Below are 57,553 nucleotides of genomic sequence, written 5' to 3'. Positions count from 1 at the left end.
CTCTACGAGGCCGCCCGGCTGAGCATCGAGCACAAGACCGCGATCGTCTTCTTCTAGTTCCCGCACGTCCCGGTGTTTGCCGAATCTGCGCCGCGCAGATGTCCCACCCTCGGACACGCACGCCGCCCTCGATCGAGCCGCCTCTGGCGGCCCAAAATGTCCAAAATGTCCCACCCCCGGACCGGGTTCGATCGCATCCATACAGGCCGATGCCCGCGTCAAGACAGGTCGTCTCCGGGCAGGGACGCGCGATAGAGGGGACGCCCCACCTCTTCGGGATCACCGGCCGGATCGTCCTCGAAAGGCTCGTGTGACTCACATGAGCAGGGAATCACCTGCGGCTCCACCCGATAAAAACGCGCCAGCTCCCGGTAGAGCTCGGGAGCGTGCTCCAAAAGCACATCCGGCAGTTCAAAAAACGCCTCGGTGGACACGGCAAAGAACTCGGCCTCGTCCTCCGCGGCATAGAGGTCCAAAAAGGACGCTTCCGGATTCTGGCGCAGGTCCTCAAAATAGTACTGGAAGACGCGTGCCCAGGGCTCATAATCATCGCCCCTGTGCAGCATCGGGGTGCCGTCAAAGTACCCGCTGCTCACGTCGAGCATATGGGCAAACTCGTGAAGCATGGGGTTGTAACCGCTGCAGGGGTAGGCCAGCCCCTCCTGGCAGGCCGGCCAGCTCAGCACCACCGTGCCAAAGGGGTGCGCCTCGCCATGGACCGGGCCCTCAAAGGGGTCATCGGGGCGCACAAAATCCTGACCGTAGATCACGATCTCACTCAGGCGAGCAAAGGCATCAAGCGGCAATCCGCGCGCCATACGAGCGCCCTGGAGTGCCACTTGCAGGCGAACCTCCTCGGTGAGTTCAAACCCGGCGGCCCCCTCCCAGTGTTTGTGTTTCACGAGGATCTTGAGGTGATCTTCAAGCCCTCTGCGCTCCCTGCTGTCCAACTCTCTGGCAAAGGGCAGCGCCTCATCGAGGGCCTCTTTCCATTCCGGCGGCAGAGGTTCCTTGAGGAGTTTTTTGCGACGCAGATAATGAAAGAATCCGAACATAGAAGAGACCACAAGGGGTTAGAGCCCGGGGGCTTAGGGCGCTGCCCTGATACCGGTCGGTTTCAGGCGATACACCAGCTCTCGACAAGGGCCCGGGAACTTACCAACGTGAATCGCACACTGTGTAGAACTTGATAGCGACTCCTGGCGAGGCTAGGACAGATCTCTGAGCTGCGATGATTCGCTAAATACTTTGAATACCATTGCTTAGAAGGTGTGGAAGTGATCGTAAACTTAAAGGTTTCGGGTCTAAAGATGGTGCGCGCGCTGGTCGTCGTCTTTTGCGTACTCATTGCGTGGTCCTCGGTGGCATCGGCTCAGGAGCAGGCTCCGCTGCGCCTGGGCTATCTCAACACCGCGGGCGACAGCGGAGAGCGCGCCTACACGAGCATCGAAGACGCGCTCAAGGAGAGCACGCAGATCGAACTTCTGGATGCGCGCGACGTCCTGCAGGCTGCCCAGGGGCTGGGCCTGGATCTCTCGGCCTTCCGCCAGAGCTCGCAGCGCGAGGAGAAGCGCGCGATCTTTTCCAACCTGATGTCTCAGGAGAACATCGAGGGGCTGCTGATCCACGACGTCTTCGGCGGCGGCAACACCCTCCAGGTGGTGGTGCTGGGGCCGCGCGGCGAGGAGCTGGCCGATGTGCGCTACCGCATTCGCCGCGGGCGCATTGATCAGGAAGGCGTCCTTGAGGTGCTGCGCCAGGTCTTCTCTGAGCTGGTTCCGGTAGTCCTTGACTACCGCGAGCAACAGGAAATGGAGCGTCAACGCGCGCTCGAAGCCCAGGAAAGAGAACGAGCGCAACAAGCGCAGACTCCGGCTCAGGTGGAGCCCCTGGAAGAAGATCCCCGGGAAGCGGCGCTGGCCCACCACCGCGAGCGTTTTGGCAACCTTCGCCCGCACCTCAAGCTCCGGGCCGGTCTGGTCGCCGGCCAGCGCATGATGCGTCAGAGCACCGACACAGCCTTTGAGATCAACCACAACACCCCGCTCCTGGGTGGCGGCGCGCGCATCGACGCGATGCTGGCCATTCTCAATGGCGGTCGCGCCGCCCTGGAAGTAGGCGCCCACTTCGACATCGCTCCCTATACCTCGCGTTTCGCCGACGAAGAACTCGCCGGCCAGTACATGCGCGGCGGTGGGGAGGTGCGCTACGTGCGCGGATTCAGCCCCTCGGTGCAGGGCCGGGCCATCCTGGGCGCCGAACTTCTCAGCGCAACCCTGGCCCCCAACTCCCTGTATACCGGCCACAGCTACCTGGCCGCCCATCTGGGCCTGGGCCTGAGCTACGCATTTGGCGAGTTGGCTCAGCTCAACCTGGCGGCGCTCTTCACGCCGGTGCTCAGCGGTACCAACTCCGCCGGGGCCTATGGCGAGGGGAACTTTGGTCCCAGCGCCGCCGCGCGGGTAGGGCTGACAATCGACGCCCTGGAGCCCTTCCTCCTCGGCGTCGATTACACCTACCAACTCCACCTGCGCGAGTTCCCCGAGCCGAGCATCGTCGACGCCGCGGTCAACTCCCGGGACCAGTTCCACACCGCGCTCATCTCGGTGGGCTACCGCTTCGACTTCGGCTCCTGAGCCGGCGGCTCAGGCCTGGGTGGCGATCATGAACTCCCGGATCATCTTGGCGCTCAACGCCGAGGTGATCCCGGCGTGATCCAGGGGTGGGCTGGTCTCCACCAGGTCGAATCCGACCAGGTGCTTAAAGCTCGGCAAGAAGCGCGCAATGGCCAGCGCCTGATGGCTGCTCAGCCCCCCGGGCTCCGGGGTCCCGGTCCCGGGAGCGTAGGCCGGATCCACAGCGTCGATATCGAAGGTGCAGTACACCGGCCGATCGCCCCAGAGCTCGCGCACCTTCTCCAGTTCTGCCAGCAGCTCCGCAGTCGACTCGCTGTGAATCTGGGGGATATGCCGATGCGCGAACTCGGCCTCCTCGGCCGGTCCGCTGCGCACGCCGATCTGTACCAGGCGCGGAGGCTGGTCTTCGGCGCTCATTTCCAGCGCGTTCCAGCACAAGCGCAGCGCGGTGGCGTGGCTGAGCTCCTGCTCGGCGTAGGTGTGACGAAGATCGAAATGCGCGTCCACATGCAGAATCACCGCATCCGGAAAGTGCTTCGCGATGGCGCGCACAATCCCCGCGCTCACCAGGTGCTCTCCCCCCATGGCCACCGGACGTTTGCCGGCCTGCAGGATCTGATCGACGGCCGCTTCAATGACATCCAGACACTGTGCCGGATTGCCAAAGGGCAGCTCCAGATCGCCGGCATCATAAAAGGTGTCGGCCTCCAGGCCCCGGCGCTGCTCCACCGAGTAATCTTCCAGATTGTCGGAGAAGTAGCGGATCTCGCGCGGCCCCAGGCGCGTGCCGGTGCGAAAGCAGCACGTAAAATCCATGGGGATGCCAAAGAGGATGTTGCGGGCGGCCTCAAAGCTCTCACCGGAGCCCAGGAACTGTCCGTAGGGTTTTTCTGCAAAGCTCATCAGGATCTCCGCGAAGCGAGGGTAAGCGTAGGGCGAATATTCGCCGCGGCGAGCCTTTAGCTTAAAAGGTTAGCGGGAGCAACGACGGGGGAGGATCGTGGGGTTGAGGCTTGACGTGAGCGCTGGTGGATCTACCATCTGCCCATTCCAATATGAACTGCGCTGGCGAGTGACCTGGGAAGTATCGCGGTCGGGTCGACTCCTCTGTTTTCAGGGGAGACGTGCGCGCCGCGAACTGCCTTAAGGAGCTCTCTATGGAAATCCCTGCGCGACACAGCCCCACGCTTGACCTCAACGATCTGCCTCCGGAATCGACTCGGCGCGCCAGCGAAGAGACTGTCACCAGCTACAATCCGGCCACTCAGCTGGCGATCGGTGAGGTTCCGCGAGTCCTGGCGCACCACGCGCCAGCGGTGATGGAGCGGGCCAGGGAGGCGCAACGGGCCTGGCGGCGGCGTCCCCTGACACAGCGGGTGGAAGTTATCGACAAGATCCTGGCCGGCTTGATGACCTGGCGCGACGATCTTCTGGAGCTGGTGGTCGAGGAGCTGGGGATGACGCCGCTGGAAGCCCGTCGCTCCTGGTGGCGTTTGATGGCGCTGATGCGCACGGTACTACGGCGCGCCCCGCAACTTCTGGGCGATGAGGAGCTCGATCTCGGCAGCGGCCTCTGGGCCAAGGGACGCGAGCGCGGCTTTGCGAGCTGGCGGCCCCGCGGCGTGGTGGTCTGTGCCGCCAGCTCCTATGAGGTGCTGGAAACCACCGTCGCCCAGGCGCTCTCCGCGCTGGTGGCGGGCAACGCCGTGGTGGTGGTCAGTGATGAAGGCGCCCCACTGCTCTTAAGCTCGGTGGCCAACGTGGTGGCCCAGGCCGGCGTAGGCGCCGGCCTGTGGACCGGGGTATGCGGCGGCGACGAGTTGGCCGAAGCGCTGGCCCGGCAGGCCGACGCGATCATCACCCATCATTCGGCCTCCTCCGTACGTCGACTTCGCGCCGCGGCGGCCGAACGCCTGATCCCGATCTGGGGCCGGGCGCCCGGCGCCGACGTGGCCGTGGTGCTCAACGACGCCAACCTGGTGGAGAGCGCCCGGGCGGTGGTCTGGAGCGCGATGTGCGGGGCGGGCCGACGCCAGACGGCGATCCGCCGGGTGTGGGTCCAGCAGTCAATCGCCGCGGTCTTCACCGACCAGGTTGTCGCCGAAGTGCTACGCCTGCGCCAGGGAGTCCCCGGCGTCGAGGATATCGAGGTGGGGCCGCAGGCCGACTTCGCACAGGTCGAACACCTCGAAGAGCTGATCGATGATGCCGTGGAGAAAGGCGCGAAGCTGCTGGTCGGAGGCTCCCGGCGCCGCCGTTGTGAGGGAGCCTTCTTTGAACCCACGGTTATCGCGGGTGTCGATGAGACGATGCGCCTGTGGCAGGCGCCGGTGCCCGGCCCCATTGTAGCGCTCACCGTGATGCGTTCGCCGGCCGAAGCCTCCATGCGCTGCCGGGAACAGGGGGGACCGGTGCGCGCATCAATCTTTAGTAAAAGCGTGAGCGTCGCCCGGGAGGTCGGTCAGCAGTTTGAGGCGGCGGTAGTGGCGATCAATGAGCCGGCCGGCGACCTGCCGCCGGAGCCCGGCGAGCGCGAGGCCGCCTGCGGCGGCCTCCGCGACCTCGACCCCCTCCACGCGCTCCGCGCCTCCTCTCGCCGCAAAATTTTCGTCGAAGCTCGGGTCAACCCGAGGAGTCGCCTGCGTCTGCGTGGCTTTGAGGACTCCGAACGTCAACTGCGTCTGCTCGATACCCTCATCGCCCTTCGCTTTGAGTCTGGAGTCGTCTCCCGGATCACCCGCCTATGGCGCCAACTTCGGCCTCAATAACCAGGTCCGGGGGGCGGCGCGCCACGCTGTACAGCCCCCCGGGCCAGCGATAGAGTGGGAGCTCGGTGAGCCGGGCAACCTCAGGACGGGTTGCCTATGCCGGCCGATCTTCTGGAGGCGTTTTCATGAGTGATGCACTGGAACTGGCCAGCCTGCTGCTGGATCGAATCGAAGAAACCGAGGACGAGGAGCGCTACCGCGACCTGCGTGATCAACTCTATGCGCTGGGCACCCCGATCCTGGAATGTCTGCGTGCGAACCTGAGCCACCGCCATCACCTTCGGCGCATGGCAGCAGCAACGAACCTGGGGCGACTGGGCGACCGAGAGTCGATCCCGAAGTTGGTGACACTGATCCACGATCCCCACGCCGGAGTGCGCGAGATGGCGCTCTTCTCGCTGGGCATTTTGGGCGATGCGTCGGCCACCGAGGCGGTCCTGGGCGCCATGCACGACTACGATGCCGATGTACGCTACCGGGCGCTGGTCGCCCTGGGAGATCTCGGCTACGCGCACCTCGAAGAAGTTCTCATCCGCGCCATGGAAGACGAGTCCTACGGGGTGCGCGAGCAGGCCCTGAGCCAGCTGCGCGCCGTCGGCACGCCCCGCTGTCTCCCGGTTGTGCTCAAGGCCCTGCTGGAGCGCGAGCTTGAGATGCAGCAAAGCGCCGAAGAGATCCTCGATCGCCTGGTGCCCCGGCTGACCCGAGAGCAGTATAAGAAGCTCCCCGACCAGCTCACCCCTCGCGAGCGCCGGCTGGTGCTCAACTACCTGGAAGCCCGCAACCTTCAGGAAGTCTACAGCACGCTCTGGCAACGACTGCAGCTCGTCTCCAAGACCTCCTCACAGACCCGCGGTCTGGATAAATACGGTCGTCTCCTGCATACCGACGAGGAACGCCCCCACCTATTGCGGGCCTTTGAGCGCGACGAAACGCTCGACACGCTGGTGCGCCACTTCAGCGATCCCCACAGCCGCCGCTCCATCCTCCTGGTCGGGGAGGCCGGAGTGGGTAAAACGGCCCTGATCCACGAAGCCGCGCGCCAGCTCAGCCAGAGCGACGCCAGCTGGCAGATCCTGGAGACCAACACCAGTGAACTCATCAGCGGCACCCGCTATCTTGGCGACTGGGAAACCAAGCTCAAGGAGATGGCCGAAGCCATCCTCAAACACGAGCGGGTCCTGCTCTACATCACCAATCCCAACGATCTGCTCGGGGCCGGCGCACACTCCAAGAGCGATGAAAACTTCGCCGACTTCTTCAAACCCTTCCTGGAACGCGGTCAGCTGCGCATGATCGCCGAGTGCACCGAAGAAGACCTCAAGCAGGGTCTGAGCCGCGATCCGGGCTTTTTGCGACTCTTTCGCCAGATCAAAGTCCAACCCATGGACGAGCACCAGACCCTCTCGGTGCTGGCTCGCCGGCTGACGCTGTCCAACGAGGCTCAGGAGCGATCCCTGCGCGCCGAGCCGGGCTGCCTGGAAGAGATCCGCGACTTCGCCGAAAGCTTCTACACCCGTAGTTTTGCCCCCGGCCGCGCCTGCGACCTGATGGATGCCCTGGTGGACTTCACGGTGAGGCAGAACAGCGAGTCGAGCGACTCCGGCGAACTTGTGCTGCGCAGCAAGAACATCCCGCAGTGCCTGGCCGAAGTCACCGGCATGAGCCTGGACCTGCTCGACGACTCCCTGCCCCTGGATCTGGAAGAGACCCGCACCTGGTTCACCTCGCGTCTCATCGACCAGGAGCGCGCCGTCGACGCCATCGTCGATCGCCTGGCCATGGTGAAGACGGGCATGAGCGACCCCTCACGGCCCCTGGGAGTCTTCTTCCTGGTGGGACCTACCGGTGTGGGTAAAACCTACTTCACCAGGTTGGTGGCCGAGCGCCTCTTCGGCTCAGCCTCGCGCATGGTTCGCTTTGACCTGAGTGAGTATCAGGGACGTTTCGCTCTGGAAAAACTTATCGGCTCCCCCCACGACAAAGACCGCGAGGGACTGCTGACCGAGGCCATCCGCAATCAGCCTTTCTCGGTGCTGCTCTTTGATGAGTTCGAAAAAGCCGACGCCGAGATCTTCAACCTCTTTTTGCAGATCCTCGACGAAGGCCGCCTTACCGACGCCCGCGGGCGCACCACCGACTTTCGTCAGACGCTGATCTTTCTCACCAGCAACCTGGGCGCCTCCCGCACGAATATGCAAACCCCGGGGTTCAACTCCGGCGACCGGCGCCAGGAACAGGGCGATCATATCCGCAACAAGCTCCACGAGTTCTTCGCGCCGGAGTTCCTCAACCGCCTGGATGAAGTGCTGGTCTTCAACTCCCTGAGCCCCGACGCCATGGAACGCCTGGTCGAGCTGGAGACCCGCAAGGCTTTTGAGCGCCGTGGATTTAAACGCCGCCACCTCCAGGTCGAGGTTGACCCCGCCGCCCGCCAGTGGCTAGAAGCGCGCGGGTTCAGCGAGCGTTTTGGCGCCCGCGAGCTCAAACGCACCATCGAAAAACACGTGCTCACGGCCATCAGCCGGGCGCTGCTGGAGACCCCGAGGCCTCTTTCCGCCCGCCTGGTGCGGGTGGGCGTGGTCAATCATCGGATCCACGTGACGCTGCACAAAGCCCCCTCCTCCCCGACCAAATCGCCCTCCCTACCCCGCGAGCCCCGCGCGCCGAGTCGGGTGGAGACGCCCTGATCCCCTCCTTCTGTTGGTTTTAGATACTTGAGAGCAGTCATGGAAGACGTCGAGCGCTTCTTGAGCGAGCGCGGCCTGCCCACCGGCGGGGCGCGTTCAGCGCGTCTGGAGCATTATCTGGAGCTGCTTCTGCAGTTTAACGAGGCCATGAACCTCATCGGCCCGATGGGACGTCAGGAGGTCATCGATGAGCTCTTCATCGATAGCCTCGTCGCCGCCGAGGCCCGGCCTCCGGCCGGCCCCATCCTGGATGTAGGCACCGGCGCCGGCCTTCCCGGACTGGTCCTAAAAATCGTGTACGAGGAGCTCCCCATCACCCTGGTGGAGCCGCGTCGCAAGCGCGCGACCTTTTTGAAGATCGTCACCCATCGCCTGGGCCTTAGCCACGTCACCATTCATAACGAGCGCATCGAAGACGTGCACGAACGCGACTTCGACGTGGTGATCTCCAAGGCCTTCCAGCCCCCGCTGCAGTGGCTGGAAACCGCGCGTCCCTTCATCGCCTCACAGGGGGCCGTGATCTGCATGGCCCGAAAGCACGACCGCAACGAGCTGGAAGCAAAAGCAGACGAACTCGGACTAACCCTGGTAAGAAGCGCGGCCGGCGCCGGAGAGGGCCCCGAACAACGTGTGACCTACGCGTTTGAAGTGCCCGGTCAGCCCTGATCCCGCCACCTCCGAACACCGAGACGACTTCGACCGCATAGACACTCGGCCTTGTCGCACCCTCGGTTGCGCACATACCCCGCGGTTGCGCACATACCCGGTCGCGCACATACCCCGCCACCTCCGAACACCGAGGCGACTTCGACCGCATAGACACTCGGCCTTGTCGCACCCCCGGACGCGCATATACCCATCGCCTGGGCCTTAACCACGTCACCATTCATAACGAGCGCATCGAAGACGTGCACGAACGCGACTTCGACGTGGTGATCTCCAAGGCCTTCCAGCCCCCGCTGCAGTGGCTGGAAACCGCGCGTCCCTTCATCGCCTCACAGGGGGCCGTGATCTGCATGGCCCGAAAGCACGACCGCAACGAGCTGGAAGCAAAAGCAGACGAACTCGGACTAACCCTGGTAAGAAGCGCGGCCGGCGCCGGAGAGGGCCCCGAACAACGTGTGACCTACGCGTTTGAAGTGCCCGGTCAGCCCTGATCCCGCCACCTCCGAACACCGAGGCGACTTCGACCGCATAGACACTCGGCCTTGTCGCACCCTCGGTTGCGCACATACCCCGGTTGCGCACATACCCCGCGGTTGCGCACATACCCGGTCGCGCACATACCCCGCCACCTCCGCACATCGAGACGACTTCGACCGCATAGACACTCGGCCTTGTCGCACCCCCGGACGCGCATATACCCCGCAGCCTGCTCGATTTACCCCCAGAGCACGTCACCCCCACCGAACTCGGTGGGGGTGACGACGGGGCGCTCTCATCGAGGCGCCCCGCAACGCTGAACTCGGCCCTTCACTGCACCGGGAAGCCGAAGTCGAGCACATCGCGCCGGTACACGTCGGTGCTCGGCCAGCGGATGTTGGCCACGTGCCAGAAGTGCCCTTCCGAGGGGATGTACTTGTTGCGCAGCTGGAAGCGAAGCTCGCCACGAATGTAGATGCGCACCGTGGCATACGCCGCGCCCAGCCCACGGTCGGTGAAGTAGTAGACGCCTACGCCGTACTCCAGCCCCGACTCCGGATTCGAATGGTTGATATTCTCCGGACCGCCACAGCAGGTGTCGTCGATATCCAGGCGAGGATCGTCGCGGGTATCCTCGGGGTTCCCCCAGTTCGGGGCGCGCTTGTTCCAGTAGACGCTGCCATCACCGTTCCAGCGACCGTTCGGGTGCCGGTAGTGCAGGTCCAGGTCCACACCGGCGTCGGGCGTGGGGTTGCTCACCCCGGGGGCATCCCAGACCAGCTGAATGTGCACATCATCTTCCGGAATCGCCTGAATCGTCACCGTGGCCGACTCGCCGCAGCTGGCCACACCCTGGTTATCAAAGACCACCAGCTCCACCACGTAGGTGCCGGCCAGGTCCAGGTAGAGCGAGGGATCCTGGATGTTGGGGCTGGGGCTCAAACGCGCCTGCGAGTTCTCCGGAGCCTCCAGAATGCTCCACTCGTAGAACTGAATCTGGCCGTCCGGATCAAAGCTCGACCCACCCAGGAGTTCGATCGTATTGAGCGGCAACGCGGTGCCCTCGGTGAAGGTCCGCGTGGTGTTGGCGATGCGCCCCTCGGCGATGGCCACCGGGCACTCATTGTCGGTGCCCTCTCCCATCAGCTCGACCTCGTAGGGCGAAGCGACCGGGTCGTCACTCTCAATGACCATGGTCCCCTGATAACTGGCCGTCTCCGACTCCGGAGCAAAGAGCACCTGGAAGGTCGCCGAACGCGAGGGGTTAAGAATCACCGGGCTGGCGGGAAGCGCGCCGGGCAAGGGCTCCAGGTTCAGGTCGAACACCCCTTCGGGGTCTTCGGTGATGGCGATGTCCGTCAGCGTCAGCGGCGTCTCCGCGCTGCAGTTGGTGATGACCACCGAGCGACGCCCCACCTGACCGGCGGAGCTGGCACCAAAGTCCAGAAGCTCGCCGGAGTCGACCTCCATGCAGGGAGAACCGCTGTTGCCCACCAGGTCGATCGTGAAGGTCGAACTGCGGGGGTCGTTCGACAGGATCGTGATCTCACCGGTCGAGGGGTTGTTGTTGATCGGCCGGAACCACACCCGGATGTCGAAACTCTCGCCAGGCTCCAGGGTCCCAGGCCATCGATCGGTGTCACTCTCCAACTCGGCCAGTTCAGCACCCGGAGCCGGGAAGGTGATATCAAAATCGCTATTCTGCCCGGACAACACCTCCGAGATGTTGAGCGGAGTCGTCCCGATGTTGCTGACCGTGGTGCGCTGCCAGGCCTCTTCACCCGCGGGCAGGCGGTTGAAACGCACGATCTGCGGACTGAAGATCTGCGGTCCGAGCTGCGGGGTGCTCAACTCCACAATGACCTCACCATTGTTGGGGTCGTTGGAGTTGATCACGATCTCCGCGCGAGAAGGCGCGGCGCTGACCGGAATGTAGCTCACCGAGACATCATGCGACCCACCGGCGGGAATCTGCAGCGTGCGCAAGAACCCCTGGCCTCGCCGAAACTGCGGCGTCGGGCTCTCATCAACGAGCTCCATCCCCGTGATGTTGAGCGTGGACGCGCCGCCGTTGCTGATCGTCAACGTCACCTCTTCACGCTCGCCAATCGGTGTCTCCGGGAAGGTGTACTCCGAGGGCGACACCAGGATCGAGGGGGCGTTGAGTTCGGAGAGGTTGCCATCGCCGTCATCGTCGCCGCAGCCCAGCCCCAGGCTCGACAACGCCAGCAGCAGGAAGGTCAGCAAGGTGGTACGACGCGAGGCCGCAGGGGAGAAGTGAAGCGGGGTGAACATAGGTTCCTCTCAGACTTCGGAGACCGAATGTGGAGCGGGCCGGAACGGCCAAAAGGCGGGGAAGGGGGGTGTCGCGGACAAGAATCTCGCACCAGGGAGGCGCGGCCGCGTGGGGGAGTCGGGCCGCAAAGGAAGAGCTCCTCTGGGCCGAGGTTCGGCGCAAATACTAGCTATCTTCTCAAGGGCATACAAGGATCCTCCGCCCGAGAGCCGGCGCCTCCTAGATCCCCCGGACGTAGAGGTAGTACCAGTTGACCAGCGGGAGCAGGACCAACATCGCTTTAAACACCCAGTCCTCGCGGCGACTCAAATGAAGCACCAGACGCCGCCCCCGCACATAGGTCCACAGACTCAGGCCTCCCCACACGGCCAGGAGCGCGTAGAGCACGATGATCAGGGGCTGCATCGTGAGCGCTTCCCAGAGGTCGCCGCGGGTCAGCGCCAGCGTGGCGCGGGTGGCGCCACAGCTCAAACAGGGCAGGCCAAAGACGCGCTTCATCCCGCAGACCGAGAATTCAACCACACCGGTACCTACCGCCCAGGCTCCCAGGGGCATCGCAAAGAGCGGCAGCATTAAGACCGCCCCCACCGGGATCACGCCCAGCGGTCGCTGTGTGGTGTAAAGTCTCATAAAATCAGTGTATTTTGGCCTTCACCAGAGCTGCAGAAGAATGCCCACGATCTCCTCCGCCGTCAGGCGCGCGGCCTCCCCCGGGGTGAGTCCGGTGTGCACTGCCCGGCGTAACACCGCCGAGACGGCCACGCCCCGACCATACACCGCGCCGGTGGGCGTGGTGATCTCCGAGAAAAACACATCGGCCTCGGTCTCATGAAGCGTATAGGTCAGGCGCGCCGTCGTGAGGGTGCGCTCCATCGTCTCAATGGCCTTTTTGCGCGAGATGTACGCATCGGCCCAGAGGACCTCTTTCTTAAACGAGCGGGCCAGCGCCGAGGTCAACCAGCTCTCCAGGCGCCCCGAGATCCGCTCGGGATGATCGTGGGTGGCCAGCGCCACCGGCAGGCTGTCATGGAGCGGAATCACGGCCAGATCCCCCGAATCCAGCGCATCATAGAACTCGTCTTCGTCGACCTCTTCGGCGAGCTGGTCGGCGCTCTCCTCGTCGTGCTCCACGACCGCCCAGAGACCGGGGGAGAGGCGAGAGTAGGCCCCCCCGTCGGGGTCCTCGAGGTAGTCTTCCAGGAGGTCGATCCAGGCCCATTTGATATTAAAGGGGCGGCCAAACACCTCTTCGAGTTCGTCCTCGTCGAGCTCATCGTAGACGGCGGCCTTCTCATGATCGGGCTGCCACACGGGCATGGCCTGCGGGTCCAGACGACGGCGGACCTGCAGATCGTAGCGCAGCGTCTCTTCGAGGCGGTCGATAAACACGCGGATCACCCCGGCATCGTCGGCAAAGCCGTAGGTCAGCGCCACCCGGCGAGCCGCGTCCGGGCCGACCTCGGTGCCGCAGTTCTCGCAGTCGTAGCCGGCCTTTAAATGCGCGCGCTCGGCCAGCTCATCGAGCACATCCAGGCTCAGCGTATGAAAGGGGGTGCTGTGGTAGAAGCGCTGGTACTGCACATGCCCGCAGACCTGGCAGGCACAGTCCAGGTCCACCATGTACATGACCTCGGGCTCCCCACCGGGGCCGCGCTGAAAATGAAAGACAAAGGGTTCAGCCATTGAGGTCTCCAGGGGCATGGTCCAGACCCGTCACAGGGGAGCTTCCCCGGTGCCCGCGGGCCTGGTCATAGATGAGGACGCCGCTCCGGTGTCAGACGTCGAGATCGTCGACGTAGCGGGCGTTCTCCATGATGAAATCGAACCTCAACGAGGCGTCTTTCCCCATCAGATCGCCGATGACCTGATCGGTGTCCTCGCGATGCTCCTCGCGCACCACCACCTTGAGCAGGCGACGTTGCTCGGGATCCAGCGTGGTGGCCTGGAGCGTATCGGCCATCATCTCGCCGAGCCCCTTAAAGCGCTGGATGCTGATCTTTTTCTTCTTTTTGCTGCGCTCCAGCTTCTTAAGCGTGCGATCTCGCTCGTCTTCATCGAGCACCCAGAAGGTATCATTGCCCCAATCGATGCGGTAGAGCGGCGGCTGGGCGATAAAGAGGTACCCCTCGTCGATCAGGCGCGGCATGTAGCGGTAGAAGAAGGTCAGAAGCAGGGTGGAGATGTGCAGACCGTCGCTATCGGCGTCCATCAGGAGGATGATCTTGTGGTAGCGCAGCTTGGAGGCGTCGAAGTGATCGCCCAGACCACACCCCAGGGCGTCGGCCACATCGCTGAGCTCCCGGTTGCTGGAGACTTTGGAGCGGGAGGCCTGCTCGGCGTTGAGCACCTTACCGCGCAGGGGAAGAATCGCCTGGGTGCGCCGGTCGCGGCCCTGCTTGGCGTTCCCACCGGCGGAGTTCCCCTCGACGATGAAGAGCTCGCTCTCCTCGGGATCGGTGGAGGAGCAATCGGCCAGCTTGCCCGGCAGGTTCAGACGGTGGCTGACCGCGCGCTTGCGCTTGACCTGCTTGGCCGCCGAACGGCTGGCCTGACGCGCGCGGGCCGCCTGAATGATGCGCTGCGCGATGGCGTTGCCGGTGTTGGAGTTGGCGTTAAGAAAACGCTCCAGCTCCACGCGCACCAGCCCCGAGACCACACTGCGAATATCCGGGTTATTGAGCTTGGACTTGGTCTGCCCCTGAAACTGCGGGTCCATCATAAAGACGCTGATGATGGCCTTGAGCCCCTCGCGGATATCCTCGGAGGCGATGGTCAGGCTGCGGGGCACCAGATCGTGGGTATCGAAATAGGTGCGCATGGCCTTGACCACGCCATCCTTAAAGCCCTGCTCGTGGGTGCCACCGTCGGCGGTGGGGATGCCGTTGACAAAGGCGCGCAGGTCCTCGGTGGTGTCTTCGGTCCACTGCAGCGCGATCTCCACCCGGGCCACGTTGGGCGCGGCGTCGGCCTCTCGCACCACGACCACATCGGTGTGAATGGGGGGCTGATTGCTGGACTTCTGGATGTGGGCCAGAAAGTCCTTGATGCCGCCCTCATGCTTGAACTCGTGATACTGATCCTGGAGCTCATTGCGAAAGACGATGCGCAGGCCCTGGTTGAGATAACTCTTGATCTCGAGCCACTCGGCGATCAGCGCGGCATCAAAGGAGGTATCTTCAAAAATCTCGGGGTCCGGCCGGAAGAAGATCTTCGTGCCCGAGCCGCGCGCGTCGCCCAGCTCCTGAATCGGCCCCTGGGGGATGCCGCGGGAGAAGCGCTGCTCGTGCAGGATGCCATCGCGTTTAATCTGGGCCACCAGCTCGGTGCTCAGAGCGTTGACCACCGAGGAACCCACCCCGTGGAGGCCGCCGGAGGTGAAGTAGTTCTCGTTGTCGAACTTACCGCCGGCATGCAGGGTGGTCAGGATGATCTCGAGCGCGCTGCGGCCATTCTTCGGGTGAATATCCACCGGGATGCCACGGCCATTATCGCTGACCGTCATCGACTCGCCATCGGCATGCAACGTCACCTCGATGCTGGAGGCGTAGCCGTTGATGGCCTCGTCGACCGAGTTGTCGACCACCTCCCAGAGCAGGTGATGAAGCCCGGCCTTACCGGTGCCCCCGATGTACATCCCGGGACGCTTTCGAACCGGCTCCAGACCTTCGAGGATGGTGATGTCTTTGGCGGTATATTGACCTGCGGTGGCGCTCATAATCTGCCGTGTTGCAAGAGGGTAACGATGAACAGGATCGGGCGTCGGGCCGACGCCGGGGACAAGATTCATTACAACGGCGCTTTTATCAAGCGGCCCACCACGATCACCTGTTAAAATGTTCCGTAATCGCTCTCGGGTGACCGCCGGCCGAGGCGGCGACAGCGCTCGAAAAGGACAACGATGACCTACGTGCTGACCAACCTGGAGTTTGAGCTCGCGCTGAGCGGCGCCCCGGTGCCCGGGGCCGTGCGGGCGGTGTCTGCGCGCTGGTCGCATATCTTAAGGTTGCTGGAGCCTCAAGCCGAGGTGCTGGCGTGGCCCCTCGCGGGGCAGGCGCTGGAGCCGGGCCGCCGGCTCCTGGCCTGGGGGTGGACCGAAGAGGTGGTGGCCTTTGCCAACGCGGCCGGCCTCAAGGTGGGGCCGGTGGATGTCGAGGTGGTGCGCGCGGTCAACGACAAGCGTTTCGGGCTGGGGATCGAGGCGCTTCAAGGATCGGCGATTTGCGAAAGCGAGGCTCAGCTCAAGCAGGCAGTGCGGGGGCTTAAGGCCGGCTGGGTGCTCAAACACCCCTTCGGGGTCAGCGGCCGCGGACAGCTTCGGGGGCGCGGCGCCACGTTGCCAGAGGACGCGCGCAGGTGGGCGCAGCGGGTCTTTTCTCAGGGGCTGGGCGTGGTGGTGGAGCCGCGGGTCGAGATTGAGGCGGAGCGCTCGCTGCACTTTGAGATCGCCCCCGGCCAGGAGGTGCGCGAGCTGGGGATGTGCGCGCTGATGGCCGACGCCACCGGCACCTTCCGGGGGCTGGGGCTCGGGCGCGCGCTCGAGCCCCTGGAAGAAGACGCTCGCCTCTGGGAGGGCGCGCGCCGGGCGGCCCGGGAGGTGGCCGCGCGCGGGTACGTGGGCCCCCTGGGAGTCGACGCCTACGTGGGAAGCTATGCTGGCGAGCCGGTGGTGCGGGCGGTCAGCGAGCTCAACGCGCGGGTGAGTTTTGGCAGGCTGGGGCTGGCGCTGCTGGCGCGGCTGGGCTGGGCAGGCGCGCGCTGGGTGCACCCGGCCCGCTCCCAGCACCCGCCGCAGGAGGGCGGTGTCTGCTTGCCGCAGGATGTGGATCCGGCGGAGAGGTCGGGGACCTACGTCATTCAGGTGTGAGCGTTCTCCGGACGACGCTGGCTGCGTCGTCCGGGATTCGCGGTAGCTCCGAATCCGCTGACGCGCGCGCCTCCGGCCCCGTCCAGCCAGATGTGGTCGGGGCTCAAGTTGCGGTGAATGACGCCGCGTCGATGCGCGAACTCCAGGCCCTCAAGGACGGGCTCCAGCAGGATCGCGGCTGCGGTGGCATCGACGACGCCGCGGCGCAGCCGCTCCGCCAGGGTCATGGTGCCCGGGACGTCGTAGACCAGGGTCAGCGCTTCCTCGTCGTCGATAAGCTCCCGGGCCGCGCTCAGCGCGGGGTGGTCGAGACGACCGGCCAGCGCCGCCTCGCGGGTAAAGCGCATCACGACCAGGGGTTCCCCGCGCAGGTTGTGTTGCAAGATGCGCAGGTGAACGAGGCCCATCTCCCGGTCATCGTGGGCCTCCCAGAGCACTGCTCCCCGGTCGCGGCCAAGCTCGCGCATGAGGCGGTAGCGGCCTGCGAGGATGTCGTTGTCTTGCCACGTTTTCACAACACTAAACCCCTAGGTCGGTGCCAGTTCTTCGGCCGGTAGTTTCGCGACTCTATCACAGCCTAAACCCCATGCCCGTGCACGAGCTACGAGCCCGAGCGCCCGTACCAGGACGCGCTCGAGTACGAGTACCAGTACCAGCCTGAGCCCGAGCACCAATCCGAAGATGATTGCTGGCTTGATCGCGTACCTGCATCATGACCTGACCGAGACGCGACGGACACGTGACCCTTAGCGCTGCGGACGCCCCCCCGCAGCACCTTTTCAGATATCAAAGTGGCGAGATGGATATGACCGACTCCTCCCAAAAATCGCCAGAGCGCGACGCCTTACCCCGACGCATTGGCGAGCGCTTTGAGCTTCAACGCCTCCTCGGCGAAGGCGGCTTTGGCGCCACCTATGTCGCCCTGGATCTGGAGAGCGGCCGCGACGTCGCCATCAAAGTCTTGCACCTGGAGCGCATTGAGGACTGGAAGGCGCTGGAGCTCTTTGAGCGTGAAGCCCGGGTGCTCAAACATCTCGACCACCCCCGCATCCCCGACTACATCGACTTCATCAGTGCCGAATCCACCGGCCAGGCCTACCTCGCCCAGGAACTCGCCAGGGGCCAGTCGATCGGCGAGCTGTTACGCGATGGCCGACGCTTCACGGAGGCCGAAGCAAAAGAGGTCGCCCGCCAGGTTCTGGAGGTGCTCGTTTACCTGGGCGGCCTGCGACCCCAGGTCGTGCACCGCGATCTCAAACCCGACAACCTGCTGCTGGACGGGGACTCGATCTCCGTCGTGGATTTTGGCGCCGTGCGGGAGGTCGCGCGCAAGCTCGGTCACCACTCCACCGTCGCCGGCACCTTTGGCTACATGGCCCCCGAGCAGCTCATGGGCCGGGCCTCACCCGCCTCCGACCTCTTTGCCCTGGGCATGACGCTGATCCACATGCTCAGCGGCGTCTCCCCTGACACCATGGAACAACGCCGCGGTAAGCCCCTCTTTCGCGAACAGTGTGTGATCTCGGAGGGTTTTGCCGACCTGCTCGATCAGATGATCGAACCCATCATGGAGGACCGTTTCGACTCCGCCGAGCGTTGCCTGGAGTTGCTCGACCGGCTCAAAGACGCCGAACTCCCCCGCAAGCATCGGCGCCGGCCCAGAGACCGCCCTGCCTTGCCACCTCAAGAAACGCTCAGCGAGGGATGCGTCCAGATCGTTGCCCGCGGCCCCGGTTCCTGGAGGATCTCGATCCGTCCTCCTACCGCTCGCATCCACAAAGCGTTGGGGGTGTTCGGTCACATTCTGGCCATAATGTTCATGGGTTTCCTGGCCAATGCCGCCTCATCCATCATCCTTTTCCTCTCCACAACTGCTGGGGTTGAGCCAACCGACTCCATCACCGAAAACCTTCTGGGTTATCTCTTTCTGGCTCTGATCATCGCTGCAAGATACTTCACCTACATCGACACCTACCGAGGCGGCGACATTGAGATCGAGCAGGACACCATTTCCATCAAGGTGAGATACTCCTTCAAGCCCGAGCTGCTCGGCTCGCTCGCGGACCTCAGAACCTCCCTGGTTTTCCCGAAAAATGGCGCGTCCTATGGCAAAATTTGCCTTCATCTCCACGAGGACCAGAGAGTCCTCCACCTGCTTACCTCCGACGAGATCCATCACCTGATCGCATTTCTCGAAATTCTCGAAGCACCCCACACGTCGGTCTTGGACTCGAAGTCCGCCCTCCCATCTCAACCGGTTTACGAGCCCGAACCTGCGCAAGAAGCGTCGGCCGAGCACACCACCTGACCCACCAGGTCCATGGCTCCGCGCAGCAGAAGCAATGCTCCAGAGAGGCCCCGGTATCCTGGTTAAGTGGGACGCTCTGACTCCGAAAGGGCTCGTCACTTCTCCCCCCCACCCCTCTTTGCTACCCTCGCGGGCATTACACCCAACCTGCAGTCAGCGGGGCGCATGGTCGTCATGTCAGCCGCTGAGGTTGCGCTACCCTCAAGGGGAGGTATCGCAATGCGCATTGTGTCTCAGAGTGAATTCTTCAACTCCTATGTTCTTCCGCCCTCGCGCCTGGGCTGGGCGGCGCGGCGAGCCCGGGAGGGGATTGGGAAGGTGGAGCCGGCGGCGCCGCCGGAGATCGGGGCGTGCAATGAGGGGCTGATCGCCATGACGGAGCATTACGCCGAGCGCCACCGCGCCTGGCAGGCCGCCCGCAGCGAAAGGGCGGACCCTGAGCTCGCGTTGAGCGATCACAAGCTCGACAAGAGTTTTTCCAATTTTGTCAGCCGCGCCCGCATGGAAATCGAGGATCACGGGGAGCACTCCCCGCGCGGCAAAGCCGCCCAACGCCTGCTCACCGGGCCGCTCAACGTGGAGGTGCACGCGGTGACCAACGTCGCCCGCGAGGATCAGGAGGCGATGCTGCGCTCCATCCTCACCGACCTCGACGCCAGCCATCTTCGGGACATCGAGGCCTGCGGGCTGCTCGCCTCCTATGCGGTGCTTCAGGCCGATTTTAAGGCCTTTGCCGAAGCGATGAGCCAGGCCATCAAAAGCGAGGCCGCTCCGACCACCGAGGAGCTCCAGCAGCTGGCGGCCGATATCTCGTCCAAAAGCGTGGAGCTGATCCACCGCGTCAACGGCGCCTACCCCACCACCAGCGAGGAGGATCGTAAGAATCGCTCGCTGATTCTGGGGCCCTTTGCGCTGCAAAATGACCGCGCCGCGGCGTTTTACCGCAAGAGCCGCGGCCAGAACCGCCTCCCGGACATCGATCCCGAAAGCGACGTCGACATCATCGTCGACGACCAGGCCAACGCCGACGCTCCGACTCCCGGCGACGAGGTGCCGCAGCCGGCCTGACACTGAACGCCCATTCAAGGTTAGTGATAAAAAAAGGGCTCTGGAGCACCCGAATCCCGCTTCGATGACGCGCGGGAGGCCTCCAGAGCCCTTTTTTCGTTCATCGATGACGCGCGGAAGGCCTCCCGAGCCCTCGGGGCACTCATCGATGAAGCGCGGGAGGCCTCCAGAGCCCTCGGGGCACTCATCGATGAAGCGCGGGAGGCCTCCAGAGCCTCTATTTCGTTCATCGATGAAGCGCGGAAGGCCTCCAGAGCCTTCGGGACGCTCATCCAACGCCGAGCGCCCCGGGACGAAGCCAGCGACGTCGTCAGGGATTCGCAGTAGCGCTGATTCATCCTCGAAGTCGAGGTCGAGCTACGAGCACGAGCACGAGGTCGAGCACGAGGTCGAGCACGAGTACGAGGTCGAGGTCGAGGTCGAGCACGAGTACGAGTACGAGCACGAGGTCGAGCACGAGCACGAGCACGAGCACGAGCACGAGCACGAGTACGAGCACGAGGTCGAGTACGAGGTCGAGGTCGAGTACGAGGTCGAGCACGAGCACGAGCCCGAGCACGAGCTACGAGCACGAGCACGAGCACGAGCACGAGCACGAGCACGAGCTACGAGCTACGAGCACGACCTCACCTCAGCGATACTCGTCCTTCAGCCCCGTCGGCATGCAACGCGGGCAGGGGCAAAGCTCCCGCAGGCGCTGGAAGGAGTAGATGCCGGTGTCGTGCCCGTCGGCAAATACGATGTTGATGGCGTAGTTGCCCACCTGGCGCACGTCGACGACCTCGGCCTGGGCCGGCTCATGCTCGATGAATCGGTGCGGGCCGCTGGTGTGCCCCTGACAGCGGGCGCAGGGGCAGAACCCGCGCAGGTAGCGCGTGGGGTAGACCGACTCGTGATCATCGCTAAAGCTCATGCGCAGCGCGCGTTGAGCCGATTTGTATTCGATTTCGGTGGGGTGAGGGACGTAACCCATAAGAAGGACCGGGGTGTGGGTGAGGTTGGGTCGGGGCTTGAGCCGCGCGGATGATAAGCGGCGGGGGCGTCGGGGCCAAGGGGCTCGGGCTCGGGCTCGGGCTCGTACTCGTACTCGGGCTCGGGCTCGGGCTCGGGCTCGGGCTCGGGCTCGGGCTCGGGCTCGGGCTCGGGCTCGTTCTCGTTCTCGTACTCGTACTCGGGCTCGGGCTCGGGCTCGGGCTCGGGCTCGGGCTCGTACTCGTACTCGGGCTCGGGATCGTACTCGGGCTCGGGCTCGGCGCTCGAACATATGACCCGAGCCGCATCCAGGGCGACGATTGGCAAGGAGCAAGGAGGAGCGTGTAGCAGCGCTACCGCGACGACGCAGCAACGACGCCAGCGTCGTCCTGGGGCGCTCGGCGCTCGAACATGACCCGAGCCGCACCCAGGGCGACGACGCAGCAACGACGCCAGCGGCGGACTGGGCCGCTCGGGCTTGGGGGGGCGGTTGTGGGGTGCCGGGGGGGGCTTGACCGGTCGGCGTGTGCCTTAGCTTTGAGGTGTACTGACGAGGGCGCCGAAAACGACGCTCGCCACTGGATGCTGATTGTTCTCACACGTTCGTAAGGAGAAGACCATGATCGAAGCCAGCGAGTTGATGACCGGAAACCCCGAGCGCGCCGACGTCACCGATCCCCTGCGCGAAGTCATCCGCAAGCTCATTGAGCTCGATGTACGCCACCTGCCCATCGTCGAGAATAACGAACTTGTGGGCATGATCAGCGACCGCGACCTTCAGGGGCTGATGGTCCCCGACGGCTCCGATCTGGAGGTGATGCGCCTGAGCGACCCGCGCTTTGATCAGTCGGTGAGCAGTGTGATGCAGGGCGACGTGATCTCGGTGCACCCGGAGACCAACATCAACGACGTCATCGAGTTGATGATCGACCAGAAAATCGGCGCGGTGCCGGTGGTCGACCCCATCACCGGCACGCTGGTGGGCATCGTCAGCTACGTCGACGTGATCCGCGAGGCCCGCGACTACTTCAGCGGCGAGTCGGTCGGCGCGCCTTAAAGACCTCGCTAAGAGCAACGCGCCGCGAGGGTGTGTTCCACCCTCGCGGCGCGCTTTTCCTCCGGACGAACCTTTGGGGGGCCCTCACTCGTAGAGCGAGGAGAGCGTCATCAGACGCTGCACGATCTCCTGCGGCTGGAGCTCGCCATGAGCCAGCGCCGCCGCCCCCTCCAAAAGATGGAGCTCCAGATCGGCGTGCTCCGCGCTGGAGGCCAGCGCCGCCAGCAGCTCCAGGAGCTCCTTTGCCTGGGGCCCGTAGCGCTTCACCAGCCCCTTCACATCGCTGCCGGGCTCTTTGCCCAGGTGGCGGCCGATCTGAAAATCGACCGAGCCCGTCAGGTGCGTATCGGCATAGAGCGCCCCGGCCCCGGCCAGGCCAAAGGCCGTGCGTTCAAACCCCTGGCGAAAGACCACAAAACGCGACATCTCGGCCAGCCCCCGGGCAAAGAGCGTGGCCTGGAGGCTGGAGCCAAGCTGAAGCGCGTCGGCCAGCCCGCTGAGCAGCGCGATCACCCGGGAGTAGGCCCCGCAGACCTGAGCCCCGATGAGGTCCTGGGAGCGGTAGACGCGAAAATTCTCCGACATCATCGCGTCCTCCACCAGGTCATGCACCTCGGGGAAGAGCGAGGCGCAGACCGCCGAGGCCGGGCGGCCGGCCTCCACATCCACACCGAGCATCGGGCCGCCCAGATAGCCGATGCGCCGGGTGGGGGTCTCCTCCTCCAGAATGGTCGAGACGCACTTAAGGGTGCCCGGCTCCAGATCGCGCAGCGTGTGCACGATGACGTGGCGACCGGTGAGCACATCGCCGAGTTTGCGCGCGGTAAAACGGCAGCTGGCCGCCGGGGCCGAGAACACGATCAGCGTCGCCTCGGCCAACTCCGCCAGCTCCACGCGCTGGCCCGGGAGCACATCCTCGTCACTGGACTCCCCCGGGTGCCAGACCTTGACCTGACACTGTCCCCTGGCGAGCACATGGCGGGCGACCTCTCCCACGCCGGTGGAACCCACAAAGCCTACACTGATCATCTGTCATCCTTGGAGGAGAGAAGTGCTCAAAAAAGCGGCTTAAAGTGCGTTGTGGCCGAGCCCAAAGCCTGCTAGAGCGCGGCGCAGGCAGATTGCGCGGTGCGCCGGTTCCATCTGAGTTCGGCCCCAGAGCGATCATGAACATACCAGAGCAAGGTGTAAGACCTGATGGAGCAGCTTTCAACCTCGGCCGGGCCCGACGATACCTTTGTGATCGCCACCACAAACGCCGGCAAACGCCGGGAGATCGCCGCCAGTCTGGGCGATTTGCTCGCCACCCGGTGGCAGGTCCTGGATCGCCAGAGCTTCCCGCGCCCGCTCGACGCCGTGATCGAAGACGCCGACAGCTTCGAGGGCAACGCCATCAAAAAGGGGCTCTGGACGGCTCGCGACACCGAATGCGTCTCGCTGGCCGATGACTCCGGGCTGGTGGTCGACGCGCTGGGCGGCGCTCCCGGGGTCACCAGCGCCCGCTACGCCGGCGAAGACGCCGATGATGCGGCCAACAACGCAAAGCTCATCGCCGCGGTGCAGGCCCTCGATCCCCAGAGCTGGGCCGGGGCGCTCGGGCCGGCGGCGCGCTTTGAGAGCGTGATCTGCCTGGTCCTGGGACCCGGCGCGGTGGGGCGCGCGCTCCTGGCCCGCTGCGGCCTGACCCTGGACGAGGTCCCCGGCGGCGCCCCGCGCAACGAGGGCGAGCTGGTACGGGTGGGAGATCTGGCCGTGGTGTGGTTTCGCGGGACGGTGGAGGGCCAGATCCTCACCGAGCCCCGGGGCGAAGGCGGCTTTGGCTACGACCCCTACTTCTACGTCCCCTCGCTCGGGCGCACGATGGCCGAGCTGACGCTGGAAGAAAAAGGCGCGATCAGCCACCGCGGGCAGGCCCTCCACAAAGTCCGGACCTTTTTTGGCGCGCGCTGAGCTTTCCACCGCGTTTTCAACGCGGTAGCACGCCATCGTGACTCACTCCTTCGGGGGAGACTATGAAGAAGGCTCACTGCCTTCCTTAGCGCTCCCCTGAATCGAGTGGTTCCGATGTCTGAGCCTCACCTGCCCGAATCCCGCGGCCTGCAACGCCATGCGACCGCGCTCGCCATGCTGGCCACACTCGCGCTGACCCCGAGCGCCGGCAGCGGGTGCGCCTTGACCACCATGGAGAGCGCGCGCCAGCTCAACGCCGGGGAGACCGTGGTAAGCGGCGCGATCGAGTACCCGGGTTACGTCTACTTCCCCAACATCGCGGTCTCGGCCAAGCATGGTCTGGGAGATCTGGGCGATATCGGCGCCCAGGTTGCCAGCAGCTACTCCACCGCTCGCCTGGGACTTTCGGCGCGCCTCTATCCCAGCGACTGGCTGACCCTGAGTATGCAGGTCGAGGGCTACATCCTCCTCGGCCATCTTTTGGGCTATCAGGATTGGTCGGTGTACGGGATGGAAGAGAATACGCTCAACGTCACCCATCGCATCTCCACCGCCGCCAAACCCGACCGCCCCCTCTACGGAGGCGTGCAGCTCATCGGCATCGCCACCTACCTCGACAACGGCTCCCTGCTCTCGGACTTCGACATTGGTATCGGGTTGCTCGGCGCGTTTATCGGCAGGGAAGTGGCGCTCTCCCCCCGGTGGAACCTGCAGTACGAGCTGCTCATCCATCCTTTTTTGACCGAATTCTCCGGACTGGAAAAGTTGCTCATTCCCCACGTCCAGATCAGCGTCGGGCTGCATTACCGCTTCGGCGAAAAGCCTCAGGCGCCGAGACTTCCCGAGGCCTCCTTTTAGCCCGGGAGGCCGAGCTGACGTGCCCCTCGACGTTCCGGGCATTCCTCTCTATAGATCGCAGCCATGGAATCGACGGGGTTCAAGATGCGTGACCGACGATGCGGACCGGCCTGACGCCGGCGCCGACGACGATATCGATGAGGAGTGGAGATGTTGCCAGTGAATATTCGTCAGACCACGGCGCTGATCGCGCTGATCGCCGGGCTTAGCTCGGGGTGCTCGTTTACAACGATGGAGACCGCTCGCCAGCTCGAGAGTGGGGAGGCCGTGGTCGGCGGCTCGCTCGACTGGCCGGGGCTGCTCTACATCCCCCGGGCCTCGGCCTACGGGAAGGTCGGCGTAGGCGATAAGGCCGACCTGGGCCTCCAGGCCGGCTTTGCCTTCATGACCGCCAACCTCGGGGCGAGCGCGCGCCTCTACCCCAGTGACTGGCTGACGCTGAGCCTGCAGACCGAGACGGTGTTTGTGCTCGGAGACAGCAACGATTTTTCCTTCGGATCCGACGGGCGCCGCGCGGCGTTGATCAACTTCACCCCGCGCGTCTCCACCGCCCTCAACGAGGGGGATCTCTTCTACGCGGGGGTCCAGTCCAACGTGATGACCGGCTTTGAGAGCAACGACAGCGGCACCGGCAGCACCTACCAGTTCCGGGGCGCGACCCTGGGAGGCTTCGTGGGCCTGGAATACGACCTGCGAGAACGCCTCGCGCTTCAGGCCGAGTTCATCATGATGCCCGTCTCCGTCGACGAAGAAGGCCGCATGAACGTGCTGTTTTTTGGCGAGTCGGGCATCCCGGCGCTCGCCCAACTCAGCGTGGGGATGAACTACCGCTTCGGGGGCAGCGAACCGCTGGCGACGATCCCGGCATCCAGCGATGCGCCCGCCCAGGTGCAGGCCCCCGCAGAGCCCGCGCGCCCCACAGAACCCGCGCCTGAACCCGAGCCCGAAAAACCGCAGTACGACAAGAGCGGCGTTCCGATCTACTGATCCCTCCCCCGCGTCGCGCGTCCCGTGCTCGGGCTCGTTCTCGGGCTCGGGCTCGGGCTCGGGCTCGTGCTCGGGCTCGTTCTCGGGCTCGGGCTCGACCTCGTGAACGCCCAAACGTCCTCACACATCGACCAGCATCTCGAGCGTTCTCGCAGGCCCCCCAACCCGAACACTAGGACCGGGTATGCCCGGAGGCATGTCTCAGGTTCCTGAGGAAAACATCTTTCTTCGGAGCGCCGGAAACTACTCCGGTAGGAGCGGCCTGGACCGCCTCGGATATGGTGGGGGGTAAGGGGCGCGCGGTCGTACTGATGGACGTGGACTGGTTCCGCCGGAGCGGTGCCAGCGCGTTTATCGAGAATGTTCAGACCTTTTTGTGCGATGACAGCGACGGCGACGGCGTCTGTGCTGCGCGCGATGCCTTTGACGCTCTGCCCGATGCCTACAGCACCCGTGAGGATTCGTCGCTCGACGTGGTCGCGCCCGGGGTGTTGGGCAATGACGTGTATGAAGGCAACAGAACGAAGATCGCGCAGCTCTTGAGCGAACCGACCCACGGTCAGCTCGTGTGGAACACCGATGGTTCGTTCAGCTACTCGCCCGACGCGAACTTCAACGGCACTGATTCGTTCACCTACCGGGCGACGGACGGGGTGAAACACACATTGCCGCTGACGGTGACGATCACGGTGACGCCGGTCAACGACGCGCCCTTCTTTGTGGACCCCACCCCCGAAGACGGCACGGTGTTTGAGGTTGGCGAGGGCGAGCTGCTGGAGATTCAGTTTCTGGCCGACGATGTGGACGGCGAGTTGCTGACCTACAGCGCCGGGGCTCTTCCCGCGGGGGCGCAGCTCTATGCGATGACTGGCGAGCTGATGTGGTCGCCGACCTGGGAGGCGGCTGGAAGTCACGAGGCGGTGATCTGGGTGAACGATGGCTATCTCAGAGATGAGCGCACCATCACGCTGATCTCCACCTTCCTGGATAACGATGAGGATGGCCTCCCCGACACCTGGGAGCTCTCGGTGGGGCTTGATCCGACGACTCCCGACAGCGACGACGACGGCATCTCCGATGGCGAGGAGGTGGGAGACGATCTGGCGAACCCCATCGACACCGATGAGGATGAGGTGATCGACGCGCTTGATGACGACAGCGACGGCGACGGCATCCCCGACAGCGAAGAAGCCGGCGACAGCGACCTGGCCACGCCCGCGATCGATAGCGATAACGACGGCACGCCCGACTTCCGCTCGCCAGATAGCGACGGCGACGGCGTCGACGACGGCGATGATAACTGCCGCCTGGTGGCCAACGCCGATCAGCTCGACACCGATGATGACGGCGTGGGCGACGCCTGCTCCGACGATAAGGATGGCGACGGCGAGGACGATGCCTTCGACAACTGCCCGCTCATCGCCAACGCCGGCCAGGCCGACCTCGACGACGATGGCGTGGGCGATGTGTGCGACGGTGACCTCGATGGCGATGAGGTCGATAACGACGACGACAACTGCCCGCTTATCGCCAACGCCGATCAGGCCGACCTCGACGGCGACGGCATCGGCGACGCCTGCGACGAGGACATCGACGGCGATGGTCTGACCAACGACGAAGAAGACGAGCTGGGCACCGACCCGGATAATTCTGACACCGATGACGATGGCTATGAGGATGGTGAGGAGGTCGAGCAGGGGACCGACCCCAACGATCCTCATAGCTTCCCGGGAAGCTGGGAGTCGCTTTCGGGCTCAGGCTGCTCCTCGACGGGTTCGACGCCCTCAAGCCTTGCGTGGGTTCTGGCGGCGCTGGGTGCGCTGGGTTGGCGTCGGCGCCGCGCTGAGAAGGGCTGCTAAGCCGGCCTGATACGACCTGCGCTCATGAGCGCCGACGCCCCGCACCTTGTAAAAGAGGTACGGGGCTTTTTTATGCGGCTGCGGGCTCGGGCTCGACCACTTCCGGGGGGCGAACATCCGGGCGCTTCAGACGCCTCCCGGGCTGCGACCTTGCCCTTCGTCTCCATTGGGCGTTTGCAACGCCGGGTGGCGCATCGCAGGCGTGCGATATCGCCGATATCAGGGGGCAGGAAGCACCGCTTTTAAGTGATTTTGTGTACGTGGTGAGCAGGCGGAGGCTTCATTCGATCCCCGCAGAGCTCATTAGGACGGATCACGTTAAATAATTCGGCTGAGTTCACGTCTTTGTGCTGGCGTAAATTCAGGCAGATTCAGTTCGAAGGATAGTTATGAGAATTCAAACGCAATGTGTACTAACGGCAAGTCTGTTGATGATGTTGGTCGGCTGTGCTCATAAGAGCGTGGAGCGCACCGTCAGCGCCGACGCTGTGGGCCAGCCGGGCCAGACTCGGCAGGTGAACTATTTGGACTCCCCGATGGGGGCCGGCCCTCACTCTGAAACTACGCCGTCCGGGGTGCTGCGTTCGGCGGTTGTTGATGAGGCGGAGCTCAGCTCGCTGACTGAGAGCGAGGTTTGCGTCCGTTATGTGGCGCGTTCGAGTATTAACCTTGATGAGCCGCTTTCATTTTACGAGGTGAAGCTCAACGGTAACCCGGTGACCTTCGACGATGAGGAGGTCAGCGTGGTGGACCATTTCTATTCGGGGCGCGAGAGCGTATTTGCGATCGAGGGAGTGGTGGCCGACACCTTTAATGCGCTCAACGTGACGCGCCCGACCGAGCAATCCTATCGAGTGATCGAGCGGCGCGCCGAGGTATGCGGGCCGCGCAGCACGACCGGTCGGGAGCTTCTGGAGTTGCAGATCCCGGCAGGGCCGATGGATGCCACCTGGGGGCAGAAGTTCGCCTGGACGGTGCGCTAAACTCGGGCTCGGGCTCGCTTACGAACATCACCCAACCCGCGCGAATCCAGGGCGACGATTGGCAAGGAGCAAGGAGGAGCGTGTAGCAGCGCTACCGCGACGACGCAGCAACGAAGCCAGCGGCGGACTGGGGCGCTCGGGCTCAACTCGCCGGGGGACGCTCATCAAACTCCGGATGGGGGTGAGTGCGGTCTTTGCGCAGCACGATCAGCGCGGCGTCGTGATGCAGCTCCCGCAGGCGGCGGCGTTGCAGGCCGGCCTGCTCCAACAACGCCTCCAGATCAAACTTCTCCAGCTCCGGGTGATGCTCGCGGGCCAGGAGCAGGGTGCGCCAGAGCGCCTCTTTGGCCTGCACGCCGCTTAGCGCCCCCTCCAGCTCCACCAGACGGCTTAAGTGGGAGTAGCGCACCACCTCGTTGTTGAGTTTGAGGCGCCCCATCTTCTCGGCCATCCACACCCCGGCGCCTTTGAGGCGAGATGGCGAGATCTCCAGCTCCTTGAGGATGGCCCGCAGGAGGGTGACCTCGTCTTCGATGGCTTCGGCGATCTCGGCCATGGTGTGGCCAATGGGGTTGGCGCTGTTTTCTCTGGCGATGCGCCGCGCCAACTCCAGCCCGCCGGTCGCGGCGGCGTAGTGATCGCGAAGGTAGGTCTGCAGGTAGAGGCGTTCGCTCATGATCGAATCCGCGGGGTAGAAATGGTTTGAGCTCACCGAAAGACGCTGCGATGAAGATGGGCACCGAGCCTTCGTCTACCAAACGCCCCCACCGGGCCCGGGACCGGGCCCGGCCTACTCTCCCCGCGCTTTAGGAGCAGACGATGCAAGAGGCCATGGCCGGATATTTCAAACGCTTTGCGACACACGCCCGGCGCGCCGCCGGGGAACACCCCCTGGAGCTCATCCTGGGCGTGGCGATCGCGGCGCTGCTCAGCGCGACCACCGAAGACCTTGTCGATGGCGGCTGGGCCGTGGCCATGGCCGGGGCGGCAGCGCTGGCGATGGTCTGGCTCTTCGGTCTGAGCTACCTGAGCCGCCTCCAGGTGCTCCGGCCGGCGCCCCGCTGGGCGTTGAGCCTGGCGGTGATCGGGGTCTGCGCCCTCTGGGGCCATCTGGGACTCTCCGGGGACTCGATCGCCGAGGTCTGGCGCCTGGGGCTGATGCTCACCGGCGCCGGCGCCGCGCTCCTGCTCATCCCCCTGGCGCTCCGAGAGCACCCCCTGCCCTCCTCGCTGCGCTACCTGCGGATGACCTACCGCCTGGTGACCTCGCTGCTCACGCAGACCCTCTACCTGGGCGCGCTCTGGGTAGGGATCGCCCTGGCGCTGAGCTCGCTGGAGGCCCTCTTCGATCTCCACATCTCCCCCGAGATCTACGCCCACCTGGGCGCCTGGATCGCCGGCGTGGGCCTGCCCTGGATGCTGGCCACCCGCACCAGCGTGATCCTGGAGCTGGACACGCCGGCCCCCTCCGAGGAGATCCACTGGTTTGTACGCCTGGGAGTCTACCTGGCGCTCCCCCTGACCGCGCTCTATCTGGCGATCACCTACGCCTACGCCTTTCGCATCCTCCTCACCGAGGGCCTGCCCGCCAACGTGATCTCCCCGCTGATCCTGGGCGCCGGCCTGCTGACCTGGCTGGCGCTGGAGCAGGTCGAGCCCATGCGCTCCCACCCGGGCTACGCGGTCTTAACGCGCATCGTCGACGCCCTGCCCCTGGTCGTGGCGCCCACGCTCCCGCTGGCCTTCTGGGCGATCTTCATCCGCATCGACCAGTACGGCTGGACCGAGTTTCGCTACCTGCGGGTGGCCGCGCTGGGGGTCCTGACCCTCTACTGCGCGCTGGGCATCGTCGGCTTTTTTCGCCGGCGCCCCCTCCCCCCCTGGGTCGCCCCCCTGCTCGTCTCGGCCACGGCCCTGCTCTCGGCGCTGGGCCCGCTCAGCGCCCCGGCCCTCACCCAGCGCAGCCAGCTGGCGCGCTTTGAAGCCCTGGTCCACGCCCAGGAGCTCCTCGATGACCGAGGCGCCCTGGATCTCGATCGCCTCAAAAGCGCGCCCCAAAAGAGCAACGAGGCCATCCGGAGCTACCTCTACCTCAGCCATCATTTCGGCCCCTCGCTCCTTAAGAGCTACCGCCCCGACGACATCGATGCGGAGCAGTGGGCCTCGCTCCTCTACGAGCTGCGGTGGAACACCCCCGAGCACGACCCCACCGGAGTGCGCGTGATCCAGGCCCAGACCACCGCGCTGCGGGTGGAGCGGGCCGCCATCATCTACCCGCTCCACCACATGCCCTCCCCCAAAGCCTCGGTCACCACCATCGAGCGCCCCGGCCAACAGGCGCTCCGGGTCTCCTTTGAGGGGAGCACGCTGCTCGTTGACGTCGAGGGCCAAGAGCTCCGCGCCGAGCTGGAGGCGATGATCACGCAGCATGCCGAGCGCCACGACCTGCTCCCCGCTCCCAACGCCCGCGTGATCCTTCGCGCCCCGGACAACACTCGCCGCGGCGAACTCGTGGTGGAAACCCTGCACCTGCAGCGAGGCGACGAGGGGTTTGTGCCGACCAACCTCCTGGGCTCCCTGATTCTGGAAGACTGAACGCGGCGGCCTGGCGCCGCCCACATGCCCCACCCCCGGACAGACATCACCCTCACCAACACTGGACGATCGCCCATAATCACCCCGATCGATGTGCCCTTCTCCGATAACCGCTCAGCCTTTTCCTTTCCCCTCCCGCAGGCATACGGGCCATCGGAATCGGAAACCCCGGAAAGCGAACGATCCCATCCCCAGATTGTCCTCCGGCAGCGCGTGACCGACCCGGCATCACCCCGATTCCCCAAAAATGCGACATTTTGGCGCAGTCGATGCCTTTCCCTCGCGTTTTACCCCGCGCCGAAGCATCGGGCATCCCCTCGCTCGCCAGAAAACTCGCCAGGCGGCCATCGCACATCCTTCATCGTACCTTCTACGCCTTCCTGATGGATGGAGACGACACCTCTCCTGACCAAAGGGGCATGTTGACCGGCACCGCCCCCCGAACTCCCCTCCCTGAACTAAAAGCCCTGAACTAAAAGCCCCCGAACAAAAACACTCGCTTGCGCCGCCCGGGTGCTTAGCTGTGGCGAGCTCTCCCGGAGAACTCGCCAGCGCTCACCTGGCCCCGCACGCGTCATCCGCTGACGAAGCGTTGCCACCGTCGCCGGGCCGCGCTATCCAGAGAGCCAGCCATTCAGCGCCCTTCACATTCAGAGAGCAGCACTACGCCGGAGAGATGCCATGACGCTTGAGTACATGACCGGGTTTGGCAACGACTTTGAGACCGAATCGCTGGAGGGAGCCCTCCCCCGGGGCCGCAACTCGCCACAGCGATCGCCCTACGGGCTCTACGCCGAGCAGCTCTCGGGCTCGCCATTCACCGCCCCGCGCAGCACCAACGAGCGCTCCTGGCTCTACCGCATCCGCCCCTCGGTGCGGCATATGGGCAGCTACGCCCCCCTCCAGCTCCCCCTGTGGCGCAGCGGCCCCACCACCGATGAGGCCGAGCTGCCCATCGGTCAGCGCCGCTGGGACCCGGTCCCCCTGCCCGAGGAGGCCACCTCCTTTGTCGAGGGCGTGCGCACCATCTCCACCGCCGGCGACGTCATCGGTCAGGCCGGCATGGCCGCGCACCTCTACCTGGTGACCCGCTCCATGGAAGATGAGTACACCCTCTGCGCCGACGGAGAGCTGCTCTTTCTGCCCCAGCAGGGCCACATCCGCCTGGTCACCGAGATGGGCATCCTGGAGCTGGGCCCCGGCGAGTTGGCGGTGATCCCGCGGGGCATGGTCTTTCGCTTTGAGCTCGTGGATGGGCCGGCCCGCGGCTACCTCTGCGAGAACTACGGCGGCAAATTCACCCTGCCCGAGCGCGGCCCCATCGGCGCCAACTGCATGGCCAACCCCCGCGACTTTAAATACCCGGTGGCGGCCTTCGAAGACGTGGAGCGCGAGAGCTCCATCCATATCAAATGGTGCGGGCGCCACTACCGCACCACCATCGGGCACTCCCCCCTGGATGTGGTCGCCTGGCACGGCAACTACGCCCCCTACAAATACGACCTGCGCGACTACTCCCCCATCGGGGCCATCCTCTTCGATCACCCCGATCCCTCGATCTTCACCGTCCTGACGAGCCCCTCGGCCGAGGCCGGCACCGCCAACATCGACTTCGTGCTCTTCTCCGACCGCTGGCTGGTGGGCGAAAACACCTTCCGGCCCCCCTGGTACCACCGCAACATCATGTCGGAGTTCATGGGCCTGATCTACGGGCAGTACGACGCCAAAGAAGAGGGCTTCTTGCCCGGGGGCATGAGCCTGCACAACATGATGCTCCCCCACGGCCCCGACCTCGACGCCTTCGAAAAAGCCTCCCGCGCCGAGCTCCAGCCCCAGAAGCTCGCCGGCACCATGGCCTTCATGCTGGAGACCCGCCTGCCCCAGCACCTCACCACCTACAGCGCCGGCCTTGAGACCCTGCAATCCGACTACGTCGACTGCTGGGAAGGGCTCAAAAAACGCTTCAACGGCACCCCCGAGGGCGACTGGAGCTAAACGCCCCGGCCTCCCGGCGATGTGTGAACCCAAAAAAGGCCGCGTCTTTCGACGCGGCCTTTTTTTATGGGATGGCTTTTCCCCGGCCTTAGTGCACCGGCGCCCCGTGGGCCACCAGCAGCTCCCGCAGGTCCTCGGGAATCGGCAGGGGCCGCAGCGCCGAGATATTGGCGCCGCCGGTGTTGCCCGTGGGGATCGTGCCCACAAAGGACTTCACCCCGCCGACCGCCAGGCGCGGGAGCTGCCCCAGAATCTCGCGCCGATCTTTGATGCGCAGCCCAAAGCGCAGCATCCGCCAGTGGGCCCGCGTGTGCTCGAGGGGAAAGGCCTGCCCCAGCACGTGGGCGCGCTCCAGGTGACGCCAGCTGCGGCTCAAATCGCCCTCCTCCAGAAGGGTGGCCGCCCGGGCCAGCTCGCGCTCAAAATAGGGGCGAAGCCCCCGCGGCATCGTCGTGTTCAAACCCATCACATCTCCTCGGCTCGACCGAATAAAGGGAAAAGCAGCGCCGCGGGCCGGACACCGGCGGCGGCTCGCGGCATAACACCCGCTGCTCTATAGACGACGCTCGCCAGGGGCTCCTTACACCGTCTTCTCCCCGGCTACACCGGGCGCGCCCCTGGCGAGCTCCCCCACCCGGTCGACGGACCAGAGCATCCCCGCGCCCGCGCCGCATCACCCTTCAAAGCCGCTCTGTGGGTGGCGCATCATCTTGATTTTACAGAACTTTCCGAAGATCGTTTCACGTGAAACATCGTATCCCTCCCCGGCCCACCTCCCTGAAAACGCCGCCCCGACAGACACCTTCCCCCGCAGCAAGACCGGCGAGGCCCCCGGCGCCCACGAGCGCCGGCGTGCCGGTCACGTCCGTTACGTTTTGCTACCCGAAAGTCCCCCGAAAGCGCCCCCTCCCGACCTTGCCACGCCCCCTTTGGCCCCTCTACGATGCCTGCCGTTCTGACTCACCCGAGCCCTCCTTAAAAAAGGGGGGATGCCTTGACGACCGCGCCCATCACCCACTCCGGAAGCGAGCCCCATGAAAACCGACGTGATCCGACAGCTCCGACGCGCCTCGCGATTTCTCTACCAGCACCGGGGACTCTCTCGCCTGAGTGACTCCGCCCGACGAGTGGCCGCAAACTTCCCGCTGCAGATCGACCTGGATGACTTTGACGGTGACCTGCATTTCCGCCTCCACCTCGACGAGCATATGGGCAGCCAGATCTTCTGGCGAGGCTCCTACTCCGAGCCCCAGACACGCCTGCTGACCCACCTCTTAAAGCCCCACCACACCTTCATCGACATCGGCGCCAACCACGGGGAGTTCACCCTGGTGGCCGCCAAGCACTTGAGCCAGGGGCGCGTGTTTGCGTTCGAGCCCGGCGACGTCATCTTCCCGCGCCTGGCTCACAACGTGGAAGCCAACGGCTTTGATAATGTCACCCTGGTCAACCTCGGGCTCAGCGACAGCCCCGGAAGCGCCACCTTTTATGAGGCCGAGACGCGCGCTAACGATGGCACCTACAACCGCGGCGTGGCCTCCCTCTACCCCGACGAGAAACGCAGCCGGCCCTCGCATACCATCGAACTCACCACCCTCGACGCCTTTGTCGAAGAACACGATCTGGAACGCCTCGACCTGATCAAAATCGACGTCGAAGGCGCCGAACTCGCCGCCCTCCAGGGCGCCCACCAGACGCTCACCCGCTTTCGGCCCCACATCATCTTTGAGCTCAGCCAGGTCACCTGCCAGAACGCGGGCTACCCCATGACCCGGCTCCTCGACGAGCTGAGCGCCTACGGCTATGTCTTTTTGCGGATCGACGACGATCGCCCCGGATTTGCGCTGCGGGCCCTCGACGCCACCCGCTTAGGCCTCTTCCAAAACGTGCTGGCCGTCCCGCCCCGCTTCCTGGCCGACACCTGAGAGCGACGGGGAGGTCTGCCCACGCCCCCGGCAGGCCTCCCGAGGCTTTGCCCCGGCTCATCCGGGGCTGCCTCTCCCCGTGCCAGCCCCCCGCGTCACACCTGCCCTTCCCCGGCGACGAAACGCCCTCAACGGGCGACGCTTCTCGTTGCCTGAGCGCGCCTCCTCTTTCGCGCGCCATCCTCCCGCCGCATCGCCCCGACGAGCGCACACAGCCACGAGCGCCTTCCCCGGGCGGAGTGACGAGCTGTGCCCCCGGGAGTTCCGGTATCTTCCCCGTGCCAGAAGCCCCGGGAGCTCCCGGCGCCCCGAGGGTCACTCCCGCGCTGATCAACGCGGGGGTGTCAGCGGCCTTTGAGTTTCTTCAGCACCTGAGGCAGGATGGCAGCCATCATCGCATTTCGGTCGTCGTGATCACCGCCAGGGGGACTCACCGACGGTGATCGCTTTCTCTTCTGCCAGAGCGCATCAACACCATCCTTGAGCGAAGCGCATCCCGCGCGATCGCCTCCGCGAAGAGTTTCGAAGAGGGTGAGCCGCGCGCCACCCGCACATTATCTCTTTCAGGCCCTCCACCCGGAACCCGGTCCTCGGATCAGGCGCCACGCGTCTACAACCTCAGGCTGGAAATCATGCTGCAAAAGGCTGTCGACTACTTCATCCCCGAAAACCTCCGGGGTGAACGCAACATCGAGCGCAAACGCGCCGAGCTCGCCATCAAAACCGTCTTTTTTATGGTGATATGGGGGCCGATCATCGGCCTCTTCTCCTACACCAGCCAGGGCTCGTTGCCGATCGCGCTGGCGATCGGCGCCGGCACCATCTCCATCGCGCTGGCCCCCTTCGCGCTCAAAGCCCGACGCAACATGCGCGTGGCCGGCAACCTGATTCTGTTGCCCTTTTACGCGCTCATCGTCGGGCTGGTCTTTGTCTCCGGGGGCATTCAGGCGGCCTCCATCAGCTGGCTGGCGCTGGTCCCGATGTTTGCCCTGCTCTTCTTCGGTGCCGGGCCGGCCCGGATCTGGATGGCCATCACCGTGCTCACCTGGCTTGCCATCTTTGGCGCCGATGTCGGCGGCTTCCCCTTCACCGACTCCACCAGCCCGGCTGGCGACGAGCTGCGCCGCCTCCTGGAGATCATGGGTCTGGGCTGCGTGATGTTCTCCATGTTCGTCTTCAAAGACCGCCTCCAGGACTGGCTCATCGGCAACGTCAAAGAACGCGAGGCGGAGACCCGGGCCGTGGTCGACACCGCCCCCGATGGCATCCTGGCCATCAACGCCGACGGGGTGATCGAAGCCGCCAACCCGGCCACCGCCCGCATCTTTGGCGCCGAGGTCCGCGAACTCTACCTGCGCCCCATCGCCGAACTGGTCCCCTCGCTCAGCGCCTCGCGTCTGGCTCAGGCCGCTCAAGACGGCTCCCTGCGCGAAGCCACCCAGCTCGAAGCCCGACGCCACGGCGAAGACTTCCCCATCGAGGTCGCCCTGGGCGTGCTCGGCGATAGCGCCCGCGCCAGCTACGTGCTCATCCTGAGGGACATCACCGAGCGCGTCGCCGCCAAACTGGCCCTGGAGAAGGCCCGCGACGAGGCCCTGGAGGCCAACCGCGCCAAGAGCACCTTTTTGGCCAACATGAGCCACGAGCTGCGCACCCCGCTCAACGCCGTCATCGGGTACTCCGAAATCGTCCTCGAAGAGATCGACTACATCGAAGAAGAAGGCGGCCCCGCCGCCGAGATGGTCCGCCCCTTCCGCCCCGACCTCAAACGCATCCGCTCCGCCGGAAAGCACCTCCTGGCGGTGATCAACGACATCCTGGACCTCTCCAAGATCGAAGCCGGCAAGATGACCACCCACATCGAGCTCTTCGACATCAGCGAGCTCCTCGACGATGTGGCCGGTACCGTGGCCCCCCTGGCCAAACAGAACTTCAACGCCCTGACGCTCACCCTGGATCCGAACCTGCGCTTCATGCGCTCCGATCCCACCAAGGTGCGTCAGATCGTGTTCAACCTCCTCTCCAACGCCTGCAAATTCACCCGCCAGGGCCAGGTCAAAGTCGACGCCCGCAGCGACGACGACACCAACACCATCGTCCTGCGCGTCGAAGACACCGGCATCGGCATGACCCCCGAGGAGCTTCAGGAGATTTTTGAGGCCTTTACCCAGGCCGACACCTCCACCACCCGTGAGTTCGGCGGCACCGGCCTGGGCCTGACCATCACCCGCCACTTCGCCAGCCTCCTGGGCGGCACCATCGAGGTGGAGAGCCACAAAGACCAGGGCACCATCTTCACCGTGCGCCTCAGCGCCGATCTGCGCGCCAACGAACTCCCTCGCCACTCGCCAGCCGAGGAGCGCGACACCCCCCGACCCGACCCCGGCCCCGGTCCCGGCGACACCGTGCTGGTGATCGACGACGATCCCACCGTGCGCGACCTGCTGCGCCGGATGCTGGAGCGCGAGGGCTTTGAGGTCGTCGCCGCCGCCAGTGGCACCGAGGGCCTTCACCTGGCCGCCGAGCTCATCCCGGCAGCCATCACCCTCGACGTGATGATGCCCCAGCTCGACGGCTGGTCCACCCTGGCGCGCCTCAAATCCGACCCTCAGCTCGAGCAGATCCCGGTGATCATGGTCACCATGGTCTCCGAAACCTCCCGCGGCTACGCCCTGGGCGCCGATCACTACCTGATGAAGCCCATCGACCGCGACGCCCTCCTCACCATCCTGGACACCTACCGCTCCGAGCCCGACCAGCCCCAGGGCCGCGTCCTTTTTGTCGAAGATGACGAGCCCACCCGCTCGCTGATCGCCCGGGTCCTGACGAAAGAGGGCTGGCAGGTCGACCAGGCCGAAAACGGCCTGGAAGGCCTGGATGCCCTCGGCCAGAAGCTCCCCGACCTGATCCTCCTGGATCTGATGATGCCCAAAATGGACGGCTTCGAATTCTTGAGGCAGGTCCGCAAGGACGAGGTCCACGCCACCATCCCGGTGGTCGTGATCACCGCCAAAGAGCTCTCGGCCGCCGACCGCCAGGAACTCGCTCAGAGCACCCGGGAGATCCTGCCCAAGGGCGGCGACGAGAGCGATCTTCTCCTTGAGCAGATCCGCGCGCTGGTGCAGAGAGTTCGCGAGCACGCCTGACCCCTCCCCCCCCGGGCCCGGGGGGGCGCGTCGATTCGACGCCCTCCCCCCGCGCGCCCTCCCCTTCGTCTCCCCCCCCCGCCGATTCTCGCCACTCGCCCCCGAGGTTGCTGATGCGTCTCTCCCCCCTGGTGTTTGTCACGATCCCGCTGCTCTTCACCGCCTGCGATCAGGCCCCCGAAGTTCCCCCGGTCGATCCGAACCTCGGGCTCACCGGGGGCCAGCTCGTCTACAGCGAGACCTTTGACGATCCCTCCTCAACAGACGAATGGCAGTCGGGCTACCCGGGCTGGAAATACGAGGAAGGCAAACTCAAGGTCGCCGGCGCCCGCAACGACGCCCTCTGGCTTCAGACCCCGCTGCCCGAGCATTTCCGCCTCAGCTTTGAGGCCACGGCCCACTCCGAGACCGGCGATCTCAAGTTCGAAATTCTGGGAGACGGACGCACCCACGAGAGCGGCTACGTCGGCATCTTCGGGGGCTGGAACAACAGCCTCAACATCATCGCCCGTCTCGACGAGCACGGCGACGACCGCCTGGTCGGCGCCGGCGATCAACGCGTCGAACCCGAGCGCACCTACACCTTCACGGTCGTGCGCACCGATCAGCGCCTGCGCTGGTACGTCGACGGCAAACCCTTCCTGACCTACGACGACCGCGCCCCCCTGCAGGGGCCGGGCCACCGCCACTTCGCCTTCAACAACTGGCTGGCCCCGGCGAGTTTCGACAACGTGGAGATGTACGACTTAAAAGAGGTAGTGAAGTAGGGGGGGAGGGGGCTCTTCAGTCACACCGTCAAACGCGCGGGGGCTGGCGAAAGCCAGCTCCCGCGTTTATGTCAGCCCAGTCGCCGCAGGATCCCGGCCACGTAGCGCTCCAGCGCGCGGGGCTCCATCGCAAAGAAGAGCGAAGGCTCCACCAGCTCCAGCTCCGCGACCATCGGCGCTCCGTCCCCACCCCGCACCAGATCGATCCGGGCGTAGAGCAGACCTTCTCCCCCGATCGCCCGCAACGCCCGAGATCCCAGCTCCGCCTCGGCCGCATCCACCGGATGCGGCCCGCTCACCGACTCATCTTGCCCGGCAAAACGCGGCGCCTTACGCATGCTGTGGGTCAGCTCCCCATCGATGTAAATCAACGAGCGCTCCCCGTAGGTGTCCACGCTCTCGATGTAGGGCTGCACCAGCACGTCTTCGGCCGCCACCAGCTCGGCCGCCAACGCCTCATCGAGCGCGCCGACCTCCATCACATGCGTCTGGTACGAACCGGCCGAAACCGCCGGCTTGACCACGATCTTCTGCCAGCCCTGGTCCGCGCAGAGCTCGGCCACGCTCACCGGGGAGCCCTGCTCCAGCATCGCGGTGGGCACCGCGGCCACCCCGCGCAGACTCAGCATGAGCAGGTAGCGCTTATGGGTGTTCCACTGCACCACCGCCGCCGGATTATGCAGCTCGCTGAGTTCGCCGGCGGCCTGCGCCCAGGCCACAAAGGCCTCCCGGCGACGGTGGTAATCCCAGGTCGAGCGGATCACCGTCAGACTGGCCTGCGACCAGTCCACCTGAGGATCATCCCAGACCACCACCCGGCTGCGCAGCCCCGCCGCATCGAGCGCCGCCATTAGCGGCGCCAGATCCGGGTCGGGCTCCGGGAGCTCAGCGCAGGTGACCACCTGCACATCAAAGGCCCGGGCGCCTATCCCTCGTCGAGTCTCCATCACAGGATCACATCCACGCGGTAGAGTTTGCCCTCGGACTGATGCACAAAGTAGAGGTTGCCATCAACGGGGCTGACCTCCACGCCGGCCAGCGCGCCGGCGCCCAGACCGGTATCGAGCTCCCGCAGGTGCTCGCCTTCCAGGCTAAACGCGTGCAACTTGCCGGTGGCCTGGTCGCTCACAAAGATCACGCCTTCGTAGAGCGCCAGTCCGCTGGGCGCCTCCAGAAGCCCCGGGGCCACCACCTCTTCGAGCTCGACGCCCTCCATGTGATGGAAGATCTCCAGCCCGTCGAAGTTCGGCTCGCTGATCGGCGAGCCCTGCTCCCCGGCGGTGATGTCCAGGCGCACGATCCGAGCGTTGCCGGTATCGGCCACGTAGAGGAGGTTCGTCTCCTTATCGAGCTGCATATGGCTGGGCACGTTCTCCACCCGCTTGACCTGCCCGGGCACGTAGCGCAGGACCTCGCCATCGCCGTGGTAATCCTGGCCGGCGCCGTGGTCCATGGCAAAGTCGGTGCGATCGATTGAGCCCAGCTCCCCGTTGAACACCCAGTAGACGTTATCGACCTCATGGGCGATGCCCATCCCGTAGGGCGCGTGATGCAGCATATCGAAGTGCGACCCGTTGAGCCCGGGAGGCTGCACGCCAAAGACCTCCAGGTCGGCCGACCAGAGCACCGGCCCCATAAAGTCGACCGCGCCGTCCATGTAGTTCGCCGTGCGCGCCTCGCCGACCGTGGCCCAGAAGCCATTATCGCCAAAGGCCAACGCCGGCGGACGACGCATAAAGTGCCAGGCGTTGGGATCGGTCTCGGTGTAGACCTGCTGCTCGGCCGAACCCACGTCCCAGATCACCGCCACCGAGCCTTCCAGCGCCGCGCAACCGGCCGCCGTGGCGTTGCCTTCCTCACAGGGCTCGTCGCTCTCAAATTCCCGGCGCACCAGCCATAACTCGTTCTCTTCGATCGGATTGAACGCCAGATCGGTGAGCTCCATCTCCCGCTCGGTCGTGTACACCGTCACCAGGTCCACCGACCCGGGACTGCCGTCGCCCACACCGATCTGATGCCCCATCGGGAGCGCCTCACAGGTCGCCTCCGGCGAACACCAGGGGGTTTCCCCGCCACAGTCGGCAAAACTCTGGCACTCCGCCGGGTTCTCTTCGCCGCACCCGGCGGCCATGACCACCGACGCCGCGCCTACCAGGGCCAACTTCTTCACGCTCAACACACCCACATCCACTCCTTTACCTGGGCGCCCCGGCCTCTCACAGGCCCCGGCACCGGACGTCTTCTTCATCGCGTTCCCATCGTTCGGGCCGGCACTTTACGTCAGCACCCCGGGCGGAGCAAAGGCACAAACACCGCGCCACCAGCCCATCCCAGGCACTGGTCAGCGGTGTCGGTCCGTGCGACGCCGGCCACAGGCGCACATCGAGCCAGAACGGAACCTGCCAGAGCTGACGCTCGGCCAGGCCCCTTAGCTCCCGAATCGCCGCGCGACGCTCCCGGGAACCCAACCCCGCTAACGCCCCGACAAACGCCCCCAGACGCCTCACAGGCTTAAGCGCCACAGCCTGATGCTGCCCCGGATACACGCTCAAGGCCTCCTGCCAGAAGGCCTCCAGACCGGCGGCCTCGGCCATCAGAATCAGCGCCATGTTCAGATAGCTGGCCGCCACCCCCTCGGCGGCAAAACGCCGCGTCGACGTCTTCAAGTACCCTCCCAACGTCACCCGATGCCCACCCCGCGCCTCCAGCGTCGCGATGAGGCGCTGGTCTTCCAGAAAGCCCAACTCCTCATCAAAGCCCCCCAGCGCCTCAAACCAGGACCGGCGCATCCACAACCCCTGATCGCCGTGAGTGGTGTTGGACCGGTTGAGCGCCGACTTTCGTTCCAGCCCCCGGTAAAAACCGGGCCACTCCCGGCGCCCCGCCCCCTCGAACACCAGCGCGAAATGCCCCACCACCGCCCCCGGAGCCCGGGCCTCCTCGCGGCGCATCTGCTCCAGCGCGTCGCGCAACAGATCCGGATCGGCCGGGACGCTGTCGGCATGCAAAAAAAGCAACCACTCGGCCTGACAGGCCCGCGCGCCGGCGTTCATCTGCCGCCCGCGCCCCCGCGGCGCCCGCACCACCCGGGCGCCGGCCTCGCGGGCCACCTGACAGGTCGCGTCGGTCGAGCCCCCGTCGGCCACGACCACCTCCAGGCGCACGCCCCGCTGCGCCCGGAGCGCCCGGAGCACTCGCCATAACCGCGCCTCCTCCTCCAGGGTCGGAATCACCACGGCGAGTTCCGCGGGCGCCGGTGGATCAGCGCGACGACTGTGCTCTCTTTCAACCACGTACCACTCCCTCTCATCCCCTCCTCGCGCACAACGCACCTGTCTCTTCGGGAGGCCTCTCCCCCTTATATCAGCTCGCTCCCGGGGGCACCCTTGTGCTCAACCCGCCGCAGCACACCTCCCCCCGACCGGCTCGCCACCTTCACGCTGGCGAACAACGCCCGGCTACGATACACCGGCCTCCAACACAGACCTCCTCTCCCCGGAGCCATCATGAGTGAAGGACTCGATCAAGAAACCCTGGAAGGACGCCTCAAGGCGATGCTCGACACCCTGAGCGAAGACGATTTGCGCTATCAGGCGCTCAAAGGTTCGGTGGATTTCCGCTCGGCCTGGGTGGAGCTGGCCGAATACTTGAGCGACATCGTCGACAACGACGCCTTCAAGGAATGGGGCTATCGCACGGTGTTTGCCTACTGCGCCACCGAACTCGACATCAGCCGGGCCACCGCCCGCAAAATTCTCGAAGGCTACAGCTGGCTGGCCGAAGAGGCCCCCGAGTACCTGCCCCGCAACCGGCGCCCCGATGAGCCCGCCCGCGTGTTGCCCGACATGGACACCGTCTCGGTGATGGCCAAAGGCTACCGGGAGGTCGCCGACGAGCGCGTGCCCCAGGAAACCTACATGGAGCTCAAGGACTCCGCGCTACGCGGCGAACGCAATGCCCGGGAGCTGCGCAAGGAGTTCCAAGAGGCGGTCCCCGAGCACCTGCGTGAAGAGCCGGCGCCCAACCCGCTCAAACACCTCAAGCGCGCGCTCAACGAGGTCGAAAAAGCCCTCGACCAGATGGAGCCCGAGGAACAGGCCGACATGCTCCAGCAGGCCGGCGAGCTCCGCGACGCGATCTTTGCGCTGGTTTCCAGCCAGGAAATCGCCGGCGAGTAAGCCCCCCGGCAACTCGCTTGCACAAATTGCTGCGCCCTCCGCGTCTCACCCTTTAGAGTGAAGTTAAATACTTCCAGGTGGGCGCCGGGGGCGACACATCGTCTCCTCTTCCGCGCCCGAGTCTTCGGCTAACCTTCTGCGGATGATGAGATGATGCGCCTATTTCTTCCCGGCATGCTCCAGGCTCTGGCGCTCGCTTCCCTTGTGGTGGCGGGCTGTGAAGATCCCTCCCTGCAGGCCTCCCACAGCGCAAAGCACGCGCTGGTCCCCTATCAATCCCCCGGAGCCGGGGTGCTCCCGGGGGGCACGCTCAGCGGGGAGGCCGCACCTGGCGAAGAGCTCTGCCTGGCGAACTACACCTATCGGGTCCAAAACGTCTCCGCCGGGGCTATCTCGCTCGCCGGATTCAGTCAGACGCCGGCCCAGACCTCCCGGGAGGTCCGTCAGCTCCTCGCGCCCGAGCTACCGGGGGCAGATAGCCTGGCCACTCGGCTCGAAGCGCGCCACACCGAGCTCGCCGACCAGGGGGCTCGCGAGGTCGTATGGCTGGTGCTGACCACACCTCACCTGGTTCGTTCGCTCCATCCCTATGGCCCCATCTACGACAACGGTGTCTCCACCTACGCGCCGGAGAGCACCTGCGGACTTTCGCCAGAAGAGCGGCCAGCAACACCCGGGGAGTTCGCCCGGCGCTGCGGTAGCGCCTACGTCAACATCGAGGTGCTGGGCCGCATCTTTCTCCTCCTGGCCGACGTCACCGATCTAAGCCGTGAAGAGCGCGGTGACCTGCGCAACGTCCTCCCCTTCAACCGACTCACCGGCTGGGGGGACGACCCTGCGATCAGCTGGTACAGCAGCCTGGTGGAGAGCCCCTTTGCGCGGATGGGCTGGCACCTCTACCCGATGGGAATCAAGAGCATCTCCGACATCCTCACGCCCGAGGCCTGGCAGCCCTACGACTTCGCCAGGACACCCCAGATCCACCAGCAGATCTCGCAGTCGCTCTCCGAACTCCGACAGAACCAGGTCTATGAGCACCCCTGGTTCGGCGTGACCTACCAGTACGCCACCAGACCCTACGACTCCGTTGAACTTGTCTACTGCCACGCCGATGCCTTTGCCGACGAACTCGACTGCCTGCACCACTTCGATGCGCAGCGCGCCGCGCTGATGTCATCGGGAAGCGAACTCAACGCCCGCTGGCAACTCATGCGCTGGGCCATCGAAAACCCCTGGCGGATGTCCTGGGGCTCCTTGTCCACCACCCGCCAGACCCAGGTTCGCGAGTGGGTCGACGAGGTCGATCGCTGCATCGACGCCTACACCCGAGTCACCGACACCTGCGCCGCCGCCGTGGAAAACCAGGTCGCCCACCAACCCGACGCCCCGACCTTATGCACCGCGTGTACTCCCCCGCCCGACTGCGATCCCGACACCCTGCTGGCGCACCTCGACGAGTTGAGGCTGCCGGAGCACTTTAAGGAGTTTCTGCCAACCGGCCGATTCGAGCCCAGCCTCTTCGTCTTCGAACAGGGCAGGGTCTCGAACGGCGGTCGTTTTGCCAACGCCGACGACTGGATCTGCACCCTCAACCACATCAGCGGCCACTTCGCCGGCGGCGGCGAGTCGGTGATGCTCAAAAAAGAAACCGACGCGAGCTCTGGAATGGGAATCTGGCGGGTGGATCTCAAATCAAAGCGACTCCCCCAGACCCCGGGTCAGCTGCTACGTGCCGGCGCCTCCTGCATCCCCCGGGCACTCTTTGGGGCGACGAGTATGGCGCCGGAGCGGGACGACCTCCTCGACCTCTTCACCCCCTCCCGATCCCAGACCCTGGGGATCGGCTTCCGCGATCAGGCCCACGCCCTGATCGGCGTGGGCGGTCGGCTCAACGGCCTGCAAACCTACGTGGAGACCACGCTTGAACCCTCCTCGGTGATGGCGTTGAGCACCCTGGTCAGCGACGTAGACGAGCTCCAGGCGCGCGTCCTCTCCTTTGGCACGCTCAGCGAGCCCGGAGAAGGCGGCGTGCAACGCCATATCTGGCCGGCGGGCGAATACAGCCTGCAAACGCCGCCGGCCTCCCCCGAGGCCCCCTCCTCCGAAGCCCGGCGCGCCCTGGCCCCGATCGATGAAGCCTACTGCTATCTCACCGAAATATCTGGGAGATTCGACGGAAGGACCGAACTCATCGAGCTCAGCCCCTCCTACAACGTGTGGGAACTCCGGGTGCGCGCGGCCGCCGGAAAACAGGTGCGGGCCTCCGCCCGCTGCATCCGCTATGCCGACGCCCCCTGAACCTTTCGAATAGGGTCGACAGGGGCACACGCCCCGCCCCTCCGAAGCGAGCCCACCATGGACACCTTCTGCACGACACCATTTCGCCGCCTGGCCCTGACCGCCCTCACCCTGGGAGCCCTTGCCTGCACCGGCTCGGCCTCCGAACGCACGCCTCCAGCCTGCCTGGAGACCGCGCCCGTCGACGATTGCGTGCTGGAAGGCACGCGCGTCACGCTGCGCACCGTCGACGAACTGGAGCACACCTGTAAGGCGATGTGCTCGCGGGCCCGTGCGCTGACCTTTAGCCTCGACACCACCGTGAGTCTGCAGGGATTCACCGGGCTCTCGACCATCGACACCTCGCTGCGCTTTGTCGGCAACGCCGAACTCACGCATGTGGATGCGCTGACGGGCCTGCGCCACGTCGGCAACATCGAGATCGTCAACAACCCCGTGCTTCAACACCTCCCGAACTTCCCCCACCTCAACCGCCTTCTGGGACTCCGTATCGACCGCACGCCCTTACTGAGCGATCTCCACGCCTTCTCCGAGCTTCGGGAGGTCTCCCGGCCCGATGATCCCCGCGCCGCCGAGCGCGGTATCACCCTGGCCAACCTCCAGCGCCTCGAAGATCTCCAGGGGCTTACGCACCTGGAACGCGCCGCCACATTGAGCCTTCACGCCAACCCCAACCTTCGCTCCCTTAAAGGCCCCGAAAACCTCCACGCGCTCCACGCCCTGCACCTCCACGCCAACCCGAAGCTCCACACCCTTGGCGGCCTGGATGCCCTGCAGCGCCTCGACACCCTCACCATCAGTGGTTCGCCCGAGCTCCGGCGCTGCGAGGTCGACGCCCTGCTCTCCCGGCTGGCGTCGGCCCCCCAGGTGGTGGAACTCAAGGACCTGAGCAACGCCCCCTGCTCCTGAGCGCTGGCGCTTCGCGGGCAACTCTGCCATCCTCCCCCCTCTTCACTCAGCATGAGCCCTCACGGGGAGGTTGCCGTGGCGTATGGATGGTTATTCCTTCGCACCCTGATTGTACTCGGTGGCGTACTGGCGCTGGCCTACGTGGCCCTGCGCCTGCTGGCGCGCCACGTGAAGCGCCGCTCCCCCTCCTCGGAGGGGCACATCGAGGTGCTTGAGCGCCACTTCATCGAACCTCGACGCAGCCTGCTGGTGGTGCGCACTGGCGAGCAGCACTGGCTCCTGGCCAGCACCGAGCACGGACTTCAACCCCTGGGAGAGCTCAACCCGGAGCCCTGGCAATCGACCGAAGCGCCCTCCTTAGAGGCCCCCGATCCCGACGCCTGCGACCTCGCGCTCCCCCTTCACGAAACACCGACCGACGAGCGCATTTCGGTCTCCCCGGCCGAACTCAGCACGCGAGAGCACGCCGAAAACGTTGAAACGCATCGCTGAAACGCATCGCTGACCCCTAAAAAAGATCAGAAAAACGCACGTCCCACGCAAAACCTCCGCGCTCGTCTCGACAATAAGAGTCGAAGCATTCGCCTCGTCACCTCGAGCTTGCGGAGATCCTCGTGTCCCCTCGTCATGTTGCCTTTCTAAGTGCCCTGACTCTCGCGCTGATGCCGACGTTGGCCTCCGCCCAGGAGAGCATCGCCCCGGATGCCCAGAGCCCCCTTGCGCTCACCGCGCTGCTGGCCGGGCTCTCCTTGCTGCCCTTTGCCCTGATCCTGGTCACGAGCTTTGTGAAGGTGGCCGTGGTGCTCTCGATCTTGCGCACGGCCATCGGCGCGCAGCAGGTCCCACCGAACACGGTCATCACGGGCCTGGCGATCCTGCTCAGCGTCTACATCATGGCGCCGGTCGGTCACGACATCTTCCAGGAGCTTAAGCCGCACCTGGAAGCCTACGAAAGCGGCGAACTCCAGGTGAACTTCAGCAGCATCGAAGAAGCCTCACAGGCCGCCAGCCAGCCCCTGCGCGCCTTCTTAATGCGCCACGCCGACACCGAAGATCGCCTGCTCCTGCACGAGCTGGCCATTGAGCTTCGCCCCCCCGAACAACACCAGAATGTCGCCGCCGAAGACCTCCTGGTGGTGGTCCCCGCCTTCGTAATCACCGAACTCAAAGAGGCCTTCACCATCGGCTTTATCCTCTTCATGCCCTTCATCATCGTCGATCTGGTGGTGGCCAACATCCTGCTCAGCTTAGGGATGCATATGCTCAGCCCCACCACCGTGAGCCTGCCCTTTAAGCTCCTGCTCTTCGTACTCGTCGACGGCTGGTACCTGGTCGTTAAGGGCCTGATCCTCGGCTACGTCTGACCTTCAATCATCCGGGAGCCTCCCGTGGAAGACTACATCTTACAGGTGGCCCGCGAAGGGCTCTGGCTGGTCCTCATCACCTCGGCCCCCCCGCTGCTCGCCAGCATGGGCGTGGGACTGGCGGTGAGCGTGGTCCAGGCCACCACTCAGATCCAGGAACAGACGCTGACCTTTGTGCCCAAGCTCATCGCGGTCTTCGCCAGCCTGGCCATCGCCGGCCCCTGGATCGGCAGCCAGCTGGTGCGCTTCACCCACGCCCTCTTCGAAGGCTTTCCCAACTACTTTTAATCATCCCTTCCCCTCACCACAGCGAAACATCGGCGGCGAGCAGTGGGGCGTCGATACGGGACCTCGGCCCATGCGCGAACTTTTCCAAAACCCGGCCTTTCAAACGATGGCCTTTCAGGGCATCGCGCTGGCGTCGCTCATCGCCGCGCGTCTGATCCCGATCGTGCAGATCGTGCCCTATTTTGGAGGGAAAGCCACCCCGCAGACGGTCAAACTCGCCATCACCATCACGCTCGGCGCGCTGATCTTTCCCACGGTCTGGCTCCAGGGCACGGCCGCTCACATCCCCGAAAGCACCGCACTCCTGGGGCTCCTGCTCCTCAAAGAAGTCCTGGTCGGCTTTACGCTGGGCTTTGTCGCTGCGCTCAGCTTTGAAGCCATACGCGTGGCCGGTCAGCTCATCGACAACAACGCCGGCCTCACCCAGGCCACCTCGCTTGCCCCTCAACTCCCCGAGCGAGTCTCCCCCACCACCAACTTCCTGCTGCAACTCTCGATCGTCATCTTCTTTGCAATTGGCGGCCACCGCCTCGTCCTGTGGGGGCTGGCCAAGAGCTTTGAGCGCCTGCCCCCCCACGCCTTCATCGGAGGGGAGAGCGCGGCCGGCACCGAACTCCTCGCGCAGAGCGCCGAACTCCTCTTAAGACTCACCGCTGATGCGATCGCCCTGGGCGTTCTGATGGCCTTCCCGGTCATCGCGGCCATCCTTCTGGTCAACGTCTTCCTGGCTCTGGTCAACAAGTCAGCCCCCCAGATCAACGTCTTCTTCCTGGGCATGCCCCTCAAGGCCGCCGTCGCCGCGTTTGTGCTGCTGCTGGGGCTCGATGTGGTGCTCGACCTCTTCGCCAACCGGGCGCTCGAAGATCTCACCTACCTGGAGACCTTGCCCGCGCTCTTCGGAGGTCCTCCATGAGCGAAAAGACCGAAAAACCCACCCCAAAGAAGCTCCGACAGGCCCGAAAAGACGGAAAAGTCGCCAAATCCGCCGAGTTCACCGGGGTGGCCGTCATGCTGGCAGCCCTGGCCACCCTGGCGCTCTCACTCCCCCTGGTGGTCAAAGAGCTCGCCGCCCTCACCGCGCGAGCAATTGAACTCAGCACTCGCCCCACCCTGGATACGACCGTGGTGGGGGCCCTGCTGCAGGAGTCCCTGGGGGCGTTGGCCCGGGCGCTGATACCGGTGCTCGGAGCGGCTTTCGTCGCTGCCGCGCTCACCACCTACCTTCAAGTGGGCGCGCTCTTTGTCATCAAGCCGCTCATCCCCGATCCCAAACGCCTGGATCCGGTCCAGGGCGCCAAAAAAATCGTCTCGAAGGAGCGGGCGGTCGAACTCATCAAGAACCTGTTGAAACTCAGCCTGATGGGATGCGTCGGCTACGGCGTGCTGCGCGATTGGCTGCCGCCGATGGCCCGCGCTCCGGGTGGGGAACTTTTGGGAGCCCTGGGAGCCCTGGGAGCAGCCACCTTTCGACTCACCACCTATCTGGTCAGCGGATTGATCATCTTCGGCGTGGTCGATCTTCTCCTGCAACGCCACAACTTCACCAAAGGACTGCGCATGGCCAAGCATGAGATCAAACGGGAGCATAAAGAGAGCGAGGGCGACGGGCAGATCAAAGGGAAACGCAAACAATTCCACCGGGAGCTGCTGGCCGGCGGTAGCCTCTCCCGAGTTCGCGACGCGGATGCGGTGGTGGTCAACCCCACCCACGTGGCCGTGGCGCTGAGCTACGACCCCGACGCGATGCGCGCGCCCACCATCGTCGCCAGCGGTCGCGGCGTCACTGCTCAGGTCATCAAACGGGCGGCCTACCGTCACAACGTGCCCGTAGTTCACAATGTCTCGCTGGCCCGCGCCCTGGTGGAACTCGGCGATAACACCGAAATCCCCGAAGAGTTTTTTGAACCCGTGGCCCAGATCCTGCGCCACATCTACAACCTGCGCGAAGGCGCCTCTTCCCAACCTCAGGAGCACCGATGAACGCTCACCCAGGCCCGGAGTCGGACCTCCGCCAGGCACTACTGCATCTGGCGTACTGGCATCTAGAGCGCGGACACCTTCACAAAAGCGAGACCCTCTCCCGCGGCCTGCTGACCCTGGACCCCGGCTGCGGCGAAGCCTGGTACTATCTGGGAGCCTCGCTGCGCCGCCGAGGCCACATCAGCGATGCCGCCCAGGCCTTCGTGCAAGCGACTCAGCTGGGCGACCATCGCCCGGAGGTATGGCTGGCCCTGGCCGAGGCCAAAATCCTCTGCGGCGACGCCCGCACGGCTCGCGCAGCCATCGCTCAGGTCACCCGGGCCCTCCCGAAGACGGACCGCCGCTTCCGGCGAGCGTGTGCCCTGCTGCGGATGTGCCCCCCGGAGGCTGTTGTGTACTGACGCTATGGCGAGGGGTTGACGCGTTCAGCCAACCAGCGCGTCGATCATCGGAGGAAGTTCCGCGGCAATGACGGGCATCCCCTCGTCTTTCGACAACGCCCCCTGCGCCCCCCGTTCGGCCGCAATCATCTCGAGTTCGGCCCTGGGCCGACCCGAGATAATGATCATCGGCAGATGCTTAAGCGCCGCGATCTCCCGAAGCGCACGCACCGTGTCATCATCCGGGACTTCGGGCAGGTTCAGATCCGTGATCACCACGTCGACCCCCTGCGCCGCCGCCTGGCTGACCTCCCCAAAGCGCTCACACGCCACCACCTGGTGCCCCGCGCCCTGACACACCATCGTCAGCATCTGCACGATGAGCGGACTATCCTCGACGATCAATACCCGAGCCATGAAACCTTCCCTTTAAACCTTGCCGCCTGCTCAGACTCCGAGCGCCTCGTTATCGGCTGCCAGCAGCTCTTCGACCAGGTTCAATAGCTTCCCACCGGCAATCTCACCCTTGATCAAGTAGCGATTCACCCCGGCAGAAACCGCCTGGGCGATCTCCTCTTCTTCTTGAACACTCGTGAGCATCACAATCGGCAGGTTATCAAAGGTACCCAACCCACGCACGGCGCGCACAAGCTCCGTGCCGCTCATATAGGGCATCTGCATGTCGGTGATCAACAGATCAAACGCACTCTGTTTAATCCTGGAGAGCGCATCCTTGCCATCGGTCGCCAACACAATATCGTAAGGGCCCTCCGAGAGCACAAAGGCAATCGAGGCCGCCACCGTCTCGGTATCCTCGGCCACCAAAATGCGCAGCTTGCGGGTGGGTTCCTGCCGCTCCACGTAGGGAGCGACCGTCAAGATCTCCCGCACACGGTTCACGAGCTCGCCGCCGCCGATGGCCCCCTTGATCAGATAGTCGATAGCACCGGCTTTGAGTCCGGCTTCGCGCGACTCGGGGTGATCCAGGCTGGTCAGCAGAATCACCGGGATATGATCGAGCCCTGCCGTCGAGCGCACCATCCGCGTCAACGCCACGCCATCCATACGCGGCATATCCACATCGGAAATCACCAGCGAGTAGGCCTGCTCCTGCAGCATCTGAAGCGCCTCCTCCCCGTTCTCCGCGATGTCGATGGGTACCTCCAGATCGGAGAGGATAAACCCGACACTGGCGGCGATGGTGGGGACGTCGTCCACCACCAGGATGCGCTGCTCCAGCACCTCGGCATCAGGCCCGTCTTCAACATCGGTCTGCTCAGCGGCCCCGCCCTCCAGCACAGGAGGAATCTCTGGAAGCTCGACTCCGCCACCCGTGGCGGCCCTCGCTTCACGCGCGGCGTCGACGCTCGGCTCGTCGCTTGCTGGCGACGCCTCCGTCACCGGCTCTTGTCGACGCTCGCCACTCCCCGTCTGACGCGTCTGGCCCAGCTCTCCCAGAGTTTTGCGAAGTTCGGTGACGATCTCATCGGCCTGCACCTCATTGATACGCGCGCCCTTCTCACGGGCTGCGTCTTCGATGAGGGCGTACCCACGAAGCAGGGTTTTGGTCGGCCAGGCCCTCTTCGAAGGCTCCACCTTGCGCATGGCCACGAGCACCTGCTCCATGGTCCCGGTGACCTCGGCCACGGGCTTAAGCCCGAGCATCGCCGCGCCACCGCGAATCGCATGCAGGTGCGAGGTCGACTGCTGCAACGCTTCCTCGGACCCCTGCTCGCTGAAGATCCCCATCATCGCAATCGACAACCCGGTCAGCCGACGGCTGGCTTCCTGCTGAAACGCCTCCACAAACTGCTCCAGACCGGCGGGAACCCCGGTGGGGGCAGGCTTGGAAGTGGGTGGTGGAGTCTCGGTCTGTGTGGCACTCAAAAAGTCGGCCAGACCGGAGAGCCCGCGCACGATCACATCAAGGCGGATGGCATCGGCCTCCTCCGCGCGCATCTCTCCCATGATGTCGGCCAGACCTTCGGCAATCTTCGCGCTGCCACGGCCGTGGGCATTCTCGGTTGAGGAGAGGGCCTCAAAACGCTCCCTTAAACTCTCGATCGCAGCTCGCTGCTCCATCACTTCCGTCAACGCCTGAAGGGGTTTGTCTGGTGGTGAGTCATCCTGCCGAAACGCTTCGGCGCATCATACGCCGGGCTTGCCGCTGGAGCAACGCCGGGCCCGGGCATAAAAAAACCCGACGATCGCCCAGGCGATCGTCGGGTTTATGCCGGGTACGTGATGTCGCCCTCTCTTTAGAGGCGCGCATCACGACGTCCAGCACTCAACCTTATGAGGTCGACGCAGGCTCGACGATCGCGTGGATCCTCCAGCCTTCTCCGCGGGGAGTCGAGACGACATTAATCGGCGTCTCGTACTTCTTGGAAAACTCCGCAAGCAGCTCGCCGAGACGCTCCACCCAACGCTGGGTGTAAGCACGCTCGCGACCACGCATGCGCATGACAAATCGCACCTGGTTGCCGCCCTCCAAGAACTTCTTGGCCCGACGAAGTTTCACGTCCATGTCGTGTTCGTCGGTGTTCGGCCGCAGCTGAACCGTCTTCAACTGCACACGCGAGGAGCGTGAGGCGGCCGTCTTCTTGGACTGATCGTACTGGAACTTGCCAAAGTCCATGATGCGGCAAACCGGCGGGCGCGCGTTGGGAGCGACCTCGACCAGATCGAGCCCGTACTCATTCGCTTTATCCCGGGCCTCGTTGGGGTGCATGATCCCCAGCTGCTCGCCATCGGGCGAAATCACCCGGACCTCGGGCGCACGAATCGAGTGATTAATGCGTGGTCCCGTCGCGTCGTTGCGACTGTTGTTATTGCTCCGGTGAATAATGTCCTCCTTCAGGGTAGTTTATTCTGCGGGCCTGCGTCACGAAGTTAACATAAGCCCGACGACGCAACAAGCAAGCCCAGACCGCTCTTCCCGCGCACCATCGCCTTCGGCCTCCCCTCCCATCCCTCGGGCCTGCGAATCCCTGAAAGCTCGGCGCCCATCGCGCGCCGGCGAGCTTCAAAGAGCAGGTTTGTGCCCTCAAGACACGTCGCCTACTCGGTCAGGAAAATACGGCGCACGCGTGGTGAAATCCGGCAGAGCAGCTCATAGGAGATGGTATGGCCGCGCTCCGCCCACTCCTCGATCGCGATCTGGTCCTCACCGTCGCGACCAAAGAGCAGCACCTCATCGCCCACATCCACCCGGCCGGCGTCGGTCACATCCACCATCGCCACGTCCATGCACACCCGACCGACCACCGGGCAGCGGGTGCCGGCGATCATGACCTCTCCGCCGTTGGACAAAAAGCGCGGGAACCCGTCGTTGTACCCCACCGCGATCGTCGCCAGGCGGCGAGCCTCTCCGCGGGGCGCTCGCCAGGATCGCCCGTAGCCGACGGTATCTCCGGGCGCCACCTGCTGCAGATGCAACACCCGGGTGGTGAAGCAGAGCGCCGGACGCACATCCCGGGCCTGATCCTCCACCGCCTCCGAGGGATGCAGCCCGTAGAGCCCCAGCCCCACACGCACCATATCGTAGCGCGCGCGCTCAAAACGCCAGGCCGCCGCGGTGTTGGCCGCGTGCACCACACCGGTCGGCACCCCGGCTGCGCGGATGCCGGCCAGCACCTGATCGAAGGTGTCGAGTTGACGGTGGGTGAAGGCGTCTTCGTCAGGATCATCGGCCGCGGCCAGATGGGTCATCACCCCCTCGATCGAGAGCGCCTGCATCCGGTGCACCTCCCGGGCAAAGGCCACGGCATCCTCCGGCAAGAGCCCCACGCGGCGCATCCCGGTATCAATCTCCAGGTGCACGCTCACCCGCTTGCCCACGCGCTCGGCCTGCGCGGCCAGCGCCCGGGCCACCGGGCGCGCGTAGATCAGCGCCGTCAGGTCGTACTTGGCGATCTTATCAGCCTCGGAGGCCTGCACATTGGTCACCAGAATGGGCAGGCGAATGCCCCGACGGCGCAGCGGAATCGCCTCATCCGGGTAGGCCACCGCCAGCGCCTGCACGCCCTGCCCTTCCAGAAGCTGAGAGACGCGGGTGGCGTCGTTTCCGTAGCCAAAACTCTTGACCACGGCCATCACCCCGACCTCATCACCCAGGCGCCGACTCAGGGCGTGGTAGTTGTCGCGGATCGCCCCCAGATCGATGAAGAGCCGGGTGGGAGCCACGCTCTCGATGAGCCGGCGCGCGGCGCGATCCAGCCCGACGGTGCGGCTGGCCTTAAAGAGCACCACATCGCCCGGGGAGAGTTCGCGCTCCAGCATCCGGTGGAGCTCCTCCAGGTGCTCGGCCCGGTGCACGCGCTCGGGGCTCATGCCGGCGGCTACCGCCGCCTCCCCCATCAGCGCGGCGAACTCCCCGACCAAAAAGAGCTCATCGATCCGATGGCGAGCCACCGCCTGCCCCAGCTCCCGGTGGGCGTCTGCGGCGCGGGCGCCCAGGTCGAGCATATCGCCAAAAATCGCCACCGCCCGTTGCCCGCCCGAGAAGTTTCGCAGCACCTCCAGCGCGGCGCGCGCGCTGACCGGGTCGGCGTTGTACGTATCGTTGATCAGCGTGATGCCGGCCGAGGTCGTATGCATCTCCAGGCGCATCTCGCTGAGTTCAAAGCGCCGCAGACCGCGGGCGACCTCATCCAGACTCGCTCCCAGCAAGGTGGCCATCGCGGCGGCGGCCGTGGCGTTGCGCACGTTATGCAAGCCCGGCACCCCCAGGCGGATCTCACGGCTCCCCAGGTCCCGCACCGCCAGCTCAAAGCGCCACCCCGCCCCCCGGGCCGCCACGCCCCGCGCCACCACATCGGCCCGGCCCTGCTGGTCACCCGAAACCTGATCGTACGTGCGGGGTTTCACGTGAAACAGGTCCGAAAACTGGCGCTGCACGTCCTGCGAAAGCACCAGATGGCCCTCGTTCAGATCTTGGAAAAGCAGGGACTTTTCTTCGGCAATGCCCCGGGCATCGCCCAGTCCCGCGGCGTGTGCCGAGCCGATGTTGGTAAGGATGCCGTGGGTGGGCCGGACCATCCGCACCTGACGGGCCATGTCGCCCCGATGGCTGACGCCCACCTCGACGATGGCCACGTCGTGATCGGAGCGAATGCCCAGCAGGCTCAGCGGGACCCCCACCTGGGAGTTGTAGCTGCCCGGACTGGCGTGCACCGTGCAGGTCGCCCCGAGCATTTTGGCCAGCATGTCTTTGACGATCGTCTTGCCGTTGGAGCCGGTAATGGCCACCACCGGGATGTCGAAACGCGCCCGCCAGGCCGCCGCCACCGCCTGCAACGCCGCCCGGGTATCCGAGACCCGGATCAGTGGCCCCTCCCCAAACTCCGCCCGGCTCCCGTGGTGGACCATCGCCGCCACCGCCCCCTGCTCAAAGGCCTGATGCACAAAGGCATGGCCATCAAAACGCGGCCCTTCCAGCGCCACAAAGAGCGAGCCGGGCTCCAGCAGCCGCCGCGAATCGACCACCACCTTCTGAATCACCTGGTCGGGGTCGCCTCCCTCCAGGCGTCCCCCCGCCCACCGCGCCACCTCCCCCAGAGTCATCACCTCCATCGCTCCCGGGTCGACCTTCGCACTCACCGCCAGACTCCGTGCATCGGGTTCACCGGCGAGATGCCCTCGCCGAGCCGCGGCGCCTTCTCGATCGCCTCGCTGATGAACTCCCGGGCAAAAGCCACCGCGTCTACCAGCGCGTCCTGGCGCGCCAGACGCGCGCAGATCGCCGCCGAAAACGTACACCCCGACCCATGCACCCGCTTCGAATCGACCCGGTCGGCGCCGAACTCCACAAACCCCGAACCGTCGTAAAACACGTCGCGCACGATCCGATCAAAATGTCCGCCCTTGATCACCACATGCCGCGCTCCGGCGCCAAAAAGCCGCTTCGCCGCTTCTTTCATCTCGGCCAGACTCTCCACCTCCCCCATCCCCGTAAGGTGCGCGGCCTCAAAGCGGTTGGGCGTGACGATGAGCGCCCGGGGCAACAACTTCTCGCGCAGCGAGGCAAACGCCGACTCCGGCATCAGCGGCTCGCCATGCTTGGAGATCATCACCGGATCGACCACCAACGACTCGATCGGATGGTCCTCCAGATACTCCACCAAAAAGCTGATCATCGCCTCGGTGCCCAGCGCCCCGGTCTTGGCCGCGCTCGGTTTGAGATCCCCGAGCACCGCGTCGAGCTGCGCCCGTACCATCGCCTCACTGGCCATCTCCACCAGGGTCACCCCCTGGGTGTTCTGCGCGGTCAACAGCGTCAGCGCACTGGTGCCAAAGACCCCGCAGGCCGCAAAGGTCTTGAGGTCGGCCTGAATCCCGGCCCCTCCCCCGCTGTCGCTGCCGGCAATGGTCAGCGCCACCGCCGGGGCGCTCACGCCCCCGCTCGTCTTGGGCTTCTCAAAAAGATCGAAATACGCACTCATCCTTACCCCTCATCCTGGTGGCCTGCGTCGACCTGGGCCTCGTCGTCGACCTGCGCTCCGGTCTGACCGAAACGCCGCTGACGACCCGTGAAATCCTCAAACGCCTCGATCAGCTGCGCCTCCCCGAAATCCGGCCACAGCGTCTCGGTGATATGCAGTTCGCTGTAGGCGATCTGCCAGAGCAAAAAGTTCGATACCCGACACTCCCCGCTGGTCCGAATCACCAGGTCCGGGTCCAGACGCCCCTGCGTGTAGAGGTAGCGCGAAACCAGGGCCTCGTCGATCTGGGCCGGGTCGAGGTTGCCGGCGAGCGCATCCTCGGCGATGCGGCGGGTAGCCTGGATGATTTCTTCGCGTCCGCCGTAGCTCACGGCCACCTGGAGGATCATCCCGGTGTTCTCGGCGCTGCGCGCCTCCAACTCGGCGATGGCCTTCTGCAACTTTGGCGAAAGCCGCCCCCGGTCGCCGATCACCTGCATGCGGATGCCGTTCTGCAGCAGGCGCTTGCGCTCTTTTTTGATGTAGAGGTCAAAGAGCGTCATCAGCCCGCTGACCTCATCCTGCGGACGTCCCCAGTTCTGCGAGCTGAACGCATAGAGCGTCAGAATCTCCACCCCCAGGTAGCGACAGCTCTCCACCACTCGCCGCACCGCGTTGGCGCCCTCATGGTGCCCCCGAATCCGGGCCATGCCCCGCTGCACCGCCCAGCGCCCGTTGCCGTCCATGATCACGGCCACGTGACGGGGCACGCTCCCCTGAAACCCCTGGAGCGTGGCCTCGTTGATCGTCAGTTTTATTGCCATCGCGCTCGTACTCGTCAGGCCCGTCGCCGGGCAAAAGACTCCA

51 protein-coding genes (1 of these 51 cut by a window edge) are annotated in these 57,553 nt (G+C 65.1%); 29 read left to right on the top strand and 22 right to left on the bottom strand.

Features of this window, described 5'->3' with window-relative positions; genetic code table 11:
- Positions 1-57, top strand: the final stretch of a protein-coding gene (locus tag DL240_RS13830; RefSeq protein WP_111730497.1) for a hypothetical protein. It extends 600 nt beyond the left edge of the window; 57 of the gene's 657 nt are visible here — the last part of the coding sequence; its start codon lies beyond the left edge, outside the window; the stop codon is at positions 55-57.
- 161 nt (positions 58-218) lie between these two features.
- Here the strand turns inward: DL240_RS13830 and DL240_RS13825 are convergent, their stop codons facing one another.
- A complete protein-coding gene (locus tag DL240_RS13825; RefSeq protein ID WP_111730496.1) occupies positions 219-1,055 on the bottom strand; it encodes a M90 family metallopeptidase in 837 nt (278 codons plus the stop codon).
- 222 nt (positions 1,056-1,277) lie between these two features.
- Between DL240_RS13825 and DL240_RS13820 the strand changes: the two genes are divergently transcribed.
- Entirely contained in the window at positions 1,278-2,636 is a 1,359-nt protein-coding gene (locus tag DL240_RS13820) for a hypothetical protein (RefSeq protein WP_146618299.1), read from the top strand.
- Between the two features lie 9 nt (positions 2,637-2,645).
- On the opposite strand, the gene speB is transcribed toward DL240_RS13820, so the two are convergent.
- Positions 2,646-3,539 carry an agmatinase gene (speB, locus tag DL240_RS13815; protein WP_111730494.1) on the bottom strand — a complete coding sequence of 298 codons (894 nt, stop codon included), beginning with the start codon at positions 3,537-3,539 and terminating at the stop codon, positions 2,646-2,648.
- Positions 3,540-3,793: 254 nt separating this feature from the next.
- Here speB and DL240_RS13810 point away from each other — a divergent pair, with 254 nt between their 5' ends.
- The 4 genes from DL240_RS13810 (at position 3,794) to DL240_RS20510 (ending at position 9,251) form a co-directional block, all read left to right on the top strand.
- Positions 3,794-5,404 carry an aldehyde dehydrogenase family protein gene (locus DL240_RS13810; RefSeq protein ID WP_111730493.1) on the top strand — a complete coding sequence of 537 codons (1,611 nt, stop codon included), beginning with the start codon at positions 3,794-3,796 and terminating at the stop codon, positions 5,402-5,404.
- Between the two features lie 125 nt (positions 5,405-5,529).
- The gene (locus DL240_RS13805) at positions 5,530-8,094 is read left to right on the top strand and encodes an AAA family ATPase (RefSeq protein ID WP_111730492.1); all 2,565 of its coding nucleotides are present in this window, start codon (positions 5,530-5,532) and stop codon (positions 8,092-8,094) included.
- A gap of 39 nt (positions 8,095-8,133) precedes the next feature.
- A complete protein-coding gene (gene rsmG, locus DL240_RS13800; RefSeq protein ID WP_111730491.1) occupies positions 8,134-8,760 on the top strand; it encodes a 16S rRNA (guanine(527)-N(7))-methyltransferase RsmG in 627 nt (208 codons plus the stop codon).
- Between the two features lie 74 nt (positions 8,761-8,834).
- Positions 8,835-9,251 carry an RsmG family class I SAM-dependent methyltransferase gene (locus DL240_RS20510; protein ID WP_111730490.1) on the top strand — a complete coding sequence of 139 codons (417 nt, stop codon included), beginning with the start codon at positions 8,835-8,837 and terminating at the stop codon, positions 9,249-9,251.
- 316 nt (positions 9,252-9,567) lie between these two features.
- On the opposite strand, the gene DL240_RS13790 is transcribed toward DL240_RS20510, so the two are convergent.
- The 4 genes from DL240_RS13790 to DL240_RS13775 all read right to left on the bottom strand — a co-directional run bounded on the left by DL240_RS13790 (position 9,568) and on the right by DL240_RS13775 (position 15,248).
- Positions 9,568-11,532 carry a choice-of-anchor D domain-containing protein gene (locus DL240_RS13790; RefSeq protein ID WP_111730489.1) on the bottom strand — a complete coding sequence of 655 codons (1,965 nt, stop codon included), beginning with the start codon at positions 11,530-11,532 and terminating at the stop codon, positions 9,568-9,570.
- 220 nt (positions 11,533-11,752) lie between these two features.
- Positions 11,753-12,163 (bottom strand): DUF2752 domain-containing protein, encoded by a 411-nt coding sequence (locus DL240_RS13785; protein ID WP_111730488.1) that lies wholly within the window; start codon positions 12,161-12,163, stop codon positions 11,753-11,755.
- Between the two features lie 21 nt (positions 12,164-12,184).
- A complete protein-coding gene (locus DL240_RS13780; protein ID WP_111730487.1) occupies positions 12,185-13,216 on the bottom strand; it encodes a hypothetical protein in 1,032 nt (343 codons plus the stop codon).
- A 91-nt stretch (positions 13,217-13,307) separates the two neighbouring features.
- Positions 13,308-15,248, bottom strand: coding sequence for a DNA gyrase/topoisomerase IV subunit B (locus DL240_RS13775; RefSeq protein WP_111730486.1), 1,941 nt, complete (start codon positions 15,246-15,248; stop codon positions 13,308-13,310).
- Positions 15,249-15,431: 183 nt separating this feature from the next.
- Between DL240_RS13775 and DL240_RS13770 the strand changes: the two genes are divergently transcribed.
- The gene (locus DL240_RS13770) at positions 15,432-16,397 is read left to right on the top strand and encodes a hypothetical protein (protein ID WP_111730485.1); all 966 of its coding nucleotides are present in this window, start codon (positions 15,432-15,434) and stop codon (positions 16,395-16,397) included.
- Here DL240_RS13770 and DL240_RS13765 read toward each other — a convergent pair.
- Entirely contained in the window at positions 16,388-16,912 is a 525-nt protein-coding gene (locus DL240_RS13765) for a protein kinase domain-containing protein (RefSeq protein ID WP_111730484.1), read from the bottom strand. The genes DL240_RS13770 and DL240_RS13765 overlap by 10 nt on opposite strands.
- A 290-nt stretch (positions 16,913-17,202) precedes the next feature.
- On the opposite strand from DL240_RS13765, the gene DL240_RS13760 reads away from it, so the two are divergent.
- Complete coding sequence (locus tag DL240_RS13760) at positions 17,203-18,705, top strand: serine/threonine protein kinase (RefSeq protein ID WP_158542570.1); 1,503 nt, start codon at positions 17,203-17,205, stop codon at positions 18,703-18,705.
- A gap of 219 nt (positions 18,706-18,924) precedes the next feature.
- Positions 18,925-19,773, top strand: coding sequence for a hypothetical protein (locus DL240_RS13755; RefSeq protein WP_111730482.1), 849 nt, complete (start codon positions 18,925-18,927; stop codon positions 19,771-19,773).
- Positions 19,774-20,107: 334 nt separating this feature from the next.
- On the opposite strand, the gene DL240_RS19685 is transcribed toward DL240_RS13755, so the two are convergent.
- The 3 genes from DL240_RS19685 to DL240_RS20275 all read right to left on the bottom strand — a co-directional run bounded on the left by DL240_RS19685 (position 20,108) and on the right by DL240_RS20275 (position 21,072).
- A complete protein-coding gene (locus DL240_RS19685; RefSeq protein ID WP_146618298.1) occupies positions 20,108-20,320 on the bottom strand; it encodes a hypothetical protein in 213 nt (70 codons plus the stop codon).
- An 84-nt stretch (positions 20,321-20,404) separates the two neighbouring features.
- Positions 20,405-20,686, bottom strand: coding sequence for a gamma-butyrobetaine hydroxylase-like domain-containing protein (locus DL240_RS13750; protein WP_158542569.1), 282 nt, complete (start codon positions 20,684-20,686; stop codon positions 20,405-20,407).
- On the bottom strand, positions 20,683-21,072 hold the full coding sequence (locus tag DL240_RS20275) for a hypothetical protein (protein WP_199589818.1): 390 nt from the start codon (positions 21,070-21,072) through the stop codon (positions 20,683-20,685). The genes DL240_RS13750 and DL240_RS20275 overlap by 4 nt, the downstream gene beginning before the upstream one ends.
- Before the next feature lie 292 nt (positions 21,073-21,364).
- On the opposite strand from DL240_RS20275, the gene DL240_RS13740 reads away from it, so the two are divergent.
- Positions 21,365-21,802, top strand: coding sequence for a CBS domain-containing protein (locus DL240_RS13740; protein ID WP_111730480.1), 438 nt, complete (start codon positions 21,365-21,367; stop codon positions 21,800-21,802).
- Positions 21,803-21,886: 84 nt separating this feature from the next.
- Here DL240_RS13740 and DL240_RS13735 read toward each other — a convergent pair whose 3' ends face one another.
- Complete coding sequence (locus DL240_RS13735; protein WP_111730479.1) at positions 21,887-22,831, bottom strand: hypothetical protein; 945 nt, start codon at positions 22,829-22,831, stop codon at positions 21,887-21,889.
- Positions 22,832-22,999: 168 nt separating this feature from the next.
- Between DL240_RS13735 and DL240_RS13730 the strand changes: the two genes are divergently transcribed.
- The 5 genes from DL240_RS13730 (at position 23,000) to DL240_RS13710 (ending at position 28,439) form a co-directional block, all read left to right on the top strand.
- Positions 23,000-23,752 (top strand): non-canonical purine NTP pyrophosphatase, encoded by a 753-nt coding sequence (locus DL240_RS13730; RefSeq protein ID WP_111730478.1) that lies wholly within the window; start codon positions 23,000-23,002, stop codon positions 23,750-23,752.
- Positions 23,753-23,866: 114 nt separating this feature from the next.
- Positions 23,867-24,610, top strand: a complete 744-nt coding sequence (locus tag DL240_RS13725) for a hypothetical protein (protein ID WP_111730477.1) — start codon at positions 23,867-23,869, stop codon at positions 24,608-24,610.
- A 150-nt stretch (positions 24,611-24,760) separates the two neighbouring features.
- Positions 24,761-25,597, top strand: a complete 837-nt coding sequence (locus DL240_RS13720; RefSeq protein ID WP_111730476.1) for a hypothetical protein — start codon at positions 24,761-24,763, stop codon at positions 25,595-25,597.
- A 278-nt stretch (positions 25,598-25,875) separates the two neighbouring features.
- Positions 25,876-27,456, top strand: coding sequence for an Ig-like domain-containing protein (locus DL240_RS20270; RefSeq protein ID WP_111730475.1), 1,581 nt, complete (start codon positions 25,876-25,878; stop codon positions 27,454-27,456).
- Between the two features lie 389 nt (positions 27,457-27,845).
- Positions 27,846-28,439, top strand: coding sequence for a hypothetical protein (locus DL240_RS13710; RefSeq protein WP_146618297.1), 594 nt, complete (start codon positions 27,846-27,848; stop codon positions 28,437-28,439).
- 142 nt (positions 28,440-28,581) lie between these two features.
- Here DL240_RS13710 and DL240_RS13705 read toward each other — a convergent pair whose 3' ends face one another.
- Positions 28,582-29,115 carry a hypothetical protein gene (locus DL240_RS13705; protein ID WP_111730473.1) on the bottom strand — a complete coding sequence of 178 codons (534 nt, stop codon included), beginning with the start codon at positions 29,113-29,115 and terminating at the stop codon, positions 28,582-28,584.
- Positions 29,116-29,258: 143 nt separating this feature from the next.
- On the opposite strand from DL240_RS13705, the gene DL240_RS13700 reads away from it, so the two are divergent.
- Complete coding sequence (locus DL240_RS13700) at positions 29,259-31,034, top strand: DUF4153 domain-containing protein (RefSeq protein WP_111730472.1); 1,776 nt, start codon at positions 29,259-29,261, stop codon at positions 31,032-31,034.
- A 681-nt stretch (positions 31,035-31,715) separates the two neighbouring features.
- The gene (gene hmgA, locus DL240_RS13695) at positions 31,716-33,029 is read left to right on the top strand and encodes a homogentisate 1,2-dioxygenase (protein WP_111730471.1); all 1,314 of its coding nucleotides are present in this window, start codon (positions 31,716-31,718) and stop codon (positions 33,027-33,029) included.
- A gap of 88 nt (positions 33,030-33,117) precedes the next feature.
- Here the strand turns inward: hmgA and DL240_RS13690 are convergent, their stop codons facing one another.
- Positions 33,118-33,495 (bottom strand): DUF3703 domain-containing protein, encoded by a 378-nt coding sequence (locus DL240_RS13690; RefSeq protein ID WP_111730470.1) that lies wholly within the window; start codon positions 33,493-33,495, stop codon positions 33,118-33,120.
- Positions 33,496-34,063: 568 nt separating this feature from the next.
- Between DL240_RS13690 and DL240_RS13685 the strand changes: the two genes are divergently transcribed.
- From DL240_RS13685 to DL240_RS13675, 3 genes are all read left to right on the top strand, one after another.
- On the top strand, positions 34,064-34,954 hold the full coding sequence (locus DL240_RS13685) for an FkbM family methyltransferase (RefSeq protein WP_111730469.1): 891 nt from the start codon (positions 34,064-34,066) through the stop codon (positions 34,952-34,954).
- A gap of 632 nt (positions 34,955-35,586) precedes the next feature.
- Positions 35,587-38,100: a response regulator gene (locus DL240_RS13680; protein WP_111730468.1), complete on the top strand. Its 2,514-nt coding sequence runs from the start codon at positions 35,587-35,589 to the stop codon at positions 38,098-38,100.
- A 113-nt stretch (positions 38,101-38,213) separates the two neighbouring features.
- Positions 38,214-38,867 carry a hypothetical protein gene (locus tag DL240_RS13675; protein WP_111730467.1) on the top strand — a complete coding sequence of 218 codons (654 nt, stop codon included), beginning with the start codon at positions 38,214-38,216 and terminating at the stop codon, positions 38,865-38,867.
- 71 nt (positions 38,868-38,938) lie between these two features.
- Here the strand turns inward: DL240_RS13675 and DL240_RS13670 are convergent, their stop codons facing one another.
- Genes DL240_RS13670 through DL240_RS13660 form a run of 3 tightly spaced genes read right to left on the bottom strand, consistent with a single transcriptional unit; the run spans position 38,939 to position 42,160 of the window.
- Positions 38,939-39,814, bottom strand: coding sequence for an ATP-grasp domain-containing protein (locus DL240_RS13670; protein WP_146618296.1), 876 nt, complete (start codon positions 39,812-39,814; stop codon positions 38,939-38,941).
- Positions 39,814-41,052 carry an NHL repeat-containing protein gene (locus DL240_RS13665; RefSeq protein ID WP_111730465.1) on the bottom strand — a complete coding sequence of 413 codons (1,239 nt, stop codon included), beginning with the start codon at positions 41,050-41,052 and terminating at the stop codon, positions 39,814-39,816. Before DL240_RS13665 ends, DL240_RS13670 begins: the two co-directional genes overlap by 1 nt.
- 31 nt (positions 41,053-41,083) lie before the next feature.
- A complete protein-coding gene (locus DL240_RS13660; RefSeq protein ID WP_158542568.1) occupies positions 41,084-42,160 on the bottom strand; it encodes a glycosyltransferase in 1,077 nt (358 codons plus the stop codon).
- 213 nt (positions 42,161-42,373) lie between these two features.
- On the opposite strand from DL240_RS13660, the gene DL240_RS13655 reads away from it, so the two are divergent.
- The 9 genes from DL240_RS13655 (at position 42,374) to DL240_RS13615 (ending at position 50,285) form a co-directional block, all read left to right on the top strand.
- Positions 42,374-43,045, top strand: a complete 672-nt coding sequence (locus DL240_RS13655; protein WP_111730463.1) for a hypothetical protein — start codon at positions 42,374-42,376, stop codon at positions 43,043-43,045.
- A 150-nt stretch (positions 43,046-43,195) separates the two neighbouring features.
- Positions 43,196-45,343, top strand: coding sequence for a hypothetical protein (locus DL240_RS13650; protein ID WP_146618295.1), 2,148 nt, complete (start codon positions 43,196-43,198; stop codon positions 45,341-45,343).
- A 57-nt stretch (positions 45,344-45,400) separates the two neighbouring features.
- On the top strand, positions 45,401-46,252 hold the full coding sequence (locus DL240_RS13645; RefSeq protein WP_111730461.1) for a hypothetical protein: 852 nt from the start codon (positions 45,401-45,403) through the stop codon (positions 46,250-46,252).
- Positions 46,253-46,327: 75 nt separating this feature from the next.
- Positions 46,328-46,744, top strand: a complete 417-nt coding sequence (locus DL240_RS13640) for a FliO/MopB family protein (RefSeq protein WP_158542567.1) — start codon at positions 46,328-46,330, stop codon at positions 46,742-46,744.
- Positions 46,745-46,866: 122 nt separating this feature from the next.
- Positions 46,867-47,616 (top strand): type III secretion system export apparatus subunit SctR, encoded by a 750-nt coding sequence (sctR, locus tag DL240_RS13635; RefSeq protein ID WP_199589817.1) that lies wholly within the window; start codon positions 46,867-46,869, stop codon positions 47,614-47,616.
- Positions 47,617-47,640: 24 nt separating this feature from the next.
- Complete coding sequence (fliQ, locus tag DL240_RS13630; RefSeq protein WP_111730459.1) at positions 47,641-47,904, top strand: flagellar biosynthesis protein FliQ; 264 nt, start codon at positions 47,641-47,643, stop codon at positions 47,902-47,904.
- Positions 47,905-47,974: 70 nt separating this feature from the next.
- A complete protein-coding gene (locus DL240_RS13625; protein ID WP_111730458.1) occupies positions 47,975-48,817 on the top strand; it encodes an EscT/YscT/HrcT family type III secretion system export apparatus protein in 843 nt (280 codons plus the stop codon).
- Positions 48,814-49,884: an EscU/YscU/HrcU family type III secretion system export apparatus switch protein gene (locus DL240_RS13620; protein WP_111730457.1), complete on the top strand. Its 1,071-nt coding sequence runs from the start codon at positions 48,814-48,816 to the stop codon at positions 49,882-49,884. The genes DL240_RS13625 and DL240_RS13620 overlap by 4 nt, the downstream gene beginning before the upstream one ends.
- Positions 49,881-50,285 carry a tetratricopeptide repeat protein gene (locus tag DL240_RS13615; RefSeq protein ID WP_111730456.1) on the top strand — a complete coding sequence of 135 codons (405 nt, stop codon included), beginning with the start codon at positions 49,881-49,883 and terminating at the stop codon, positions 50,283-50,285. Before DL240_RS13620 ends, DL240_RS13615 begins: the two co-directional genes overlap by 4 nt.
- Positions 50,286-50,309: 24 nt before the next feature.
- Here the strand turns inward: DL240_RS13615 and DL240_RS13610 are convergent, their stop codons facing one another.
- From DL240_RS13610 to uppS, 6 genes are all read right to left on the bottom strand, one after another.
- Positions 50,310-50,681, bottom strand: a complete 372-nt coding sequence (locus tag DL240_RS13610) for a response regulator (protein ID WP_111730455.1) — start codon at positions 50,679-50,681, stop codon at positions 50,310-50,312.
- 30 nt (positions 50,682-50,711) lie between these two features.
- A complete protein-coding gene (locus tag DL240_RS13605) occupies positions 50,712-52,346 on the bottom strand; it encodes a response regulator (protein WP_111730454.1) in 1,635 nt (544 codons plus the stop codon).
- Between the two features lie 211 nt (positions 52,347-52,557).
- On the bottom strand, positions 52,558-53,061 hold the full coding sequence (gene infC, locus DL240_RS13600) for a translation initiation factor IF-3 (protein ID WP_283808359.1): 504 nt from the start codon (positions 53,059-53,061) through the stop codon (positions 52,558-52,560).
- 263 nt (positions 53,062-53,324) lie between these two features.
- The gene (gene alr, locus DL240_RS13595; RefSeq protein ID WP_111730452.1) at positions 53,325-55,865 is read right to left on the bottom strand and encodes an alanine racemase; all 2,541 of its coding nucleotides are present in this window, start codon (positions 55,863-55,865) and stop codon (positions 53,325-53,327) included.
- The gene (thiD, locus tag DL240_RS13590) at positions 55,862-56,707 is read right to left on the bottom strand and encodes a bifunctional hydroxymethylpyrimidine kinase/phosphomethylpyrimidine kinase (protein WP_111730451.1); all 846 of its coding nucleotides are present in this window, start codon (positions 56,705-56,707) and stop codon (positions 55,862-55,864) included. The genes alr and thiD overlap by 4 nt, the downstream gene beginning before the upstream one ends.
- A gap of 2 nt (positions 56,708-56,709) precedes the next feature.
- Positions 56,710-57,510, bottom strand: coding sequence for an undecaprenyl pyrophosphate synthase (uppS, locus tag DL240_RS13585; protein ID WP_111730450.1), 801 nt, complete (start codon positions 57,508-57,510; stop codon positions 56,710-56,712).
- Positions 57,511-57,553: the final 43 nt, after the last annotated feature.

It is taken from the genome of Lujinxingia litoralis (assembly GCF_003260125.1).
GTDB classification, from domain to species: Bacteria; Myxococcota_A; Bradymonadia; order Bradymonadales; family Bradymonadaceae; genus Lujinxingia; species Lujinxingia litoralis.
The sequence above is the reverse complement of the archived record's forward strand: the minus strand, read 5'-3'. Positions and strand labels throughout refer to the sequence as shown.

Bases quoted from the DNA above. Each gene is read 5' to 3' on its own strand.
- DL240_RS13825 (WP_111730496.1), bottom strand. From the start codon at position 1,055: ATGTTCGGATTCTTTCATTATCTGCGTCGCAAAAAACTCCTCAAGGAA.
- speB (WP_111730494.1), bottom strand. From the start codon at position 3,539: ATGAGCTTTGCAGAAAAACCCTACGGACAGTTCCTGGGCTCCGGTGAG.
- DL240_RS13810 (WP_111730493.1), top strand. From the start codon at position 3,794: ATGGAAATCCCTGCGCGACACAGCCCCACGCTTGACCTCAACGATCTG.
- DL240_RS13805 (WP_111730492.1), top strand. From the start codon at position 5,530: ATGAGTGATGCACTGGAACTGGCCAGCCTGCTGCTGGATCGAATCGAA.
- rsmG (WP_111730491.1), top strand. From the start codon at position 8,134: ATGGAAGACGTCGAGCGCTTCTTGAGCGAGCGCGGCCTGCCCACCGGC.
- DL240_RS13790 (WP_111730489.1), bottom strand. From the start codon at position 11,532: ATGTTCACCCCGCTTCACTTCTCCCCTGCGGCCTCGCGTCGTACCACC.
- DL240_RS13785 (WP_111730488.1), bottom strand. From the start codon at position 12,163: ATGAGACTTTACACCACACAGCGACCGCTGGGCGTGATCCCGGTGGGG.
- DL240_RS13780 (WP_111730487.1), bottom strand. From the start codon at position 13,216: ATGGCTGAACCCTTTGTCTTTCATTTTCAGCGCGGCCCCGGTGGGGAG.
- DL240_RS13775 (WP_111730486.1), bottom strand. From the start codon at position 15,248: ATGAGCGCCACCGCAGGTCAATATACCGCCAAAGACATCACCATCCTC.
- DL240_RS13770 (WP_111730485.1), top strand. From the start codon at position 15,432: ATGACCTACGTGCTGACCAACCTGGAGTTTGAGCTCGCGCTGAGCGGC.
- DL240_RS13760 (WP_158542570.1), top strand. From the start codon at position 17,203: ATGACCGACTCCTCCCAAAAATCGCCAGAGCGCGACGCCTTACCCCGA.
- DL240_RS13755 (WP_111730482.1), top strand. From the start codon at position 18,925: ATGCGCATTGTGTCTCAGAGTGAATTCTTCAACTCCTATGTTCTTCCG.
- DL240_RS13750 (WP_158542569.1), bottom strand. From the start codon at position 20,686: ATGAGCTTTAGCGATGATCACGAGTCGGTCTACCCCACGCGCTACCTG.
- DL240_RS13740 (WP_111730480.1), top strand. From the start codon at position 21,365: ATGATCGAAGCCAGCGAGTTGATGACCGGAAACCCCGAGCGCGCCGAC.
- DL240_RS13735 (WP_111730479.1), bottom strand. From the start codon at position 22,831: ATGATCAGTGTAGGCTTTGTGGGTTCCACCGGCGTGGGAGAGGTCGCC.
- DL240_RS13730 (WP_111730478.1), top strand. From the start codon at position 23,000: ATGGAGCAGCTTTCAACCTCGGCCGGGCCCGACGATACCTTTGTGATC.
- DL240_RS13725 (WP_111730477.1), top strand. From the start codon at position 23,867: ATGTCTGAGCCTCACCTGCCCGAATCCCGCGGCCTGCAACGCCATGCG.
- DL240_RS13720 (WP_111730476.1), top strand. From the start codon at position 24,761: ATGTTGCCAGTGAATATTCGTCAGACCACGGCGCTGATCGCGCTGATC.
- DL240_RS20270 (WP_111730475.1), top strand. From the start codon at position 25,876: ATGGTGGGGGGTAAGGGGCGCGCGGTCGTACTGATGGACGTGGACTGG.
- DL240_RS13710 (WP_146618297.1), top strand. From the start codon at position 27,846: ATGAGAATTCAAACGCAATGTGTACTAACGGCAAGTCTGTTGATGATG.
- DL240_RS13705 (WP_111730473.1), bottom strand. From the start codon at position 29,115: ATGAGCGAACGCCTCTACCTGCAGACCTACCTTCGCGATCACTACGCC.
- DL240_RS13700 (WP_111730472.1), top strand. From the start codon at position 29,259: ATGCAAGAGGCCATGGCCGGATATTTCAAACGCTTTGCGACACACGCC.
- hmgA (WP_111730471.1), top strand. From the start codon at position 31,716: ATGACGCTTGAGTACATGACCGGGTTTGGCAACGACTTTGAGACCGAA.
- DL240_RS13690 (WP_111730470.1), bottom strand. From the start codon at position 33,495: ATGGGTTTGAACACGACGATGCCGCGGGGGCTTCGCCCCTATTTTGAG.
- DL240_RS13685 (WP_111730469.1), top strand. From the start codon at position 34,064: ATGAAAACCGACGTGATCCGACAGCTCCGACGCGCCTCGCGATTTCTC.
- DL240_RS13680 (WP_111730468.1), top strand. From the start codon at position 35,587: ATGCTGCAAAAGGCTGTCGACTACTTCATCCCCGAAAACCTCCGGGGT.
- DL240_RS13675 (WP_111730467.1), top strand. From the start codon at position 38,214: ATGCGTCTCTCCCCCCTGGTGTTTGTCACGATCCCGCTGCTCTTCACC.
- DL240_RS13670 (WP_146618296.1), bottom strand. From the start codon at position 39,814: ATGGAGACTCGACGAGGGATAGGCGCCCGGGCCTTTGATGTGCAGGTG.
- DL240_RS13655 (WP_111730463.1), top strand. From the start codon at position 42,374: ATGAGTGAAGGACTCGATCAAGAAACCCTGGAAGGACGCCTCAAGGCG.
- DL240_RS13650 (WP_146618295.1), top strand. From the start codon at position 43,196: ATGATGCGCCTATTTCTTCCCGGCATGCTCCAGGCTCTGGCGCTCGCT.
- DL240_RS13645 (WP_111730461.1), top strand. From the start codon at position 45,401: ATGGACACCTTCTGCACGACACCATTTCGCCGCCTGGCCCTGACCGCC.
- DL240_RS13625 (WP_111730458.1), top strand. From the start codon at position 47,975: ATGCGCGAACTTTTCCAAAACCCGGCCTTTCAAACGATGGCCTTTCAG.
- DL240_RS13620 (WP_111730457.1), top strand. From the start codon at position 48,814: ATGAGCGAAAAGACCGAAAAACCCACCCCAAAGAAGCTCCGACAGGCC.
- DL240_RS13615 (WP_111730456.1), top strand. From the start codon at position 49,881: ATGAACGCTCACCCAGGCCCGGAGTCGGACCTCCGCCAGGCACTACTG.
- DL240_RS13610 (WP_111730455.1), bottom strand. From the start codon at position 50,681: ATGGCTCGGGTATTGATCGTCGAGGATAGTCCGCTCATCGTGCAGATG.
- DL240_RS13605 (WP_111730454.1), bottom strand. From the start codon at position 52,346: ATGGAGCAGCGAGCTGCGATCGAGAGTTTAAGGGAGCGTTTTGAGGCC.
- thiD (WP_111730451.1), bottom strand. From the start codon at position 56,707: ATGAGTGCGTATTTCGATCTTTTTGAGAAGCCCAAGACGAGCGGGGGC.
- uppS (WP_111730450.1), bottom strand. From the start codon at position 57,510: ATGGCAATAAAACTGACGATCAACGAGGCCACGCTCCAGGGGTTTCAG.